General features: G+C 69.4%; 53 protein-coding genes, 2 tRNA genes, 1 other RNA gene and 1 pseudogene. 29 read left to right on the forward strand and 28 right to left on the reverse strand.

What is annotated here, in order from left to right; all coding sequences use genetic code 11:
- Positions 1–127 (reverse strand): annotated as a pseudogene (locus tag E1292_RS53935) (inositol-3-phosphate synthase); the annotation flags it as partial.
- Between the two features lie 13 nt (positions 128–140).
- Positions 141–725: a PadR family transcriptional regulator gene (locus tag E1292_RS21820; protein WP_132512827.1), complete on the reverse strand. Its 585-nt coding sequence runs from the start codon at positions 723–725 to the stop codon at positions 141–143.
- Between the two features lie 134 nt (positions 726–859).
- Here E1292_RS21820 and E1292_RS21825 point away from each other — a divergent pair, with 134 nt between their 5' ends.
- The 4 genes from E1292_RS21825 to E1292_RS21840 all read left to right on the forward strand — a co-directional run bounded on the left by E1292_RS21825 (position 860) and on the right by E1292_RS21840 (position 6,312).
- A complete protein-coding gene (locus tag E1292_RS21825; protein ID WP_132597080.1) occupies positions 860–1,246 on the forward strand; it encodes a DUF5318 family protein in 387 nt (128 codons plus the stop codon).
- 232 nt (positions 1,247–1,478) lie between these two features.
- Positions 1,479–3,932 carry a transglycosylase domain-containing protein gene (locus E1292_RS21830; protein ID WP_132597081.1) on the forward strand — a complete coding sequence of 818 codons (2,454 nt, stop codon included), beginning with the start codon at positions 1,479–1,481 and terminating at the stop codon, positions 3,930–3,932.
- Complete coding sequence (locus tag E1292_RS21835; protein ID WP_132597082.1) at positions 3,929–5,251, forward strand: glycosyltransferase family 87 protein; 1,323 nt, start codon at positions 3,929–3,931, stop codon at positions 5,249–5,251. The genes E1292_RS21830 and E1292_RS21835 overlap by 4 nt, the downstream gene beginning before the upstream one ends.
- A complete protein-coding gene (locus E1292_RS21840) occupies positions 5,248–6,312 on the forward strand; it encodes a mannosyltransferase family protein (protein ID WP_132597083.1) in 1,065 nt (354 codons plus the stop codon). Before E1292_RS21835 ends, E1292_RS21840 begins: the two co-directional genes overlap by 4 nt.
- Before the next feature lie 63 nt (positions 6,313–6,375).
- On the opposite strand, the gene E1292_RS21845 is transcribed toward E1292_RS21840, so the two are convergent.
- Positions 6,376–7,119: a deoxyribonuclease IV gene (locus E1292_RS21845; protein WP_181958274.1), complete on the reverse strand. Its 744-nt coding sequence runs from the start codon at positions 7,117–7,119 to the stop codon at positions 6,376–6,378.
- Between the two features lie 72 nt (positions 7,120–7,191).
- Here E1292_RS21845 and E1292_RS21850 point away from each other — a divergent pair, with 72 nt between their 5' ends.
- Positions 7,192–7,371: a hypothetical protein gene (locus E1292_RS21850; RefSeq protein WP_132597084.1), complete on the forward strand. Its 180-nt coding sequence runs from the start codon at positions 7,192–7,194 to the stop codon at positions 7,369–7,371.
- 58 nt (positions 7,372–7,429) lie between these two features.
- Here the strand turns inward: E1292_RS21850 and E1292_RS21855 are convergent, their stop codons facing one another.
- Positions 7,430–7,747, reverse strand: a complete 318-nt coding sequence (locus E1292_RS21855; RefSeq protein WP_246090257.1) for a hypothetical protein — start codon at positions 7,745–7,747, stop codon at positions 7,430–7,432.
- Between the two features lie 191 nt (positions 7,748–7,938).
- Between E1292_RS21855 and rpsF the strand changes: the two genes are divergently transcribed.
- The 7 genes from rpsF (at position 7,939) to E1292_RS21890 (ending at position 12,399) form a co-directional block, all read left to right on the forward strand.
- Complete coding sequence (gene rpsF, locus E1292_RS21860) at positions 7,939–8,229, forward strand: 30S ribosomal protein S6 (RefSeq protein ID WP_026214314.1); 291 nt, start codon at positions 7,939–7,941, stop codon at positions 8,227–8,229.
- A gap of 89 nt (positions 8,230–8,318) precedes the next feature.
- Positions 8,319–8,858 carry a single-stranded DNA-binding protein gene (locus E1292_RS21865; protein WP_132597085.1) on the forward strand — a complete coding sequence of 180 codons (540 nt, stop codon included), beginning with the start codon at positions 8,319–8,321 and terminating at the stop codon, positions 8,856–8,858.
- A 71-nt stretch (positions 8,859–8,929) separates the two neighbouring features.
- On the forward strand, positions 8,930–9,166 hold the full coding sequence (gene rpsR, locus E1292_RS21870) for a 30S ribosomal protein S18 (RefSeq protein ID WP_020543048.1): 237 nt from the start codon (positions 8,930–8,932) through the stop codon (positions 9,164–9,166).
- Positions 9,167–9,180: 14 nt separating this feature from the next.
- Positions 9,181–9,627, forward strand: a complete 447-nt coding sequence (rplI, locus tag E1292_RS21875; protein WP_132597086.1) for a 50S ribosomal protein L9 — start codon at positions 9,181–9,183, stop codon at positions 9,625–9,627.
- Between the two features lie 333 nt (positions 9,628–9,960).
- A complete protein-coding gene (locus E1292_RS21880; RefSeq protein WP_132597087.1) occupies positions 9,961–10,812 on the forward strand; it encodes an ABC transporter substrate-binding protein in 852 nt (283 codons plus the stop codon).
- Positions 10,813–10,819: 7 nt separating this feature from the next.
- Positions 10,820–11,659 (forward strand): amino acid ABC transporter permease, encoded by an 840-nt coding sequence (locus E1292_RS21885; protein WP_132597088.1) that lies wholly within the window; start codon positions 10,820–10,822, stop codon positions 11,657–11,659.
- Entirely contained in the window at positions 11,656–12,399 is a 744-nt protein-coding gene (locus E1292_RS21890) for an amino acid ABC transporter ATP-binding protein (RefSeq protein WP_132597089.1), read from the forward strand. Before E1292_RS21885 ends, E1292_RS21890 begins: the two co-directional genes overlap by 4 nt.
- A gap of 1 nt (position 12,400) precedes the next feature.
- Here the strand turns inward: E1292_RS21890 and E1292_RS21895 are convergent, their stop codons facing one another.
- Positions 12,401–13,873 (reverse strand): APC family permease, encoded by a 1,473-nt coding sequence (locus E1292_RS21895; RefSeq protein ID WP_246090258.1) that lies wholly within the window; start codon positions 13,871–13,873, stop codon positions 12,401–12,403.
- Between the two features lie 65 nt (positions 13,874–13,938).
- Positions 13,939–15,240, reverse strand: a complete 1,302-nt coding sequence (locus E1292_RS21900) for an MATE family efflux transporter (RefSeq protein ID WP_132597090.1) — start codon at positions 15,238–15,240, stop codon at positions 13,939–13,941.
- 374 nt (positions 15,241–15,614) lie between these two features.
- Here E1292_RS21900 and dnaB point away from each other — a divergent pair, with 374 nt between their 5' ends.
- Entirely contained in the window at positions 15,615–18,380 is a 2,766-nt protein-coding gene (dnaB, locus tag E1292_RS21905) for a replicative DNA helicase (protein WP_439331899.1), read from the forward strand.
- Between the two features lie 33 nt (positions 18,381–18,413).
- Here the strand turns inward: dnaB and E1292_RS21910 are convergent, their stop codons facing one another.
- Together E1292_RS21910 and E1292_RS21915 are read right to left on the reverse strand one after the other, a co-directional pair.
- Entirely contained in the window at positions 18,414–19,586 is a 1,173-nt protein-coding gene (locus E1292_RS21910) for a GDSL-type esterase/lipase family protein (RefSeq protein ID WP_181958275.1), read from the reverse strand.
- 36 nt (positions 19,587–19,622) lie between these two features.
- On the reverse strand, positions 19,623–20,204 hold the full coding sequence (locus tag E1292_RS21915) for a TetR/AcrR family transcriptional regulator (RefSeq protein WP_132597092.1): 582 nt from the start codon (positions 20,202–20,204) through the stop codon (positions 19,623–19,625).
- A gap of 171 nt (positions 20,205–20,375) precedes the next feature.
- Here E1292_RS21915 and E1292_RS21920 point away from each other — a divergent pair, with 171 nt between their 5' ends.
- Complete coding sequence (locus E1292_RS21920; protein WP_132597093.1) at positions 20,376–20,828, forward strand: universal stress protein; 453 nt, start codon at positions 20,376–20,378, stop codon at positions 20,826–20,828.
- Here E1292_RS21920 and soxR read toward each other — a convergent pair.
- Both soxR and E1292_RS21930 read right to left on the reverse strand, forming a co-directional pair.
- A complete protein-coding gene (gene soxR, locus E1292_RS21925; protein ID WP_246090259.1) occupies positions 20,797–21,342 on the reverse strand; it encodes a redox-sensitive transcriptional activator SoxR in 546 nt (181 codons plus the stop codon). The genes E1292_RS21920 and soxR overlap by 32 nt on opposite strands.
- A 9-nt stretch (positions 21,343–21,351) precedes the next feature.
- Complete coding sequence (locus E1292_RS21930) at positions 21,352–21,783, reverse strand: Lrp/AsnC family transcriptional regulator (protein WP_220446988.1); 432 nt, start codon at positions 21,781–21,783, stop codon at positions 21,352–21,354.
- A 56-nt stretch (positions 21,784–21,839) separates the two neighbouring features.
- On the opposite strand from E1292_RS21930, the gene E1292_RS21935 reads away from it, so the two are divergent.
- The gene (locus tag E1292_RS21935) at positions 21,840–22,754 is read left to right on the forward strand and encodes an SMP-30/gluconolactonase/LRE family protein (protein WP_132597094.1); all 915 of its coding nucleotides are present in this window, start codon (positions 21,840–21,842) and stop codon (positions 22,752–22,754) included.
- Between the two features lie 2 nt (positions 22,755–22,756).
- Here the strand turns inward: E1292_RS21935 and E1292_RS21940 are convergent, their stop codons facing one another.
- Both E1292_RS21940 and E1292_RS21945 read right to left on the reverse strand, forming a co-directional pair.
- Positions 22,757–23,488 (reverse strand): ABC transporter permease, encoded by a 732-nt coding sequence (locus tag E1292_RS21940; protein ID WP_132597095.1) that lies wholly within the window; start codon positions 23,486–23,488, stop codon positions 22,757–22,759.
- Positions 23,485–24,390, reverse strand: coding sequence for an ABC transporter ATP-binding protein (locus E1292_RS21945; protein WP_132597096.1), 906 nt, complete (start codon positions 24,388–24,390; stop codon positions 23,485–23,487). The genes E1292_RS21940 and E1292_RS21945 overlap by 4 nt, the downstream gene beginning before the upstream one ends.
- 108 nt (positions 24,391–24,498) lie before the next feature.
- Here E1292_RS21945 and E1292_RS21950 point away from each other — a divergent pair, with 108 nt between their 5' ends.
- The 3 genes from E1292_RS21950 to dnaN all read left to right on the forward strand — a co-directional run bounded on the left by E1292_RS21950 (position 24,499) and on the right by dnaN (position 27,965).
- Positions 24,499–25,926: a sensor histidine kinase gene (locus tag E1292_RS21950; protein WP_246090260.1), complete on the forward strand. Its 1,428-nt coding sequence runs from the start codon at positions 24,499–24,501 to the stop codon at positions 25,924–25,926.
- Complete coding sequence (locus E1292_RS21955) at positions 25,926–26,579, forward strand: LuxR C-terminal-related transcriptional regulator (protein ID WP_132597098.1); 654 nt, start codon at positions 25,926–25,928, stop codon at positions 26,577–26,579. Before E1292_RS21950 ends, E1292_RS21955 begins: the two co-directional genes overlap by 1 nt.
- A gap of 288 nt (positions 26,580–26,867) precedes the next feature.
- The gene (gene dnaN / locus E1292_RS21960) at positions 26,868–27,965 is read left to right on the forward strand and encodes a DNA polymerase III subunit beta (RefSeq protein ID WP_132597099.1); all 1,098 of its coding nucleotides are present in this window, start codon (positions 26,868–26,870) and stop codon (positions 27,963–27,965) included.
- 26 nt (positions 27,966–27,991) lie between these two features.
- Here the strand turns inward: dnaN and E1292_RS21965 are convergent, their stop codons facing one another.
- The 5 genes from E1292_RS21965 to upp form a co-directional block, all read right to left on the reverse strand.
- On the reverse strand, positions 27,992–28,666 hold the full coding sequence (locus E1292_RS21965; protein WP_132597100.1) for a FadR/GntR family transcriptional regulator: 675 nt from the start codon (positions 28,664–28,666) through the stop codon (positions 27,992–27,994).
- A gap of 100 nt (positions 28,667–28,766) precedes the next feature.
- A complete protein-coding gene (locus tag E1292_RS21970; protein ID WP_132597101.1) occupies positions 28,767–30,110 on the reverse strand; it encodes a helix-turn-helix domain-containing protein in 1,344 nt (447 codons plus the stop codon).
- Between the two features lie 96 nt (positions 30,111–30,206).
- Entirely contained in the window at positions 30,207–30,740 is a 534-nt protein-coding gene (locus E1292_RS21975) for a PH domain-containing protein (RefSeq protein ID WP_132597102.1), read from the reverse strand.
- Between the two features lie 251 nt (positions 30,741–30,991).
- Entirely contained in the window at positions 30,992–31,216 is a 225-nt protein-coding gene (locus tag E1292_RS21980; RefSeq protein ID WP_132597103.1) for a hypothetical protein, read from the reverse strand.
- Between the two features lie 166 nt (positions 31,217–31,382).
- Complete coding sequence (gene upp, locus E1292_RS21985; RefSeq protein WP_132597104.1) at positions 31,383–32,021, reverse strand: uracil phosphoribosyltransferase; 639 nt, start codon at positions 32,019–32,021, stop codon at positions 31,383–31,385.
- 165 nt (positions 32,022–32,186) lie between these two features.
- Here upp and E1292_RS21990 point away from each other — a divergent pair, with 165 nt between their 5' ends.
- The 4 genes from E1292_RS21990 (at position 32,187) to E1292_RS22005 (ending at position 33,749) form a co-directional block, all read left to right on the forward strand.
- Complete coding sequence (locus E1292_RS21990) at positions 32,187–32,702, forward strand: tRNA adenosine deaminase-associated protein (RefSeq protein ID WP_425465227.1); 516 nt, start codon at positions 32,187–32,189, stop codon at positions 32,700–32,702.
- Positions 32,703–32,720: 18 nt separating this feature from the next.
- Entirely contained in the window at positions 32,721–33,197 is a 477-nt protein-coding gene (locus E1292_RS21995; RefSeq protein WP_132597105.1) for a tRNA adenosine deaminase-associated protein, read from the forward strand.
- The gene (gene tadA / locus E1292_RS22000) at positions 33,194–33,649 is read left to right on the forward strand and encodes a tRNA adenosine(34) deaminase TadA (protein WP_220446989.1); all 456 of its coding nucleotides are present in this window, start codon (positions 33,194–33,196) and stop codon (positions 33,647–33,649) included. Before E1292_RS21995 ends, tadA begins: the two co-directional genes overlap by 4 nt.
- A gap of 10 nt (positions 33,650–33,659) precedes the next feature.
- Positions 33,660–33,749, forward strand: a tRNA-Ser gene (locus tag E1292_RS22005).
- A 59-nt stretch (positions 33,750–33,808) separates the two neighbouring features.
- Here E1292_RS22005 and E1292_RS22010 read toward each other — a convergent pair.
- Positions 33,809–34,105 carry a type II toxin-antitoxin system VapB family antitoxin gene (locus E1292_RS22010; RefSeq protein WP_132597106.1) on the reverse strand — a complete coding sequence of 99 codons (297 nt, stop codon included), beginning with the start codon at positions 34,103–34,105 and terminating at the stop codon, positions 33,809–33,811.
- Positions 34,106–34,239: 134 nt separating this feature from the next.
- The gene (gene ypfJ, locus E1292_RS22015) at positions 34,240–35,229 is read right to left on the reverse strand and encodes a KPN_02809 family neutral zinc metallopeptidase (RefSeq protein WP_132597107.1); all 990 of its coding nucleotides are present in this window, start codon (positions 35,227–35,229) and stop codon (positions 34,240–34,242) included.
- A gap of 137 nt (positions 35,230–35,366) precedes the next feature.
- Here ypfJ and E1292_RS22020 point away from each other — a divergent pair, with 137 nt between their 5' ends.
- Positions 35,367–35,966 carry a LysE family translocator gene (locus E1292_RS22020; RefSeq protein WP_281284051.1) on the forward strand — a complete coding sequence of 200 codons (600 nt, stop codon included), beginning with the start codon at positions 35,367–35,369 and terminating at the stop codon, positions 35,964–35,966.
- Positions 35,967–36,034: 68 nt separating this feature from the next.
- On the forward strand, positions 36,035–36,964 hold the full coding sequence (locus E1292_RS22025; RefSeq protein WP_165974666.1) for a phosphotransferase family protein: 930 nt from the start codon (positions 36,035–36,037) through the stop codon (positions 36,962–36,964).
- A 59-nt stretch (positions 36,965–37,023) separates the two neighbouring features.
- On the opposite strand, the gene E1292_RS22030 is transcribed toward E1292_RS22025, so the two are convergent.
- A complete protein-coding gene (locus E1292_RS22030; RefSeq protein ID WP_165974667.1) occupies positions 37,024–37,446 on the reverse strand; it encodes a DUF4405 domain-containing protein in 423 nt (140 codons plus the stop codon).
- A gap of 77 nt (positions 37,447–37,523) precedes the next feature.
- Positions 37,524–38,447 (reverse strand): endonuclease/exonuclease/phosphatase family protein, encoded by a 924-nt coding sequence (locus tag E1292_RS22035; RefSeq protein WP_132597111.1) that lies wholly within the window; start codon positions 38,445–38,447, stop codon positions 37,524–37,526.
- A 151-nt stretch (positions 38,448–38,598) separates the two neighbouring features.
- On the opposite strand from E1292_RS22035, the gene E1292_RS22040 reads away from it, so the two are divergent.
- Positions 38,599–39,450: a TrmH family RNA methyltransferase gene (locus E1292_RS22040; RefSeq protein WP_132597112.1), complete on the forward strand. Its 852-nt coding sequence runs from the start codon at positions 38,599–38,601 to the stop codon at positions 39,448–39,450.
- Entirely contained in the window at positions 39,450–40,190 is a 741-nt protein-coding gene (locus E1292_RS22045; protein WP_132597113.1) for an rRNA methyltransferase, read from the forward strand. The genes E1292_RS22040 and E1292_RS22045 overlap by 1 nt, the downstream gene beginning before the upstream one ends.
- 238 nt (positions 40,191–40,428) lie before the next feature.
- On the opposite strand, the gene E1292_RS55445 is transcribed toward E1292_RS22045, so the two are convergent.
- Together E1292_RS55445 and E1292_RS22055 are read right to left on the reverse strand one after the other, a co-directional pair.
- The gene (locus E1292_RS55445; RefSeq protein WP_342775679.1) at positions 40,429–40,686 is read right to left on the reverse strand and encodes a class I SAM-dependent methyltransferase; all 258 of its coding nucleotides are present in this window, start codon (positions 40,684–40,686) and stop codon (positions 40,429–40,431) included.
- 686 nt (positions 40,687–41,372) lie between these two features.
- Positions 41,373–41,747: a hypothetical protein gene (locus E1292_RS22055; RefSeq protein WP_132597114.1), complete on the reverse strand. Its 375-nt coding sequence runs from the start codon at positions 41,745–41,747 to the stop codon at positions 41,373–41,375.
- A gap of 151 nt (positions 41,748–41,898) precedes the next feature.
- On the opposite strand from E1292_RS22055, the gene E1292_RS22060 reads away from it, so the two are divergent.
- Complete coding sequence (locus E1292_RS22060; protein ID WP_132597115.1) at positions 41,899–42,300, forward strand: hypothetical protein; 402 nt, start codon at positions 41,899–41,901, stop codon at positions 42,298–42,300.
- A 52-nt stretch (positions 42,301–42,352) separates the two neighbouring features.
- Here the strand turns inward: E1292_RS22060 and E1292_RS22065 are convergent, their stop codons facing one another.
- From E1292_RS22065 to E1292_RS22085, 5 genes are all read right to left on the reverse strand, one after another.
- Positions 42,353–43,324, reverse strand: a complete 972-nt coding sequence (locus tag E1292_RS22065) for a hypothetical protein (protein WP_132597116.1) — start codon at positions 43,322–43,324, stop codon at positions 42,353–42,355.
- A 111-nt stretch (positions 43,325–43,435) separates the two neighbouring features.
- Positions 43,436–44,581 carry an RNA polymerase sigma factor gene (locus E1292_RS22070; RefSeq protein WP_132597117.1) on the reverse strand — a complete coding sequence of 382 codons (1,146 nt, stop codon included), beginning with the start codon at positions 44,579–44,581 and terminating at the stop codon, positions 43,436–43,438.
- Complete coding sequence (locus E1292_RS22075; protein WP_132597118.1) at positions 44,578–44,985, reverse strand: YciI family protein; 408 nt, start codon at positions 44,983–44,985, stop codon at positions 44,578–44,580. Before E1292_RS22075 ends, E1292_RS22070 begins: the two co-directional genes overlap by 4 nt.
- A 132-nt stretch (positions 44,986–45,117) precedes the next feature.
- Positions 45,118–45,615, reverse strand: coding sequence for a pyridoxamine 5'-phosphate oxidase family protein (locus tag E1292_RS22080; protein ID WP_132597119.1), 498 nt, complete (start codon positions 45,613–45,615; stop codon positions 45,118–45,120).
- A gap of 452 nt (positions 45,616–46,067) precedes the next feature.
- A tRNA-Ser gene (locus tag E1292_RS22085) sits at positions 46,068–46,152 on the reverse strand.
- Between the two features lie 97 nt (positions 46,153–46,249).
- On the opposite strand from E1292_RS22085, the gene ffs reads away from it, so the two are divergent.
- Both ffs and E1292_RS22095 read left to right on the forward strand, forming a co-directional pair.
- Positions 46,250–46,345: signal recognition particle sRNA small type (gene ffs, locus E1292_RS22090), an RNA gene on the forward strand.
- A 31-nt stretch (positions 46,346–46,376) separates the two neighbouring features.
- Positions 46,377–48,821: a DNA polymerase III subunit gamma and tau gene (locus E1292_RS22095; RefSeq protein WP_132597120.1), complete on the forward strand. Its 2,445-nt coding sequence runs from the start codon at positions 46,377–46,379 to the stop codon at positions 48,819–48,821.
- Positions 48,822–49,303: the final 482 nt, after the last annotated feature.

Below are 49,303 nucleotides of genomic sequence, written 5' to 3' on the forward strand. Positions count from 1 at the left end.
CGAACTTCACGTGCATCAGGCCCGGGACCCGTACGTCCGGGTCGGCGTCCTTGTAGTAGTGAACGCCCTGGACCAGCGACGACGCGCAGTTGCCGACACCGACAATGGCCACGCGAACCGAACCCATCGCACTCGCTCCCTTACTCATCAGTTGACGTGGTGTCTCTTCCGGGCTCTTCCGAGGCCCGGCGCTCCGTTGCGATCAGCTCGTTGAGCCAGCGCACCTCGCGCTCCACCGACTCGAGCCCGTGACGTTGCAGCTCGAGCGTGTAGCTGTCGAGACGTTCCCTGGTGCGCGCCAGCGCCGTGCGCACCGCGTCGAGCCGCTCCTCCAGCCGGCTGCGGCGGCCTTCGAGGATGCGCAGACGGACTTCGGCCTCGGTGTGCCGGAAGAAAGCGAAATGCACACCGAAGCTCTCGTCCTCCCATGCGGAAGGACCTGCCTGGGTGAGCATGTCCTGCAGGCGTTCCTTGCCCTCGGCGGTCAGTTTGTAGACGATCTTCGACCGGCCGCCGACGATCGTCGCGGGAGCGGGCTGCTCCTCTGCGATGAGGCCCTGAGCCAAAAGTGATCGGAGACAGGGGTACAGCGACCCGTAGGAGAACGCACGGAACATTCCCAGCAGGGCGTTGAGCCGTTTGCGCAGCTCGTAGCCGTGTAGCGGCGTCTCGTGCAGCGACCCGAGCACGGCCAGTTCCAAGACTCTGCCCTGTCCGCTGGCCATGGGAACCGCCCCCCTCTCGTGTCGATGTATCGAGCCGATACATCTTGAGGATACGTCGAGGCGCTATATCGCCGCAATCTACGAATCCGTGGAGTCGTTGGGATGGACACGCAAAACGCCGTAGTCTGGCGCTCATGTGGTCACAGCGAAGGGTGGTGGATTACGGTCTCGCGAAGAGAGCGGCAGTCCGCTCCCTGCGTTCCGGGCGAGCTTCGCGCGGAGACGTCTGTGACGCACAGCCCTACCTCCTTCGCGCGGCACGCCACTTCGGCGAGCCGACCGAACGTCTCTGCCCGGTCTGCGAAAGGGAGAACGTCACCAATGTGACTTATGTCTACGGTGAGTGCCTCGGGCGCCATGCCGGCCAGGCAAAAGTCACATCAGAGCTCATCGCCATGGCTCATGATTACGATGAGTTCCGGGTGTACGTTGTCGAGGTCTGCCAAGGTTGTTCCTGGAACCACTTGACGGTTTCGTACGTACTCGGGAACGGACCGCCTGACCTCGTCGGCCAAGCGTGAAGACCGAGGGCGGCGAGGAGCCTCACGCCCTACCGCCGTTTCAGTTCCGACGACGTTGCGAGGACGTGTGAGTAACAGCATGAATGAGGGGACGGCACGCCAAGGGAGGCGCCGTCGCTCCAGCTCATCCCGTTCTGTGCCCCAAGGTTCCTCTCGCCAAACCGGCGGACCCGGCTGGGGCGAGGCGCCGGCGACTCGACGTCCTGAGGCGGCGTACGAGCAGACCGGGGCCATGGCCGCACAGCCGTACGACGAGCCTCCCAGACGCGGCGACCCGGCGGGCGAGCGCGGCGACCAGCCGCCGCGCTCCCGCTCCCGCGAGGAGTCGCGCACGCTCCGTAACCAAGAGACCATCGTCAGTGACGCGCCGCGGCGGCGCAGAAGGGGGCAGGGCGGGCCGCCCGAGCCCCCAGGACCGCCCGTCAAGAAGGGCGGCGGCGGCCGGGGCGGCTGGCGCAGGTTCGTGCCGAGCTGGAAGATCGTCGTGGCCGGCGTCGTGGTGCTCGCGGCCGGCATGTTCGGCATGATCATGGTGGCGTACGCCAACACGCCGGTGCCGACGACCGTGCAGTCCGAGGCGACCGCGCAGCAGAGCACCATCTACTACAACGACGGCAAGACCGAGATCGCCAGGCTGGGCATGCCGCGCGAGAGCGTCGAGATCAACGAGATGGCCGACAGCGTCAAGGACGCCGCGATCGCCATCGAGAACGACACGTTCTACGAGGACTCCGGCATCTCCTTCTCCGGCATGGCGCGCTCGGTGTGGATGACCGCGACCGGGCAGCAGCTGCAGGGCGCCTCGACCATCACCCAGCAGATGGCCCGCGGTTACTACGACGGCCTCAGCCAGGAAGTGTCCATCGAACGGAAGATCAAGGAGATCTTCGTCGCGGTCAAGCTCGACGACACGCTGACCAAGGACGAGATCCTGCGCAACTACCTCAACACCGTAAACTTCGGCCGCGCGTACGGCGTCCAGGCCGCCGCGCGGGCGTACTTCGGCAAGAAGATGACCGCCGCGAAGTTGTCTCCCGTGCAGGGCGCCTACCTCGCCGCGCGGATCCAGCAGCCGGCCTGGGAACCCGACGCGCCGGGGTTGAAATATCGCTTCAACCAGGTCATCAAGAGGATGGCCGAGCTCTGGCCCGAGAAGTACGGCCAGCTCCCGAACACCGCGCAGTTCCCCAAGACGAGGAAGGCCAACACCAGCAACTCCCTGGGCGGTGACAGGGGTTACATGGTGAAGCAGGTGCTCGACGAGCTGGAGTCCCGCGGCCTGACCCGCGACGAGGTGGAGAGCCGCGGCTACAAGATCACCTCCACCTTCGACAGGAAACTGATGAAGGCCGCCCGGCAGGCGATGAAGACCACGATGCAGGGCATGTCGAAGGAGTTCCACGGCGGCCTGGCGGCCGTCAACCCGAAGAACGGCCGCGTCGTCGCCTTCTACGGCGGCGACAACTACGTCAGCGACCCGTGGAACGAGGCCTTCGAGTCGAAGAAGCAGGCCGCGTCGGCGTTCAAGCCGTACGTGCTGGCAGCCTGGCTGCAGGCCGGCTATTCGCTCAAGAGCTACGTGCCGGGCAACGAGACCGTGCCGAAGGAGCTGCCGGGGCAGCAGAAGGGCGGCATCACCAACAGCCACAACGTCGGCAGGGCGGTCGACGTGGTCAAGGCGACCGCCCAGTCGGTCAACACCGCCTTCGTCTCCATGGCCTACGCGCTGCCCAACCAGCTCGACGACGTGAAGAACCTCGTCGTGGCGGCCGGTTTCAACGAGAAGTCCATGGCAGCCGACATCGAGGAGCACCACTACCAGTTCGCCATCGGCAGCGCCCCGGTGACGCCGGTCGAGCAGGCCGCCGGCTACTCCATCTTCGCCAACGCCGGGAAATACACCCGCTACCACGTCGTGCAGAAGGTCGAGCAGAACAACCAGGTCGCCTACCCCGAGCAGCAGCTCACCAAGTCGGTCATCGACCCCGGGGTGGCCGCCGACTCCACCGTCGCCATGGCGGAGGTGCTGCGCAGCGGCACCGCGCGGGGCAAGGGCCTGGGCAACAGGCCGGCCGCCGGCAAGACGGGCACCAACAACGACGAGAACGGCGCCTGGTTCGTCGGCTACACGCCGCAGATCTCCACCGCCGTCGGGTTCTACCGCGAGGAGTGCAGGACGAAGAGCGGCAAGGTCGTCCCGCCGCTCCACTCCAACTGCCCCATCACGCCCAAGGGCAAGGCGAGCAAGAAATACGACCTCAACAACCCGTACACCAGACCGTACGAAGTGTCCCTGGGCTTCGAGGGCGCAGGTCCCCCCACGATCGCCTGGCAGCGGTTCATGCTGGCCGCGCACGAGGGCAAGCCGGTCGAGGAGTTCCCCGAGAAGGCCGAGATCGGCACGCCGGAGAACATCGTGCCGAGCCCGACGCCCACGCCGACGAAGACGCCGGACAACCCGTTCGACGACGGTGAGAACCCCTTCGACGACGAGACCGGCGACGATCCCGACTGCCTCATCGGCTGCGACGGCGACACCGGCGACGAGCCCACCATCGACGATCCGCCGCCGGCCGACGACGGGTTCCCCGAGATCGACGACCCTAACGTCGCGGGGGGCGACACCGGGCCCGACACGAGAGCCGGAGGCCCGGGGCCGGTCAACGGCAGGCTCGAGGGCCAATGACGAGCACGGAGGTGCGCCCGCCCATGGTGGCGCGCACCATCCCGTACCTTCCCCTGGGGCTGTTCGCGGCCCTGGGGGCGTCTCTCGCGTACGTCGTGCGGCTGCCGTGCCGCACCGGCGGCTGGAACGACCAGATCTCGACGTACACGAATTTCTGTTACACCGACATCTACCCGCTCTATTTCGACAGGCAGCTGGCCACCCAGAACCCCTACTTCGCCGATGTGCCGTTCGACAAGCAGGTCGAATACCCGGTGGTCCTGGGTGAGGTCATGCAGGCGTTCAGCTGGATCGCCCGGTGGCTGGAGCCCGACCAGGTCGCGCAGGCGGTCAGGTTCTACGACCTGACGGTCATCCTGCTCGGCGTCTCCCTCGTGGCCGGCGTGCTGCTGATGGCCGCGGTGGCCGGGCCCACCCGGCGGTGGGACCCGCTCTGGTACGCCGTCGCGCCCGCCGTGGTGCTGGCCGCGTACATCAACTGGGACCTCATCGCGGGCGCGCTGTCCATGGGCATGCTGCTGGCCTGGGCACGCAAGCGGCAGGTGCTGGCCGGGGTGCTGCTCGGGCTGGCGATCGCCACGAAGTTCTATCCGCTGATGTTCGTGGGCGCGTTGTTCCTGCTCACCTGGCGCACGGGGCGATGGCGGCCGTTCCTGGTCACCATGGGCGCGACCGTCGGCGCGTGGCTCGCGGTCAACCTGCCCTTCATGGTCCTCGCGTGGGACGGCTGGCGCCGGTTCTACGTCTTCTCCCAGGAACGCGGCGTCGACTGGGGCTCGCCGTGGTTGTTCTTCCAGAACAAGGGCTGGCCGGTCCTGGGCGAGGCCGACGTCAGCACGCTCGGCATGGCGTCGCTGGCCATCCTGTGCTTCGGCATCGCCGTGCTCACGCTGGCCGCGCCGCGCCGGCCGAGGCTGGCGCAGATCTGCTTCCTGGCGCTGGCCGCGTTCATGATGACGAACAAGGTGTGGTCGCCGCAGTTCGTGCTCTGGCTGGTGCCGTTCGCCGTGCTGGCCAGGCCCAACTGGAAGCCGCTGGCGTTGTGGCAGCTCGCCGAGGTGTGGTATTTCGTCGCCATCTGGCTCTACCTGCTCGCGCAGCCGCCGCTCAGCAGGGACGACCTGGGCATCGGCGACGACACGTACTTCACCGCCGTCTGGGGGCGGGTCATCACGATCGGCATCATGATGGCGTTCGTGGTGCGCGACATCCTGCGCCCCGACAAGGACGTGGTGCGGCAGGCCGGGCTCGACGACCAGGCGGGCGGCGTGTTCGCCGACGCGCGTGACCGCTTCACCTTGGCGTCCATCGCCCGATGATCACGCGCTCGTCCGGCCGGGACGCACTGCTGCTCTGGTGCGGCTCGCGGGCGGGGCTGCTGCTGGCGACCGTGCTCGGCGTGACGCTGGGCGAATATCTGGACAAGTGGCGTAAGTGGGATGCCACGCTGTTCATCACGATCGCCCAGTACGGCTACGACGGCGAGCCGGGCAAGCCGGTGGACGAAGGGCTGCCCGCGTTCTTCCCCGGGCTGCCCGCGGCGCTGCGCATGGTGTACCTGGTCGTCCCCGACTGGGCGGCGGCCGGGCTGCTGGTCTCGCTGGCCGCCGGGGCGGTCGCCATGATGGCGCTGGCCCGGCTGACCGAGTTCGAGGGCGCCTCCGGCTGGATGGCGGTGCTGGCGCTGCTGCTCTTCCCGATGGCGGTGTTCCTGGCCGCGGGCTACAGCGAGTCGCTCTTCCTGGCCTTCGCCATCCCCGCGTGGCTGGCCGCCAGGCAGGGACGCTGGCCTGCGGCGGCGCTGCTGGCCGCGGGCGCCTCCTGCGTGCGGGTCACCGGGTTGTTCCTCGCGGTCGCCCTCGTCGTGGAGTTCGTCACGAAGAAGGAGGCGCCGCGCCGGGCCGGGTGGCTGGTGGTGCCCTTCGTCCCGCTGGTGGCGTACTCGTCCTACCACTACAGCAGGACGGGTGACTGGCTGGCCTGGAAGCACGCGCAGGAGGCCGGGTGGGGGCGCGACTTCGTGTGGCCGTGGGAGGCGTGGCAGACGACCTGGCACTCCGCCATGGGCGCCGACGACTTCGCGGTGGCCTTCAGGATGGAGATCGTGGGGGCCGTGGTGGCCGTGGCGGCGCTGGTCTGGCTGCTCGTACTGCGCCGGTGGAGCGAGCTGGTCTACACGGGGGCGCAGGCGGCGGCGCTGATGACGTCGGCGTACTATCTGTCGATCCCGCGCTCGCTGCTGCTGTGGTTTCCGGTGTGGGTGCTGGTCGCCAAGGTCATGACCAGGAAGGCGTGGATGCTGGCCGCCTATGCCCTGATCTCGGGGCCGCTCATGCTGGTCAACGCCGCCCGGTTCCTCGACGGCGCGTGGGCGGGCTGATCTTTCTACCCCCTTTCTTTCCTCGGTAATCCAGGGAAGTTATCCACAGGCTGTGTGTTTTCCCTAGAGGTTCTTCCTCAGGAAGGCGATGTCGTCGGCCTGGCCCTCGGCCGGCGTCTCCACCACCACGGGGGCCGCGGCCGCCCGGCAGACCGCCAGGATCAGCTCGGGGTCGATCTTTCCCTGGCCCAGGTTGGCGTGGCGGTCGGCGCCGGAATCGAAGGCGTCGCGGGAGTCGTTGCAGTGGACCAGGTCGATCCGGCCGGTGATGGCCTTGACCCGGTCGACCAGGTCGACCAGCTCTTCGCCGCCCGCGTGGGCGTGGCAGGTGTCGAGGCAGAAGCCCACGTCGAACCCGTCGAGCGCGTCCCACAACCGGGCGATGCGCTCAAGCTTGCGCGCCATCGCGTTGCCGCCGCCCGCGGTGTTCTCGATCAGCACGGGGATGGGGCACTCCATGCGCTCGAACACCTTGCGCCAGTTGTCGAACCCGACCTGGGGGTCGTCGTCCTTGCCGACGTGGCCGCCGTGCACGATCAGGCCCTTGGCGCCGATCCCCGCGGCCGTCGTGAGGTGCTGCTGCAGCAGCTTGCGGCTCGGGATCCTGATGCGGTTGTTGGTGGTGGCCACGTTGACGAGGTAGGGGGCGTGAATGTAGATGTCGACGCCCTCGACCGGCTTGGTGGGCAGCACGGGCTTCTTGTAGCCCTGGGGGTCGCCGAGGAAGAACTGCACCACCTCGGCCCCCACCTCCTCGGCGTGAGCGGCAGGGTCGTCCTGGTCGACGTGAGCTCCGATGCGCACCATGTAACCGAGCTTATCCGTTTGGCCGGGGCGCGCCGGGGAAGTCGCCTGGCACCCCCTATCCGAGGAGAAACCATGAGCCGCTGGCGCTTACGAGCGCTGATCATCTTGATCTACGTGGTCATCGGCATATACGTCGCATGGGTCTACGACTACATCACTCCAGGACTTCTCAAGGATCTCGCCGAGGCGCTGCTCTCCGTCTTCCTCTGGTTCCTGGTGCTGCTCGGGATAGATCTGCACATCAGCGGATAAGTCCATATAAATAACGGCCCCAGGCGCGGACGCCGGGGCCGTTGCTCTTGCGAAGGGCTCACGGGTGGGGAAGGAAACCGCCGTGGGCGATGCCGAGCGCGGCACCCACGAACGCCCCCACGAGCCCGACGACGTTCAGCGTGCGCTGCGGCGTGGTTTCCGAGATGTACTGAGAGTAGAGACCGACGCCGAACCCCAGCGTGCCGAACCAGGACGCGATCATGTGCGCGGAGTCCCAGAACGTCGCGACGAACGCCACCACGCCACAGGCCAGCGTGACGACGGCCAGCGTGTTCTCCAGCGGGTGCGAACGTCCGTCGGTGTTGAGCGTGAGACGGAACCGCTCCTGTTCGGAGGGCTGAAGCACATGTGGCACAACCACCACCCCCTCGGTTTCCTAAAGGCTTTCCCACCTTGTCGAGGCTGGTAACCTTGGGCACGCTGCGTTGTGATGGATGACCCATCACCCCCGGGCGCCGAAAGGGGCGCCAGGGCATAGACGTCAGCGTCCTCCTGTCACGGCAGAGTGTCGTGACCGCAAGAGTCCAGAGGAGGTTGGAGTCCCGCATGCGTCGTTACGAAGTAATGGTCATTCTGGACCCTTCGCTCGATGAGCGCACCGTCGCGCCGTCCCTCGACCAGTTCCTCACCGTGGTCCGCAACGACGGCGGCACCGTGGAGAAGGTCGACGTCTGGGGCCGTCGCCGTCTCGCCTACGACATCGACAAGAAGTCCGAAGGCATCTACGCCGTCATCGACCTGTCCGCGGAGCCCGCGACGGTCAAGGAGCTCGACCGGCAGATGAACCTCAACGAGGGCATCCTCCGTACCAAGGTCCTGCGTCCCGACGTGCACTGAGCAAGCTCGTTGCCCGGCATTCTGTCGGGCCGGGGCCGTAGTCTGAGCCGAAACCCAAGCGAAGGCGTGCAGGAAGGCGAGCGCTAGCCATGGCAGCAGGCGACACCGTAATCACCCTTGTCGGCAACCTTGTCGACGACCCGGAGCTGCGCTTCACCCCCACGGGGCAAGCGGTGGCTCGATTCCGCATCGCATCCACTCCGCGGTATATGGATCGCCAGACCAACGAGTGGAAAGACGGCGAAAGCCTCTTCCTGACCTGCAACGTGTGGCGGCAGGCGGCGGAGAACGCCGCCGAGAGCCTCCAGCGCGGCATGCGGGTCATCGTGCAGGGGCGGCTCAAGCAGCGGTCCTACGAGACCAAGGAAGGCGAGAAGCGCACGGTCTACGAGGTCGAGGTCGACGAGGTCGGCCCGTCCCTGCGTAACGCCACCGCCAAGGTCAACCGCACCTCCCGCCAGGGTGGTGGCGGCGGCTTCGGCGGCGGCCCGGCCGACGACCCGTGGGCCTCCGCCACACCCGCCCCGCCCCAGGGCGGCGGCGGTGGTGGCTTCGGCGGCGGAGGCGGCCAGCAGGGCGGCGGCTTCGGCGGCGGCGGCAACGACTTCAGCGACGAACCGCCTTTCTAACACCCAAGATCCGCGCAAGCGGATGACTGTCCATTCCCGCCCTGGTGCGGGGCTCTGAGAGGAGCACCACGATGGCCAAGCCGGCACTGCGCAAGCCCAAGAAGAAGGTTTGCCTGTTCTGCCATGACAAGATCTCCTACGTCGACTACAAGGACACGGCGCTGCTGCGGAAGTTCATCTCCGACCGCGGCAAGATCCGTGCCCGCCGGGTGACGGGCAACTGCACCCAGCACCAGCGCGACGTGGCGACCGCGATCAAGAACGCCCGTGAGGTGGCCCTGCTGCCTTACACGAGCACGGCGCGCTAAGGAGGCATGTCGACATGAAGCTCATCCTCACCAACGAGGTCTCCGGCCTCGGCACCCCTGGCGACGTCGTCGAGGTGAAGGACGGCTACGGCCGTAACTACCTCATCCCGCGTGGCTACGCCATGCGCTGGACGCGCGGCGCCGAGAAGCAGATCGACACCATCAGGAAGGCCCGCGACGCTCGCGAGATCCGCGACCTCGGCACCGCCAAGGAGGTCGCCGGCCAGCTCGGCGCCCTGCGCGTGCGCCTGGCCACCCGCGCCGGCGAGTCCGGCCGCCTGTTCGGCTCGATCACCACGGGCGACATCGCCGAGGCCGTCAAGGCCGCCGGCGGCCCGATCGTCGACCGCCGCCGCATCGAGATCGTCAACGCGATCAAGAGCGTCGGCTCCCACAAGGTCACCGTCAAGCTGCACCCCGAGGTGTCCGCTTCGATCGACGTCGAGGTCGTCGCAGGCTGACCTGCTCGAAGGCCCCCGCTTCGTGCGGGGGCCTTCTTTCTTTCACGGCGGGCCCCCGCCGTAGGGAGCTCTGTCTTCGTCTGTTACGCGCAGCCGTGTCCGCCCGCCGTACGAGTTCTTTCGTCTGTTACGCGCTGCCATGGCCCGCCACCCGCCGTATTTCGGCTGAGGGCCCTCCAGGAAACGGCCGCTGACCCTTCACCGGCCGGCCACCGTTACGCGAGCCCACGTGGACCGATTGCCGTGGTAAAGGGGCACCCGTGGGCGATATTCCCTATTCGGGCAGCGTACAATGCCGTCGTTCTTTCGCACGTTCCCCCTGGAGGCTCGGCCATGGCCCGTCCCTTGATGCTGCTCGCGCTCGCGGTGGCGGTCGTTGGTTGCGCACCTGTTGACGACACGGCCACCACGGCGGCCCCGACCGGGTCCACCGCGTGTGCCAAGGAGCAGCTCCAGCTCGTCACCCCTGGCAAGCTGACCGTCGGCACCGACAAGCCGGCCTACGAGCCGTGGTTCAAGGACGACGACCCGAGCAACGGGCAGGGTTTCGAGAGCGCGGTGGCGTTCGCCGTGGCGGGTGAGCTCGGCTTCGACCGCACCGAGGTGCAGTGGAGCACGGTCAAGTTCGACTCGGCGTACGCCCCGGGGAAGAAGCAGTTCGACTTCGACATCAACCAGGTCTCGATCACGCCTGACCGGGCCAAGGCGGTCGACTTCAGCAACGGCTACTACACGGTCAAGCAGGCCGTCGTGGCGGTCGACGGGGGCAAGGTGGCGGGGGCGAAGAGCCTGGCCGAGCTGAAGGACGCGAAGATCGGCGTGCAGGTGGGGACGACCTCGCTGGAGGCGGTCAAGAGCGTCATCCAGCCCAGCGATGACCCCAACGTCTACAACGAGCAGGTCGACGCCGTGAACGCGCTGAAGAACAAGCAGGTCGACGCGATCGTCGTCGACCTGCCGACGGCGTTCTACGTGACGGCCGCGCAGGTGGAGAACTCCAAGATCGTGGGCCAGTTCAGCTCGACGGGCGGCACGCCGGAGGAGTTCGGGCTGGTCATGGAGAAGGGCAGCGCGCTCAAGTCCTGCGTGGACAGGGCGGTGGACGCGCTGAAGTCGAAGGGCGAGCTGGCCAGGATCGAGCAGCAGTGGCTCGGCTCGGCGGCGGGCGCGCCCGAGCTGAAGTGATCCCTCGGTGAGCGAGTGGGTCAAGTCGGAGCGGCAGGCCGAGCGCGAGCGGATCCGCAGGTCGCGGGGCCGCCGCACGGCCTCCATCGCGACGGCTTCGACGGTCGTCTTCGTCGTCCTGGTCGCGTGGATCGTCATGAGCTCGCCGGGATGGCCGCGGGTGGAGGAGACGTTCTTCGACTTCGGCCAGTTCCGCGAGGCGCTGCCCGACGTGCTGAGCGGGTTCCTGCTCAACATCAGGATCTTCCTGATCGCGGAGCCGCTGATCCTGGTCGTGGGGCTGCTGGTGGCGCTGGCCAGGGGCATCAGGACGCCCGCGTTCTTCCCGATCCGGGCGCTGGCCACGCTCTACACCGACATCTTCCGCGGCGTGCCGACGATCCTGGTGATCTATCTGGTGGGGTTCGGGCTGCCCGCCCTCAACCTGCAGGGCATTCCCACCGACCTGGCCACGCTGGGCATCATCGCGCTGACCCTCTCCTACGGCGCGTACGTGGCCGAGGTGTTCCGCTCCGGCATCGAGTCGATCCATCCCAGCCAGGTGGCCGCGGCCCGCTCGCTCGGGCTGAGCCACGGCAAGACCATGCGGTTCGTGGTGCTGCCGCAGGCCACCCGAAGGGTGGTGCCGCCGCTGCTGAACGACTTCGTGTCGCTGCAGAAGGACACGGCGCTGGTGGCCACCATCGGACCGCTGGAGGCTCTCAGGCAGGCGCAGATCCACGCGGCCAGCACGTTCAACTACACGCCCTACCTGGCAGCCGCGCTGCTGTTCATCCTGCTCACCATCCCGATGGCCAGGTTCACCGACCATCTGGCCGCCCGTACGCGCAGGAGGCGTGGCGCATGAGCGTGCTTTCGATCGACGGGGTGTGGAAGTTCTTCGGCGGGCACGGCGTGCTGCGCGGCATCGACCTGGACGTGCAGCCGCACGAGGTGGTGAGCCTGATCGGCGCGTCGGGCTCGGGCAAGTCCACGTTGCTGCGCTGCGTCAACCTGCTGGAGACCGTGGACGACGGCACGATCCACCTCGACGGCGAGGAGATCACCGATCCCCGCGTGAACGTCGACGACGTGCGCAAGCGGCTGGGCATCGTGTTCCAGGCGTTCAACCTGTTCCCGCACATGACCGTGCTGGACAACGTCACGCTGGCGCCCCGGCAGGTGCACCGGGTGACCAGGGGCGAGGCGGAGGAGCAGGCGCACGACCTGCTGGTCAGGTTCGGGCTGGCGGACAAGGCGCGGGCCTACCCCGACCAGCTCTCCGGCGGCCAGCAGCAGCGGGTGGCCATCATCAGGGCGCTGGCCACCCAGCCGCGGCTGATGCTGCTCGACGAGGTCACCTCGGCGCTCGACCCCGAGCTGGTGATCGAGGTGCTGGGCATCATCAGGGAGCTCAAGGAGTCGGGCATGACGATGATCCTCACCACGCACGAGATGGGCTTCTGCCGCGACATCTCGGACACGGTGTGCTTCCTCGACGGGGGCGTGCTGCTGGAGAAGGGGCCGGCCGATAAGATCTTCACCGAGCCGGAGAACGCGCGTACCCGGGAGTTCCTGCGCAGCGTGCTCGAGTCGGGCCGGTTCTGAGTCAGCGCCGGTGCCGCCCGCGTGGCGGCTCGATCGGGTCGCGGGGCCGGGCCAGCAGGCTGTGGCGGCGGCCGTACACGAGGTAGACCAGCAGGCCGAAGGCCATCCACAGGACGAACCACGCCCAGGTCAGCACCCGCAGGTTGACCATGAGCCAGAGGGTGGCCACCAGCGAGAGCGCGGGCAGCAGCGGCGAGAGCGGCACCTGGAACCCGCGCTCCAGGTCAGGCATGCGCCGCCGCATCACGATGACCCCCGCCGCGACGAACAGGAACGCGAACAGCGCGCCGATCACCACGAGTTCCTGCATAGTGAGCACCGGCACGAACTCGGCCAGCATGATCGCCACGAATCCGATCACCAGCGTCACCCTGGTGGGCGTGTGGTAGCGGCGGCTGACGGAGGCCAGGCCTCGGGGGATCAGCCCGTCGCGGGCCATCGAGAACAGCACCCGGGTCTGCCCCACGATCAGCACCAGGATCACGGTCGTCAGGCCGAGCACCGCCCCCACGTCGATGACGTGCACCATCCAGTCGACGCCCGCCGCACGGAACGCGCTGGACAGCGGCGCCTCCACCGAGATCCGCGTGTACGAGACCATGCCCACCATGACCAGGGCGACCGCGAGGTAGATGACCGTGGTGAGCACCAGGCTGCGGATCATGCCCTTGGGCACGGCCCTGGAGGCGTTCACGGTCTCCTCGGCCGCGGTGGCGAGCACGTCGAACCCGATGTACGCGAACGCGATGGCCGAGGCCGCCGCGAAGATGCCGAACCAGCCGAACGCCTGGCTCTGCCCGACCACGATCTCCAGCACGGTGGCGGGCGGGGTCGGCAGCGTCTTGGGCGGCACGTGGAACTCGCCGATGTTCGCCACGTCGACCTGGGTCAGGCCCACGACGATGACAGCGCCGACGGCGAGCAGCTTTGCCGACACCATGATCCACAGTGCCCGCAGCCCGATCCGCGCGCCGAGCGCGACGACGCCGGTGAGCAGCAGCAGGATCACGAGCACCAGCACGTCGCCCACGAGCTCCGCGTTGGGCACGCGCACGCCGAAGGCGGTGACGGCTCCGACCGCGATCGCCGCCCACGCCCTGGCCACCACGGCCGCGGCGAACTGCAGCTCCAGGATCAGCGCCCAGCCGATGATCCACGCCCAGACCTCGCCGAAGATGACGTACGTGAAGGTGTAGGCGCTGCCGGAGGCCGGCATCGTGGACGCCAGTTCGGCGTAGCACAGGCAGGCGAGCAGGCACGCGATGCCGGCGATCATGAACGAGAGGATCACGCCCGGACCCGCCGTGGTGGCGGCCTGCTGGCCGGCGATGCTGAAGATGCCCGCGCCGATCATCACCCCGAAGCCGAGCACCACGAGGTCGGCCGGGCGGTAGACCTCGGCCAGGCTGTGCCGGGCGCCTGTGCGCAGCCCGGTCGCCTCAGAAGGAGGCAGTCGTCGCAGAATCGTGGACACGGAACACCCCTCGGGGACCCCGCCCACCATGTCTCACCACGTGGACAACGGCAAGCACGGGCAGGTCACGCCCCGGTCACCAGCCAGGCAGTGCCGGCGGCTCGGCGTACCAGGGCGACCAGGCGGGCGAACATCCACACCCCGAGCGCGCACCACAGAGCGACCACGCCGAAACCGGTGGCGAGGAGGGCGGCAGGCAGGTAGGCCAGCGTCGTCCACACCCCCGCCCACGCGAGGTAACGCTGGTCGCCCGCGCCGATCAGCACGCCGTCCAGCACGAACACCACCCCGCATACCGGCTGGAACAACGCGACCGGCCACAACACGGCCAGCAGCAGCGTGGTGACCGCGGGGTCGGCGTCGAACAGCCCGGGCAGCAGCGGCCGCGCCGCGATGACGAGCACGCCGAGCACGATGCCCGACCAGGTGCCCCACTGGACCATGCGCCTGGTCGCGGCCCTGGTGGCGGCCACGTCGCCCGCGCCGAGCGAGCGCCCCGTGATGGCCTGCCCGGCGATGGCGATGGCGTCGAGGGCGAAGGCGAGCAGCGTCCACACCTGGGTGGCGATGGCGAACGCGGCCAGCTCGGCTTGGCCCATCCTGGTGGCGATCATGGTGGCCACGAGCAGCGCGGCTCGCAGGCATGCCGTACGGACGAGCAGGGCGAACCCGACCGTGCCCGCCTGCTTGAGCCCTTCGAGCCGAGGCGTCAGCGCCGTCCTCAGCCGCAGCGCGCCCCTGACCACCACGACGAGATAGACGGCCGCGCCGAGCGTCTGCGCGAGCACGGTGCCCCAGGCCGACCCGGCGATGCCCCACTCCAGGCCCAGCACGAACCACGCGTTGAGCGCCGCGTTGAGCGCGAACGAGCCCACGGCCACCACCAGCGGCGTGGCCGTGTCCTGCAGGCCGCGCAGCACGCCCGTGCCCGCCAGCACGACCAGCATCCCGGGCGCGCCGAGCAGGCTGATCCGCAGGTACGTCACCGCCTCCGCGCTCTGCTCCTGCGCCGCACCGAACACCTCCACGATGGCCGGTGCGAGCGGCCAGCACACGGCGATCAGCGCGACGCCGATGCCCAGCGCCAGCCAGATGCCGTCCACGCCGCTGCGCATGGCCCGCTCGTGGTTGCCGGCGCCCGACTGCCGGGCCACGGCGGCCGTGGTGCCGTAGGCGAGGAAGACGCACAGGTTGACCAGCGTGGCGAGGACCGCGCCCGCCACGCCCAGCGCGCCCACCGCCGTGGTGCCCAGGCCGTGTCCCACAATGGCGTAGTCGGCCAGCAGGAACAGCGGCTCGGCGACCAGCGCGCCGAACGCGGGCACGGCCAGCCGCAGGATCTCCCGGTCTCTGGAGGTAATGGGCATTCATCCATTATGGGCCTTACACGGCATGTCGGGGAAACTTTCTTCTCTCCACAGCCGGTGGACGGTCTTCTCCCAGCTCAGGGCGGGTGCTGCGGAAACTCGAAAGAGTTATCCACAGCTCCGTCCACAGACCTTTCACAGGCTGGGGGCGATAGTGCACAGCTTGGCCACAAGGTTGTCCACAGGCCACGTTGCCGACTGGCCGCGACTCCGCGAAACTGTCAGACCGGTCGACTACAAGTGGGGGTGGTGCGACCGCCTGCGAGGTTCGAGGGGGCGCGGTGAGCATTGACGAAGAGACCGGTGGCGCAGGTCCAGGCTTTGAGCGCACCCCGCCGCACAACATCGACGCCGAGCAGTCGGTGCTCGGCGGCATGCTCCTGTCGAAAGACGCCATCGCCGACGTCGTCGAGATCCTGCGTTCCGACGACTTCTACCGCCCCGCGCACCAGATGGTCTACGACGTCATCACCGACCTCTACGGCCGGGGCGAGCCCGCCGACGCGGTCACCGTCTTCGACGAGCTGCAGAAGCGCGGCGAGATGGCCAGGGTCGGCGGCGCCGCCTACCTCCACACCCTCACGGCCGTCGTCCCCACTGCCGCCAACGCCGGCTACTACGCCAAGATCGTCCGGGAGCAGGCCATCCTCCGCCGCCTCATCGAGGCCGGCACCCGCATCGTCTCCTACGGCTACGGCGGCCAGAACGAAGAGGTCGACGACCTCGTCGACCGCGCCCAGGCCGAGATCTACAAGGTCACCGAGCGCCGCACGTCCGAGGACTACGCGCCGCTGGCCGACATCATGCCCGGCGCCCTCGACGAGCTGGAGGCCATCGGCAGCCGCGGCGGCCAGATGGTCGGCGTGCCCACCGGCTTCCAGGATCTCGACCAGCTCACCAACGGCCTCCACCCCGGCCAGATGATCGTCGTGGCCGCCCGCCCGGCCATCGGAAAGGCGCTCGCGCTCGACACCCCGCTGCCCACGCCTACGGGCTGGACGACGATGGGTGAGGTCAAGGTCGGCGATCAGCTGATCGGAGCCGACGGACGCCCGACGCGGGTGGTCGCCGCAACGGACATCATGTACGCCCGGCCGTGCTATGAGGTGGAGTTCGGCGACGGCACCGTGATCGTCGCGGACGCTCAGCATCAGTGGCGCACCACCACTCGCGCGTCCAGGCGGGCCGCGCACGCCGGCCGCGCTCCCTACTGGTCCGACGCAGCGGTACGGCGGGTGGAAGAAGCCTGCCGGTCGGCTTGTACCGAGCCTGACAAGCCGGTCACTCACCGCGAAGCGCTTGCGGTCGTGGGGGAGGAGTTCCGCCATGTCCTGCAAACGGCGCAGAAGGAGATCCGGTCCGTCGGCAGGATCCCTGCCCGTATGGGCGGGCCCATCCGCACCGACTACGTACGACACCTCCCGGCCTATCCGGCGGCGGAGCTTTTCGGAGCCCTCTACGCACGCGTCACGATGCCGAAGAACGCAGCCCTGACGGCAGAGCACAAGAGCGTGGTCACCACCGAGGAGATCGCGGCTTCGTTGCGCTGCGCGTCTGACAACCGGCCCAACCACGCGGTGGCGGTCGCGGCGCCCTTCGGCCTCGCGCCACAGGATGTGCCGCTGCCGCCGTACGCGCTTGGGGTCTGGCTCGGTGACGGCGAGAGCGCGGCGGCACGCTTCACCACGACCGACCCGGAGATCATCGCCAATCTGAGGGCCGAAGGGCTGCGCATCACGCGAGCGGGCTCCACCATCACCTATCACATGAGTCTTCCCGAGCCGGAGCCCGCCAGCGTCCGTGCCTGCGTGGTGTGCGGTTCCACACTCGTCCCGCGGACTGCCGAGGTGCGCACGTGCGGGCGCACCTGTGGAGGCAAGGCGCGATTCGTCTCGGCGCCCGTGGCGGCACCGACGTGTCCTGATTGTGGTCGGCCTACGAGCGGCCTGCGACGTTGTCAGGAGTGCCACAGGAGTCATGGCACCGTTCAGGGCATTCTGCGTACGCTCGGAGTCCTCCGTGACAAGCGCATCCCGCGGGTCTACCTGCGTGGGTCGGAGCAGCAGAGGCGTGAACTGCTGGCCGGCCTGCTCGACACTGACGGTTATGTCAGCGCAGCCGGGCAGATCCAGCTCGCGCTGACGAACCGGAGGCTCGCCCATGACGCCCTCGAGCTCATCCTGAGCCTCGGCTACAAAGCCACCATGCGGACGAAGCCGGTCAAGGACAGGACCGAGGACTCCTCCACCTGCTACATGATCAACTTCACCACTCCTGACAAGGTCTTCCGGCTGTCCCGCAAGGCGTCCAGGCAGGTCGGCACCGCACACCCGACCACGCTGGTCCGCTACATCGTCGACGTCCGCCCTGTCCCATCGCGCCCCGTCCGATGCGTTGAAGTGGACAACGCCGACCACATGTACCTTGCGAGCAGATCATGTATACCGACGCACAACAGCACGCTCGGTCTGGATTTCGCCCGGTCTGCGGCTATTAAGCATGGGATGACCACGGTCATCTTCTCGCTGGAGATGTCCCGTAACGAGATCACCATGCGTCTGCTGTCCGCCGAGGCGCGGGTCGCGCTGCACGCCATGCGCTCCGGCATGATGGGCGACGACGACTGGACCCGCCTGGCCCGCCGGATGAGCGAGGTGGCGGAGGCGCCGCTGTTCATCGACGACTCGCCCAACATGTCGATGATGGAGATCCGGGCCAAGTGCCGGCGGCTCAAGCAGCGTAACGACCTGAGGTTCGTGGTCATCGACTACCTCCAGCTGATGAGCTCGCCGAAGCGGGTCGAGAGCCGCCAGAACGAAGTCTCCGAGATCTCCCGTGCCATCAAGCTGCTGGCCAAGGAGCTCGAGGTCCCCGTCATCGCGATCTCCCAGCTCAACCGAGGCCCCGAACAACGCACCGACAAACGCCCTCAAGTGAGCGATCTGCGCGAAAGTGGTTCTATCGAGCAGGATGCCGACATGGTTATCCTTTTGCATCGGGAAGACGCGTACGAGCGCGAGTCGCCCAGGGCCGGCGAGGCCGATCTGATCGTGGCCAAGCACCGTAACGGCCCCACCGCCACCGTGACGGTGGCGTTCCAGGGCCACTACAGCCGGTTCGTCGACATGGCCCAGCACTGACGGCCAAGGGCCGCGCCACCCGGGCCGGTGCCGTCAGCCGGTCTTCGCGGCGAAGGGGCCGCCGTCGCCGAAGACGAGCCGCGCGAAGTTCGCGCCGATCCGGCGGTGCCCCGCGGGATCGGGGTGGATCTCGTCGGGCAGCGGGATCTCGGCGTAGTCCTTCTCGCCGTAGAGGTCACGGCCGTCGAGGTAGTGCAGGTTCGGGTCGTCAGCCGCACGCTGTTCGACGATCCGCGCGAGTTCGTCGCGGATGACGTTCAGGGTCAGGCGCCCGGCGGCGCGCTCGGCAGGATCGCCCGTGGCCTTGAACCGCAGGGTCGTGCCGTCGAAGTCGGGCGCGAGCGGGCCGGGGGTGTCCTCCTGGACCGGGCACAGGATGGGCGAGACGACCAGCAGCGGAGTGCTCGGATGCCCCTCGCGGATGGTGTCGAGGAAGCCGTGGACGGCGGGGACGAAGGCCCGCAGGCGCATCACGTCGCCGTTGGCGACATTGATGCCGAGCTTGACGCTGATCATGTCCGCGGCGGCGTCGCGCATCGCACGCGCGGTGAACGGGTCCACCAGCGCGCTGCCGCCGAACCCCAGATTGACCAGATCCGCTTCGCCTTGGGCGGCTGCCAGGGCGGGCCAGATCGCGCTCGGGTGGGCGGCGTTCGAGCCGTGGCTGATGGAGCTGCCGTGGTGCAGCCACACCCTGCGCCCGCTGTCTCGTGCCGGCTCGACCGGGGCGTCGGTGCGCAGGGCGATCAGCTCGGTGATCTCCGTATGCGGGAGCCAGATCTCGACGTCCTTGTCGCCCGCCGGCAGATCGGTGAACCGGGCGGTGCCGGCGGGCCCCTCGTGCACCTCGGCGGACTGGGTGACCATGTCGGTGACCGTACGGACCCGGCCGCCGGGCACCGTGGCCTGGGCCGCCAGGCGTCCCTCGACCAGCAGGTCGTACACGCCGTCGGCCGGGGGCGGGAACCCTTGGTAGACCCGCTTGGTGGGCAGGGTGTCCAGCTCGATCGCGGTGGCCCGGGTGCGGAAGGCCAGCCGTACGCCGGAGGACTGCGCCTCGGCCACGGCCAGCCGGTCGTCAGGGATCTGCCGGCGCGCCCGGGCGGGCAGCCGGTGCGGCAGCAGGCCGTGCGCGGTCGTCTCCACGTCGAGGAAACCGCGCAACAGGTCCGCGGTGACAGGCGTGGTGATCCAGTCGGTGATCATGGTTTCCACCATTCTTCGAAGAGTTCGTCCGCCGCCTCAGCGGTGCGGGTCAGGACGTGGCCTGCTCCGGAGCAGGGCGTCGAGGGAGTCGAGGATCCAGGCCCAGGACTCCTGCGTGTCGACGGGCGTGTGGCTGAAGCTTCCGGCCATCTCCAGGCTGACGTAGCCGTGGAAGACGCTGCCCAGCATCCGGACCGCGTGCGTCTGGGCCGGCTCGGTCAGGTCGTAGCCGCGCAGGATCGCCCGCGTCATCTGCGCGTGCCGTACGCCGGCACTGGCGAGCGCCGTTTCGGGGTCGAGCCGGAGCCGGGTGGCGGCGTAGCGGCCGGGGTGCTCCCGTGCGTAGTCGCGGTAGGTGTCCGCGAACGCGGCCAGGGCGTCCCTGCCGGCCCGCCCGGCCAGGGCGGCGGCCACCCGGTCGGCGAGTTCCTCCAAGGCGAACAGGGCGATCCTGGTCCTGAGGTCCTGGGAGTTCTTCAGGTGCGAGTAGAGACTCGCGACCTTGACGTCGAACCGCCGGGCGAGCGCAGAAACGGTCACCTGGTCGAAGCCGACCTCGTCGGCCAGTTCCGCCCCCGCCCGGGTCAGACGTTCCGGGGTCAGCCCTGCTCTGACCATGAGCCACCTCCTGTTCTACCGACAACTATAAGGCATTCACCTAATAGCTTTAGGCATTTGGCGATGTGACAGAGCAGACAGCGGGCGCCGGAATGGCGCCTGATCGCTTCGGTGCTTCACCGGTAGAGCTTCGGTGCTCTGCTGAAAGAGCGAAGCGAAGGGAAGAACGCCATGACCATCCTCGTCGCCTACGACGGCTCGGCCGACTCGCGCGCCGCCATCGAGTTCGCGGCCAAACACCTGACCGCCGAGCCCACCGTCGTGGTCACGGTGTGGGAGCCGTTGCTCGTCCAGATCAAGAGATATCCGCCGGCCGCGGCGGCGTTCGACGTGGAAGCAGAGGACGCGGCACACGCGCAGGCCGAGCAGCACGCCAAGGAGGGGGCCGAGCTGGCGATCGCGGGCGGGATGTCCGACGTCACCTATCGGGCGGTGGCCGACAACGAGTCGATCTGGAAGAAGATCGTGGACGTGGCGGACGAGATCGACGCCTCGCTCGTCGTCACCGGCTCGCGCGGCCTGGCGGGGGTCAGGTCGGTGCTGCTCGGCAGCGTCTCCAACCACGTGCTGCACCACGCGGGCCGGCCCACGCTCATCGTCCCGCCGCAGAAGACGCCGTCGTAGAAGCACCCGCGTCAGGAGCCTCGGCGGGCGGGACGCAGCAGAACGTCTGAGGGGAGCACAGCCGGGTGTCGATGCGCCGCGCGCCCGGCCCCTCGTCGCCCAGCCAATCGTGCGGGTTGGCCACCGGGCACCGGTCCAGCGACAGGCAGCCGCACCCGATGCAGTCGGTGAGGTCGTCGCGCAGCCGCTGGAGCTGCTCGATGCGGTCGTCGAGCTCGCCGCGCCAGGCGGCCGACAACCTGGCCCAGTCGTCGCGGGTGGGCGTGCGCTCGTCGGGGAGCCGGCTGAGGGCGTCTTTGATGGTCTTCAGGGGGATGCCGATGCGCTGCGCCAGCCTGATGAAGGCGACCCTGCGGAGGCTGTCGCGGGTGTAGCGGCGCTGGTTTCCGGACGTACGGCGGCTCGTGATGAGGCCCTTGGACTCGTAGAAGTGCAGGGCGGAGACGGCGACGCCACTGCGCTCGGCGAGCTGGCCGACGGTGAGCTCTCGTGTGTTCCAGGCGACCTTCGTCATACCTGGAGTTTACTTGAGGGTACGTTCGAAGAGGGTCTGCAGGACGACGACCGTCTGCGTGCCCGTCACTCCGTCCACCTGGAAGACCTGACGCAGCAGGTCCTGCAACTCCTTGGGCCCGCTCGTACGCACCTTGAGCAGCACCGACGCGGGCCCGGCGATGACGTGCGCCTCCTCGACCTCCGGGATCGCGGCCAGCCTGTCACCGCTGTCGCCCATCCAGGTGTTGCCGTCGACCAGCACGTACGCGGTCACCGCGCGCCCGAGCGCCTCCTGGTCGACGTCGATCGTCGTGCGCCTGATGACGCCGCGCTCCCGCAGCTTGCGCACGCGTTCGTGCGCGGCGCCGCTGGACAGCCCCACCGCCTTGCCGAGCATCGCGTACGACCGCGTCGCGTCGTCCTGGAGCAGGCCGATCAGCATTCTGTCGATATTGTCCACGACAAGATGATATATCGTGTTTTGCCGAAAGCTCCGAACTACGTATGGTGGACGACATGACGGACACGATCCCCACTGAGTTCGACGTGCTCGACGAGCGGTTCGCCGCCGTCGGCGGAGACGACAAGGCCGAACGCCTCCACACCGGAACCCGCTGGGCGGAGGGCCCGGTCTACTTCCCGGCCGGCCGGTTCCTCGTCTGGAGCGACATCCCCAACGACCGCATGCTGCGCTGGGACGAGACGACGGGCGTGGTCGGAGTCTTCCGGCAGCCGTCCGGCTACTCCAACGGCAACACCCTCGACCGCGAGGGCCGGTTGATCACCTGCGAGCACGGCAACCGCCGGGTCACCCGCACCGAGCACGACGGCTCGATCACGGTGATCGCCGACCGCTGGCAGGGCAGGCGGCTCAACAGCCCCAACGACGCGGTCGTGCGCTCCGACGGCTCCGTCTGGTTCACCGACCCGCCGTACGGCATCCTCAGCGACTACGAGGGCCACGCGGCCGAGCAGGAGATCGACGGCTGCCACGTCTACCGCGCGGATCCGGTGACGGGCGAGCTCCGCGTCGTGGCCGACGACTTCGTACGGCCCAACGGCCTGGCCTTCTCGCTGGACGAGAGCCGGCTCTACGTCGCCGACACGCGGGCCAGGCACGTACGGGTGTTCGACGTGCGCGACGACGGCTCCCTCGCGGGCGGCAGGGTGTTCGCCGAGGGCACCGAGAGCGACAACTTCGACGGGATCCGGCTCGACAACACCGGCCGCGTGTGGACCGCGGCCGGCAAGGCGGTGCTCTGCTACGACCCCGACGGCACGCTGATCGGCCGCCTCAAACTGCCCGAGTTCACCGCCAACCTCGTGTTCGGCGGGCCCAAGCGCAACCGCATGTTCATCACGGCCTCGACCTCGCTCTACTCGCTGATGAGCAACGTGACCGGCGCGCCCCCTGTCTGGGCCGCGCGCTAGCCTCACTCCCACCGGAAGAGCCGTACGGCCAGCCCACCGAAGATCACCAATCCGGCGGCCACCACCGCGAGATGCCCGAGCTCGGGAGACTGTCCGGCCCAGGCGTCCTTGAGCGCCTGGGCGAACGGCCCCGCCACGGAGAAGTCGCTGACGGCGCGCAGCGCGTCCGGCATGATCTCGCGCGGCACCCACATCCCGCCCAGGAACATCAGCGGGAACATCACCACGGCCCCGATGCCGGGAGCGGTCTTGCCGTTCGGCGCGAGGGCGGCGATCACCAGCCCGATGGCCAGCAGCGCCGCGCTGCCGAGCAGGAACACGAAAGCGAAGGCCACCGGCTGCCGCGGCAGCGGGGCGCCGAACACCACGGCGGCGGACCCGATCAGGATGGCCGCGGACACCACGCCGACGACCAGGTTGATCAGCAGCTGCACGCCGAGCAGCCGCCCCGGATGCACGGGCGTGGTGGACATCCGCCTGAGCACCCCCCGCTCGCGGTACGTGGTGAGCACCGCGGGCACGATGTTGCAGGCCAGCGTGAGCAGCGCGAGCAGCGTCATCATGCTGGGCAGCTGCGCGTCCACCATCCGCTCGCCCGACGTCCCCGCCTCGGTCATGACCGGGATGCTGAGGCCCAGCACGAGCAGGAGCCCGACCGGCAGCCCGACGGTGAACAACAACGACGGCCAGTCACGCAGGTAGAGCCTGGTCTCCACGATCAGCATCTTCTTCATGAGAGCTTCCTTCCGGTGAGCGCGAGGAACGCGTCGTCGAGCGTGGCCTGCTCGATGCGCAGGTCTCCGGGCACGATCTGCTGCCGGGCGAGCGCCAGGGTGACGGTGGGGGCGAGGTTGCCCGAGCCGGTCACCACGATCTGGTCGCCGCTCCTGGTGACCCCGCGCACCTCGGGCAGGGCGAGCAGCACGGCGTCGTCGACCGGCGCGGACGGCCGGAACTTCACCCGCTGCTCATCGCCCACCTGCGCGATGAGCCCCGACGGTGTGTCGGTGGCGGCGACCCTGCCGGCGTCGATGAGCGCGAGCCGGTCGCAGAGGCGTTCGGCCTCCTCCATGAAGTGCGTGACGAGCACGATCGTCACCCCGGAGTCGCGTACCTGCTCGACGAGCTCCCAGGTGTCCCTGCGGGCCTGCGGGTCGAGCCCCGTCGTCAGCTCGTCGAGCACCGCCACGCGCGGCCTGCCCACCAGCGCGAGCGCGACCGACAGCCGCTGGCGCTGCCCGCCGGAGAGCTTCTTGAACATGGTGTCGCGCTTGCTGCCGAGCCCGACCCGCTCGATCAGGTCGGGCCAGTCCGCAGGGTCGGGGTAGAAGGAGGCGTAGAGGTCCAGGGCCTCCGACACCTTGATCTTTTCCGGCAGTTCGGCGCTCTGCAGCTGCATGCCCAGCACCTGACGCAGCTCGGCGCGGTCACGGTGGGGGTCGAGCCCGGCCACCTGTACGGTGCCGCCGTCCGGCGTCCGCAGGCCCGCGACGCACTCCACCGTCGTGGTCTTCCCGGCGCCGTTCGGCCCGAGAATGCCGAAGATCTCGCCCTCCGCCACCTCGAAGGACACGTCCTCGACCGCCACGTGGTTCGGATACTGCTTCCGCAGGTTCCTGACCTCGATGATTTTCATGCCATCGACGCTAGGAAGCTGTGGTCCGCCGGGGAATCCGGGTGGATGCCCGCCAAGGGTGTACTTAGATGCAGTGACCGTGCCGCGGCGTTGCCGCAGACTGTAGGCATGCTTCGAAGCTTCGGCCGGATTCTGGTGCTTCTCGCGCTCCTCGTCCTCGAGGTGCCCGCGATCCCGCTGACCGGGCTCATGCTGTTGCTGACGTTCGGCCTGGGCATGGTCTTCCTGTTCCCGTGGCAGGTGATGATGGTCCGGCGCCTGGCGGAGCTGAACCGGCGGCTGATGCGCAGGTGGACCGACATCGAGATCGAGCCGCCGTACCTGCCCGAACCGCCGCCCCCTGTGCCGCAGTCCGACGGCATGTACCGCTCCGACCGCACCCTCTACAAGACGCCCCGGATCCCGGCGTGGAACAACCGGTGGAAGTGGCTGCTGTCCGACCCCGGCTCGTGGCGGGACCTGCTCTGGCTGGTGCTCGACGTCGTCGTGAAGCCGCTGCTGGTGCCGCTGTTCGTCGTGCTTCCCGCACGCGGGCTGCGCCTCTACGCGCAGTGGAGCGAGCTGCTGCTCGGCGCGACCACCGCCAGCCGCCTGGCGGGCCAGGTGAGCCACCTCAAGCGCACCCGCAACCTGGCCAACGACTCCCAGGCGGCCGAGATGCGCAGGATCGAGCGCGACCTGCACGACGGCACGCAGGCCAGGCTGGTGGCCATCGGCATGACGCTGGGCGCCGTCGAGGAGCTCGTCGACAGGGACCCCACGGCGGCCAAGGCGCTGCTGGCCAAGGTCAGGGACGCCTCCTCCGAGACGCTGACGGAGCTGCGCCGGGTCATCCGGGGCATCCACCCGCCGGTGCTGGCCGAGCGCGGGCTGGCCGACGCCATCCGCGCGCTCGCCATGGACAGCCCGATGGACGTCACCGTGGACGTCGACCTGCCCCACCGGCCCGATGCGCCGGTGGAGGCGGCGGTCTACTTCGCGATCAGCGAGCTGCTCTCCAACGCGGCTCGGCACGGCAACGCCCGCAAGGTGACGGTCGACATCAGCGCCAACGGCCCTCACCTGCGCATCTCGGTCACCGACGACGGCATGGGCGGGGCCGACCCGTCGAAGGGCACCGGCCTTACGGGCATCGAACGGCGGCTGGCCGCCTTCGACGGCGTGCTCGCCCTGAACAGCCCGCCGGGCGGGCCCACCACCGTGACGATGGAGATGCCCCGGGTGCTGCCCGAGCACTGGGCGGCCGACGTGCAGAAGATGCCGCGCTGGAAGACGGTGGCGGTCGTCATGCTGTGGGCGACGGCCTGGTGCCCGACGATGCCGCAGGGGGTCGTGGCAGGCGTCTTCAAGCTCTTGGGAGCCGAGCAGAAGTCCTGGTTCCTCGCGCTGTACCTGCCCGAGATCTGGCAGTGGCCCACGATCCTCGGCATGATCACGGTGGGTCTCATCATGCACGTCCTGGCCATCCGGATCCCGGCCGCCCACAACCGCGAGCGCTTGCTCGCCGGCAAGCCGGCGGCCAAGGTGTTGTGCTGATGAAGAACCGCGTGCTCGTCGCCGAAGACCTCTACCTGCTCAGAGACGGGCTGGTCCACCTGCTCCAGGCCCACGGCTTCATGGTCGTCGCAGCCGTGGAGAGCGGGCCCGAGCTGCTCAAGGGCCTGGTGGAGCTGCGCCCCGACGTCTCGATCGTCGACGTACGGCTGCCTCCCACGTTCACCGACGAGGGTCTGAAGGCGGCGCTCGCGGCCAGGGAGAAGGTGCCCGGCCTGCCGATCCTCGTGCTGTCCCAGCACGTCGAGCAGCTCTACGCCCGCGAGCTGCTGGCCGACGGCTCGGGCGGGATCGGCTACCTGCTGAAGGACCGCGTCTTCAACGCCGAGCAGTTCGTCGACGCCGTACGCCGGGTCGCCGAGGGCGGCACGGCCATGGACCCCGAGGTGATCGCCAAGCTGCTGGCCAGCAACGCCAGGGACGAGCCGCTGGCCGCGCTGACGCCCCGCGAGCGGGAGGTGCTGGAGGCCATGGCCGAGGGCCGGTCCAACGCGGCCATCTCCCAGCGCCTCTACCTCAGCGAGAGCGCCGTGGCCAAGCACACGGCCTCCATCTTCGCCAAGCTCGGCCTGGCGCCGTCCGACGACGACAACCGGCGGGTGCTGGCCGTGCTCGCCTACCTCAACAGCCGCTAGCCGTGCTCGCCTACCTCGACAGCCGCCGGCCGTGCTCGCCTACCTCGACAGCCGCCGGCCGTGCTCGCCTACCTCGACTGCCGCCGGCCGTGCTCGCCCGCCTCGACTGCCGCCGGCCGTGCTCGCCCGCCTCGACTGCCGCTAGCCGTGCTCGCCTACCTCGACTGCCGCCGGCCGTGCTCGCCCGCCTCGACTGCCGCTGGCCGTACCGGTCGCGGCCGCCCGCCGCGAGTTGTCGGTCGTAGCGGCTATTTTCGTAGGGGCACGGCGACGAAGAGGTGGTAACAGGTGAAGATCCGGGTTAACCGCGATGTTTTGGCAGATGCGGTGGCGTGGGCTGCCCGAGTCCTGCCCAGCCGCCCTGTGGTGCCTGTCCTGTCCGGGTTGTTGCTGGAGGCGGGCGACGAGCTCACCCTGTCCGCGTTCGACTACGACGTCTCCGCGCGGGCCGCGGTCGACGCCGACGTGGCCGAGACGGGCAGCGTGCTGATCCCCGGCCGGTTGCTGGCCGAGATCAGCCGGAGCCTGCCCGCCGACGACGTGGAGATCGTCACCGAGGGCGCCGAGGCGGTGCTGACCTGCGGCAGCGCCGAGTTCGGGCTGATCACGATGCCGGTCGAGGATTTCCCGTCCATGCCGGCCATGCCGGCGAGCGTCGGAGCGATCGGCGGCGGCGTGTTCGCCTCCGCCGTCGGACAGGTCGCGCCGGCGGCCAGCCGCGACGACACGCTTCCCATGCTCACCGGCATCCGGGTCGACATCGAGGGCGAGTCGGTGGCGATGGCGGCGACCGACCGCTACCGCATCGCCGCCCGCGACTTCACCTGGCGCCCAATCGCCTCCGACGTCGCCGTCTCCGCGATGGTGCCGGCCCGCGTGCTGGTCGAGGTGGCCAGGTCGCTGCGTGGCGGCGAGGTGTCGGTCTCGATGGGCGACGGGGTCGCCGGGTTCGAGAGTGTCGGCCGCAGCACGACCGTGCGCCTGCTCGACGAGCAGTTCATCGACTATCGCGCGAGGCTGACCAACGACTGGTCGATCAGGGCCGACGTGGCCGTGGCGCCGTTCGTCAATGCGATCAAGCGGGTGGCGCTGGTGGCCGAGCGCAACACCGCGATCCGGCTGTCTTTCAGCGAGGGCCAGGTGCTCATCCAGGCCGGCGGCGGCGACATCGGGCGCGGCACCGAGGTGGTCGAGTGCGAGCTGCGCGGCGACGACATCCAGATCGCCTTCCAGTCGCAGTTCCTGCTCGACGGGCTGACCGGCATCGAGAGCGAGCTGGCGCGCATCAACATGGAGTCGCCCACCAGGCCCGCCCTCATCCAGGACGTGCCCGGCGACGCCCAGCCCGCCTTCCGCTACCTCGTCATGTCGCTGCGCCAGTCATGAGCCGGACGGGCCGCTGCTGACGCCGGTCACGACTCGGTCAGGGCGATGAGGATGTGCTCCATGCAGGCGTGCCCGGCCCGCTCGGCGGCCGAGGCGTCGCCGGCGGCGATGGCCCTGGCGATCGCGTCGTGGGGGATGTAGCTCTTGTTCAGCGACGTGCCCGCGGCCGTGATGCTGGCCCGCAGCGCCGCCGAGAAGTCCTCGTAGAGGTCGATCAGCACCAGGTTGTGCGTGGCGTGCGCGACCGCCATGTGGAAGGCCAGGTCGGCCTCGACGAAGAAGTCGGGATCGTCCAGCTCCCAGGCCTGGTCGCGCTCGGCTAGCGCCGCCTCGATGCGCTGGATGTCCTCGTCAGTGCGCCGGGTGGCGGCAAGGCGCGCCGATTCGACCTCGAGCGCGCGGCGCACCTCGAAGATCTCGAGCTGCTCGGCCTGGCGCAACCTCCGCAACATCGCGCCGGACAGCTCGCTGGTCGCCCGGACGTACGTGCCGTCGCCCTGGCGGCATTCGAGCAGCCCGGCGTGCGTGAGCGCGCGTACGGCCTCCCGAACGGTGTTGCGGCCAACACCGAGCTGCTCGGCGAGCACCGTCTCGGTTGGGATCTTGGCGTTCATCGGCCACGTCCCTGAGGTGATCTGCTCCTTGAGCTGATCGATCACCTGGTCGACGAGCGAAGCTCGCTGCGCCGTACGCAGACTCACTAGTCCGCCTCCTCCGGGAAACCAATCATCCTATGAGTGAATGACTGGTAGACCCTAATTATTCCAGACTCGAAAAGCCAAATCTGGAGCTCCCGGAGGTTCAGCGAGATACCGCGGCGTCGACCGTCACCCCCGCCATGGCGGAGCGGACTCCGGCCGACTCCAGAGCCTTATGGTAGGCCGCGGTCTGCTGGGTCACGGATCCGATCCTGCCGTAGAGGTCGCCCAGCTCGCGCCAGCAGCGTGCGGCCTGCCGATCGGAGCCGAACACCGGCCGGTCGAGCCCGGCGAGCAGCTGCTGCGCGTCGCGCACGTGGGCCGCGGCGTCGCCGCCCAGGTCGAGCGCGACGGTGGCCAGCACGAGGTGCGCCTCGGCGGGAGTCGTGCCGGAACGGTCGTGCGACAGCCCCAGGGCCACCGTGGCGAGCTCTCCGGCGCGCGCCGGGTCGCCGGCCCGCAGCCGCACCCGCGCGTGCACGATGAGGCTCTCGCCGTGCTCGCGGGTGGTCGCGGGGAAGACGGCGAACGCCTCGGAGGCGGCCGTGACGAGCCGCTCGGCCTCACCGATGTCCGCCGTGGGCAGGCGCGACCAGTGCATGGCGGCCCGCGCGAGCTGCAGCGCCAGCCGCGTCTCGCGCCCGGCCATGATCGCGTCGTCGGCCAGGCTGACGGCCAGCGCGGAGTCCTCGCCCGCGGCGGCGGCCGAGCTCGCCTCCCACAGCGCGCTGATCTCTCCGGAACGGTCCACAACCTGTGGGACGCCGGTCCCGTCGAGCACGCTCTTGACGTAGTCGAGCTCGGGGGAGTCGTCTTCGCGCTCGCTGCGCGCCTCCACCAGCGCGGTGGCCAGGTCGATGGCGACCTCACCCTGCGTGATGGACAGCCGCTTGGCCTGCCGCAGCGCGGAGACCGCCAGGTCGTGGGCGCGCAGCCGGTCGCCCGCCCGCTGGTAGCAGCGGCTCAGCGAGATGGCGAGCGGCAGGTCGGCCAGCCGCTCCGGGTGTGCCGACGCCTCCCTGCGCAGGCGCTCGAAGGCCTCGACGGCCTGGCCGAGCCGGCCCTGCGCCTCCAGAGCACGCGCCCTGCCGAAGCGGGCGTGCGCGGTCAGCATGGCGTTTTCCTCGTCGGCCGCCTTCACGATCTCCGTGAAACGGTCGGCGGCTATGGACGGGTCGCCGTGCTGCAACTCCAGCTCGGCGTGGCGCAGCCCCAGCTCGGTGTCGATCCGCTGGCGGGGCTCGATCCCGTGCAGCAGGAACTCGGTCGTGCAGCCGAGTCGCTCGGCGAGCAGCCGGGCCACGACAGGAGTCGGCGTGCGCTTGCCCGACTCTATGAGCGAGACATAACTGTCAGACAGGTCGGGCCCGGCCAGTTGGGCCTGGGACATCCGCCTGTTAAGCCGCAGTCCTCGGACGCGGTCACCGATGGTTCCCTGACTCGGCATCTCATCTCTCAAGGCGGGGAAGGGTCAACAACACGCAATGATTGCATGAAGTAGCCGAATCGGGTATCCCCACGTGAAGAATTCCCCGTAGGGAGATTAATCGTCGCTGTCGTCCTTGCCGGGGAAAAGCATCTGGCAGACCTCGAGGTACAAGGTCTCCGGATACGGAATGTACTCGACCGTTGACAGTGCCTGGTCCTGACCGGCCGACTCCAGGATGAACTCACCGTAACCGAGCATGCGCCCGAGCAGTGATCTTTGGAAGCTCATGTCGGTGACCTTGCCCAAGGGCATCATCGCGACCTTGCGCGTGATGAGCCCGGTGGTCAGCAACATTCGGGTGGACGTCACCACAAAGTAATCAACCGACCACTCCGCCACTTTCCATACGAAACGGATCAGCAGCAGGAGCCACAGCCACCAGACGACGACGAGCGCCGTGCCACCCGCCTCGGCGCCGCCGAAGAAGCTGCTGAGCAGCCCGGCGAGGACGAGGCCGCCGAAGACCTCGGCGACCGGACGGAGCAGGATGGCAGGGTGCCGCCGCACCATGAGGACCTGTTGTTCGTGGGGGAGGAGGTAGCGGTTGACCGACGACGGAGCGGAGTCCCCGTGGGTCACAAGTCTCATGCGAGGCTGTTCACGAATTGAGCCAGCGAGTCGGCCGCGTTGAACACCGTGTCGAACGCTCCTCTCACCGCGTCTGCGGCGTCAGCTGGTCGCGCGAACAGGTAGTACGCGACAAATGCGATACCACCGTATGAGAGGACTTTTTTGACCTGCACTGTCGCCTCCGTGCCACTTACCCACTCCACCCACCGTCTACATTACCCACCCGGGTGCCGGGGTAAAGGTAACTTGGCGGGTATGTTCGGATCTTGTTAACCACGCTCGCTGGCCACCAGGGCCAGCACGTGAAGGTGCTTACGCGCGATGCGCTCCACGAGGCCGGGATGGGCGTAGCCGGTGACCTCCAGCGCGCCGTAGTGCGCTGCTTCGACACAGCGCGTTACGGTGGTCGAGGAATGGATGCCGGCGAACTCGTCGCGCAGCAGCGCCTCCACCTCCGCGTACGGAGTCGGATCGGCCTTGGTGTGATCGTTCACGAGAACACCTCGGCACTGGGCATGTCGCTCATCGTGCTCCCCCACGCGCAATGCGGAAGTTGCCTTCCTGTCTCTTCGTACCCACTCAACCACAGTATGTAACGAAGTGACGACTCCGCGTGGCGAAAAAAGGACTTTTCGCGCCAGTGCTTCGGATCGTGCCGCTTCAGACCACGCCGTAGAGCCGGTCGCCCGCGTCACCGAGCCCCGGCACGATGTAGCCGTTGCCGTTGAGCCGCTCGTCGAGCGCGGCGGTCACCACGCGGATCGGCCTGCCGGAGTTGGCGAACACCTTGTCCATGTGGGCCAGGCCCTCGGGCGCGGCCAGCAGGCAGATGGCCGTGACGTCGACGGCCCCCCTGTCGAAGAGGAACTGCACGGCCGCCGCCAGCGTGCCGCCGGTGGCGAGCATGGGGTCGACCACGAAGCACTGCCGCCCGGACAGGTCGTCGGGCAGCCGCGTGGCGTACGTCTCCGCCTGCAGCGTCGACTCGTTGCGGATCATGCCGAGGAACCCCACCTCGGCCGTCGGCAGCAGCCTGGTCATGCCGTCGAGCATGCCGAGCCCCGCGCGCAGGATGGGCACGACCAGCGGGTGCGGCTTGGCCAGCCGGACGCCGTGGGCGGGGGCGACGGGCGTGTCGACGGTGACGTCGGTGACGCGGACGTCGCGGGTGGCCTCGTACGCGAGCAGCGTCACCAGCTCGTCGGCGAGCCTGCGGAACGTCGGCGAGTCGGTGCGGACATCACGCAGCGCGGTCAGCTTGTGTGCCACGAGCGGATGGTCGACGACGAGGGTTTCCATAGAGGACCACGCTATCTCGTGACGGCCTGGGACGCAGATCTGCTGCGTAGGGCCGCTCACCTCATCGGTTTTGATCACAATTTGGTCGGAGAGGCACACGACCAGTGGCCGACTCTGGAACGATTAGGTGTTGGTGATATCTGTCGTGTCAGAGGTCGGGTGGAGATGGCGATGACAGACGAAGACGCTCTCGACTTCGCCATCGTGGTTTATCGCGAGGACGATCGCTGGGACGCCGGGCTGCTGCCCAGCACGCTCACGTCTGATCTGAAGGGGCTGATCCACGCCCTCAGGCAGCAGCCCAGCGAGAGCAGCACGATCGGCCTGGTCGCGGTGGGCGACGAGTTCTTCGTGGCGCTGCGGGTCCTGGGCGAGCGGGTCGACGTGTTCCTGTCCGACATCGCCGCCTCGTGGGACTTCCCGCTGGCGGAGCAGGTGCTCGACTACCTCGACGTGCCCGTCCCCGACGAGGAGGAGCTCGACGAGATCCTCCAGGACGAGGAGACCGTGCTTCCCGCGGGAGATCTGTCGATCTTCGCCGATCTCGGGTTGGACGAGATGGAGCTGGGCATCCTCTCCGGCGACATTGACCTGCTGCCCGAAGACGTGTTGTCCAGCATCGCCGCCCGGCTCGGCTTCTCCGAGCCGTTCGAGCGTGCCATCGAATCGGTCTTCGGCTGACCCCCCTGGAGCGCGGACATGGCGTCCAACACCTTTTCTGCGGCTTTTGTCAGGACCTCCGATGGTTGGAGTGGCGCCGAGGTCGATCTGGATGACGCCGAGATCGTCGACGACTTCGGCGACGCCGTCATGGAGACGCTGGGGCTGACGGGCGACGAACTGGCCCTGCTCTGCGTCGAGGTGGAGGACGAGTGGTTCGCCCTCGTCCGCTACCGGGGCGACGACGAACCGCGCGTTTTCCTGTCCGACGTGCACGCGGTCGTCTCCGACAGGCTGGGCGAGCTCTTCGCCGAGTTCGCCGGCGTGGTCCCGGAAAAGGAGGGCAACGGCCTCGGCGTACGCCCGGCCGGCGACTTCGAGCTGCTCAGCGACCTCGGGCTGAGCTCGGAAGAGCTGCTGGAGCTCAGCGTGGAAGAAGGCATGCTGCCCGCCGACATCCTGTCGGTGATCGCCGAGCGGCTGTCGTTCGCCGACGAGCTCGACCGGTTGCGGTGACCCACGAGGAGGCCATGCGCCTGGCCCTGGCGGAGGCCGCCACGGCGGGCGACAGGGGAGAGATCCCCGTGGGGGCCGTCGTGCTCGACCAGCTCGGCGAGGTCCTGGCCGCGGCGGGCAACGACCGCGAGTCGTCCGCCGACCCGACCGCCCACGCCGAGGTGCTCGCGCTCCGCCGGGCCGCCGCCCGCCGCGGCCGGTGGCGGCTGACCGGCTGCACGCTCGTGGTGACCCTCGAGCCCTGCACGATGTGCGCGGGCGCCGCGGTGCTGGCGCGGGTCGACAGGATCGTGTACGGCGCCGTCGACGAGAAGGGCGGTGCCGTGGGCTCGCTCTGGGACGTCGTACGCGATCGCCGGCTCAACCACAGGCCCGAGGTCGTCATGGGGGTCCTGGCCGCCGAGTGCTCCGCCGTACTAAAGCGGTTCTTCGCTACTCGCAGGATCCGGTAAGCTCATGCGCGGTGGTGTCGCCTAGTGGCCGAGGGCGCACGCCTCGAAAGCGTGTGATGGGGCAACTCATCCGTGGGTTCAAATCCCACCACCACCGCCATCGCCCAGAGGGCCTCCGGATTCTCGGGGGCCCTTTGGCATGTCCGCACCGGCCCGCCCTCAGGTGGGCAGCTCCAGGACCCTGGCGTGCAGGATCGATCGTTGGTGGAGCGCGGCGCGCAACGCGCGGTGCAGGCCGTCTTCCAGATAGAGCTCGCCCTGCCACTGCACCACGTGCGGGAAGAGATCACCGTAGAACGTGGAGTCGGCGGCGAGCAGCGAATGCAGGTCCAGCATGGCCTTCGTGGTGATCAACGAGTCGAGCCGGACCTGCCGTGGCGGGATCTGCGCCCACTCCCGGGGCGTCAGACCGTGTTCGGGATAAGGGCGTCCGTCGCCGACAAGCTTGAAGATCACCCCCCTGATTTTAGGAGAGAATCCGAATCCTCGCGTTATCCGGGTTGCGTCGGCCCAGCTGAGCCCGCGCATACGGGTTTTCCCGGCACCGCCGGAAAAGGGGTTTCTCGCGCTCCTTGATCGGATTTTCCGGCTCAGATGTCCCCGGAGAAGGTGTCGCACCGCTGGGGCCGGCCGCTCTCATATCCTCTGCTGAACCATTTCGCGCGCTGCCGCGAGGTGCCGTGCGTGAAGGCGTCGGGGTTCACCCGGCCCTGAGAGCGCCGCTGGATGCTGTCGTCGCCGACCGCCGCGGCCGCGCTGAGCGCCTGGTGGATGTCGGCCTTGGAGAACGGCTCCCGGTAGAAGCCGGTCCTGACCGCGTTGCGCGCCCAGACGCCCGCGTAGCAGTCGGCCTGGAGTTCCAGGCGTACGGACGTGCTGCCGGCGCCGGGCAGGCCGGCGCCGCCGAGCCGTTCCATGGTGCCGAGCAGGTTCTGTACGTGGTGGCCGTACTCGTGGGCGACGACGTACGCCTGGGCGAAAGGTCCGCCCTCGGCGCCGTAGTCCCGCTGGAGGGCGTCGAAGAAGGTGAGATCCAGGTAGACCTTGCGGTCGGGCGGGCAGTAGAAGGGCCCGACGGCGGAGTTCGCCGCGCCGCAACCGGTGCTGACCGTCCGGGAGAACAGCACGGTCCTGGCCGGCCTGTACGCCATCTGGCCCTGCCGCCCGAACTCCGCCCGCCAGTACGACTGGATGCTGTTGACCGTGCCGACGATGCGGCAGTCCTCGGACTGGTCGGCGTCGGCGCCGGTCCGGCAGCGTTCGGCCAGGTTGCCGCTCGGCGAGAGGGCCGGAGGGTCGCTCGGCGCCTGCCCGTGACCCTGCCCGTGACCCTGCCTGTCGCCCTGCTCACCGCCCTGCCCGCCGCTCTGGCGGCCGCTCTCGTCGCCGCCGAACGGGGAGGGGACGATCCCGAACAGCAGCAGCCCCGCCACCGCCAGGGCCAGTGTCAGGCAGCCGCCGCGCCGGCCGACGGGCAGCACGCAGCCGCCGGGCATGCCGCCCCCGCGCGGTCGCGGGCGCGTGGCCCGTGCGTCCTCGACCTGCGACGGGTCGAGAGGCGCGTCGTCATCGAATTGCATGTCACCCCCAGCAAATGTCATCCCCAGTAGTTCGGCGGATACGCAGGGTGGTTAATGAAGGTGATTTTTCGGGATATGCCGGATAATCTGCCGACATGACGGTTGGAATGGTTGGGATTGCGCTGGTTTCGCTGGGCATGGTTCTCACACCAGGCCCCAACATGGTCTATTTGATCTCACGCACGATCGCCCAAGGTCGCAGGGCCGGCCTGATCTCCCTCACCGGAGTCGTCCTCGGCTTCACCGTCTATCTGACGGCGACGTGCCTCGGGTTGACGGCCGTCTTCGCGTACGTGCCGGCCGCGTACACCGCGCTCAAGCTGGCCGGCGCCGCCTACCTGCTCTGGCTGGCCTGGAACGCCGTCAGGCCCGGCGGCACGTCGGCCTTCCAGCCGCGCGACCTCCCCGTCGAGCGGCCGGCCAAGCTGTTCGGCATGGGCCTGCTGACGTGCCTGCTCAACCCCAAGATCGCCATCCTGTACCTGTCGTTGCTCCCGCAGTTCATCGACCCGTCGATGGGTCATGTGCTGCTGCAGAGCCTCGCGCTCGGCTCCGTGCAGATCGTGGTCGCCACCACGGTCAACGGCCTGATCGCGATCTCGGCGGGCGCGCTGGCCGCGTTCCTGGCCGGCCGTCCGGCCTGGCTGCGCGTGCAGCGCTACATCATGGGCAGCCTGCTCGGCGGCTTCGCCGTACTCATGGCCACCGACCGCTCCAAGGCCCTCGCCCCCGCCTGAGACGCGCGGTCGCGGAGCGCGGGAAAAGCATGAGACCTCGGAACGGCGGTCTGTCAGCATGCACGCTCATGGACGACTTCGAGCCGGCCCACGAGACCCTGGCCGCCATCGCCGCCCGGCATGGATGCACCGCTGAAACCGTGCGCCCGGCGCACTCCGGTGTCGCCAACCGGGCTTACCTGCTCGGCGACGACCTGGTGCTGCGGATCCCGCGCACCGAGCGGTTCCTGGCCGACCTCGTGAAGGAGGCGGCGGTCATCCCAGCCGCCCGGCGCCTCGGCGTACGGACGCCCGACGTCGTGACCTTCGATGACACCTGCACTGATGTGGACGTGCCCTACATGGTCCTTGACCGCGTGCGGGGCGCCGACCTCGAGCGGCTCGACCTGCCCAGGGACGAGTCGGAGCAGGTCTACCGGCAGGTGGGCCGGGAGCTCGCCAAGCTGCACCGGCTGTCCGGAGAAGCCGGCCTGTCCGGCGTTCCCCGGGACAGGAGCCCCGGCGATCCCCGGGTGCTGGTGGACCGGCTCCGCACCGACGGCTGGATCGACGCCGACGCTGCCCGCTGGCTCATCGGTTGGTTCGACACGCTCAGCCCGCACGTCCCCGCCGAACCGCCCATGGTGCTGGTGCACGGCGACATCTCCCCGCAGAACCTGCTCGCTGCCGAACGGGGGGCCGTACTGACCGGCATCGTGGACTGGGGCGACGCGCAGTGGGCCGACCCGGCGACCGAGTTCGCCAAGACGCCGCTGACCGCCGTGCCCGCCATGCTCGACGGATACGCCCAGGAGCATGGCGAGGGCGCCTCCGAGCACCTGCGCTCCTGGGAGGCGCGCGTGTTGCGGGTGCACCTCACCTGGGCCCTCGCCCGCCTGGCGGATCCCGTACCGAAGCCAGGCGAGCGCCACTGGACCGCGCCGCCCGCCAGTCGGCTCTTGGGTCTTCTGCGCTTCTTCGCGTCCGGCCCGCCATCGCCGTGGGCGGATCTGGTCTGAGGGGCGCCCGCATCCACGGCGGGACGGTTCCCGTCAGCGCGCGACCCGTCCAGGGAGATTCAGCGGCCCGGCCAGAGGAGGCGGCCGGTCTCTCTTATGCGGTGGACCAGCCTGCGCCGGTTACCCCAGAGGTGCACCCCTGCGATGACCAGAAAGGCCACGGTCGCCGAGCTGTGCCACGGCCGGGCGGCCGGAACGCCGCTCCACTGCACCAGCCCGGTGACGGTCAGCGCGATGCCGGCGGCCAGCAGCAGGCCGTCCCGTATCCCGACGCGCCGCATCGTCCCCTGCAGCCCTCGCCGTGACAGCAGCCGGCGGACCGTACGCTTGATCCAGTCCCGCTGGTTGACCAGGTGCAGGGCGACGGCCGAGGCCACCACCAGCCCTACCACGCTGTGGACGCTCAGGCCGCCGGGCAGGACGCCGATCAGGAACAGGTCGGCGAGCACCAGCACCAGCATCGCCGGATAGATCCAGGACATGCCGGACTGTGCCCGCTTTAGGCGGCTTTTTCCCATTCTCAAACCCTAGCGGCGTCCCCGTGCGTCGTGCTCCCGACTCATGCTCCTGGCAGGTAGCCGATCAGGGGCGCGTGGTCGGAGTACCCGTTCGGCGGGCCGCTGTCCGGCTCGTTCGCGGTGCGGTCCATGAGCGACTGGTCGGCGTCGCAGGAGGTGAAACGCCTGCTCGTGCCGGCCCTGGTGGCGAAGATGTGGTCGCGCTTGCGGTAGACGTGCTTCCCGTTGGTCCAGGCGTGGTGGGTGACCTCGTTGCGCTTCGCGCCGCCGGCGTCGCACTCCTCGTACGCGCTGGACAGCGGCCGCAGCTCCGCCGAGCCGGGGAACAGGTTGAAGTCGCCGCCGAGCACCACGTCGAGGCCGCCTGCGGACACAGCGGTCTTGATGTTCCTGACCTGCTGCGGGCGGCGCGGGTCCGCCGGGTCGGCGAGCACGTGGGTGGTGCAGATCTGGGTGCCGGTCCAGCTCGCCGTACGTACGCACAACGTCGGCAGCGTCTGCTTGCTCTTCCCCGTGGTGTCGGGAGGCAGCGTCTGCGTGACCTTGGTCCCGGTGATCCGCGACTTGACCGCGATGCCGAGGCCGAGGTTGCCTGACAGGGAGCCACGGCAGTCGACGCGGCCGTCGGGGCGTGCGCCGTCGGCTCGGGCGAAGGACCAGCCGGGGCCGAGGGCCGCCTTCAACAGCTCCATGTGGCTGTCGGCGGCGACGCCGCAGACCTCCTGGAGCAGCACCACGTTGGCCTGGTGCTCGGACACGAGGCCGGCGATCTGCTTAACCTTCTTGTCCGGTTCATTGCGGTACGGGCAGTAGCCGGCGTCGCCGCGTTCGCCGCCCGCCTCGCCGCAGATGTTCCATGAGATGACGCGGAGCTCCGACGCCGCAGCGGCGGCGGGCGGGGACAGCAGCGGCACGGCCAGCACCACGGCCGCCGCCGCCCAGAGGGGTTTCGCTCGTTCGAACATGGGGCGCAGCGTAGAGAAGCGCGATTTCGGTTCGCTTTCAGACAGACCCCCTGCTGCGCAGGGCGGCGGCCCGTGCCTGTCGTGGGGGACGGCCCACACCACCGACAGGTTTGTCGTCGCTTGAGGAACTGATTCTATTCTGTAGAGCGTGATGAACCGCGGACGATCGGTGTCGGGGGAGCTGCACGTCACGCGTGCGAACGCGCGGTTCCAGCAGTGGCAGGCACTGCTGGGAAACCGGGCCAAGCGGCAGCGGGCCGGGCAGTTCCTGATCCAGGGGGTGCGCCCGATCAGCCTGGCGGTCGAGTTCGGCTGGCCGGTGCACGCGCTCATCTACGACCCCGAGCGGCCGCTGTCGAACTGGGCGAAGCAGATGCTGAAGGCGGCCGGCGGCGGGCGGGTGGCCATGGCCGCCGAGCTGTTGCGGGAGCTGGGCGGCAAGGACGAGGACGTACCCGAGCTGGTGGCGGTGGCCGAGCTGCCGGACGACGAGCTGTCCCGCATCCAGGTGGGGCCGTCCTTCCTTGGCGCGGTGTTCGACCGGCCGAACAACCCCGGCAACATCGGGACGATGGCGCGCTCGCTGGACGCGTTCGGCGGAAGAGGGCTGATCATCACCGGCCACGCCGCCGACCCCTACGACCCCCGATCCGTGCGGGCTTCCACCGGGTCGCTGCTCGCGCTGCCGGTGGTGCGGTCCCATTCGCACCGGGAGGTGCTGGCGTGGGTTGCGGACCTCCGCGCCGGGGGGCTGCCGCTGACGGTGGTGGGCACCGACGAGAACGGCACGCTCGACGTCGCCGACCTGGACCTGACCGGGCCCACCCTGCTGATCTTCGGTAACGAGACCACCGGGCTGAGCGCGGGATGGCGGCAGGCGTGCGACACGATGGCGCGCATCCCGATGGCCGGCTCGGCCAGCTCCCTGAACGCCGCCAGCGCGGCGACCGTCGCGTTGTACGAGGCCGCCCGCCAGCGCAACAACGGGGCGAGCCGCAGCTGATGAGCTATCGCCACGCGACCGTCCGGACCGACTACCGGGACCTGTCCAGCGGCTCGGTGCTGCACTCCGCCGCGGGTTTCCCCGCATTCCCCGTCCGGCTGGCCAGCGAGATCTTCCAGCGGGCGCTGGCCTTGCGTGGCGGCGACCGGCCCGCCGTGGTCTGGGATCCGTGTTGCGGCAGCGGTTACCTCCTGACCGTTCTGGCGTTGTCACACCGGCGCCGGATCGCCTCTGTGCTGGCCTCCGACCTCGACCCCGAAGCACTGGGCCTGGCCGGACGCAACCTCGCCCTGCTGAGCCGGGCCGGTTTGGCTGCCCGCGCCGCCGATCTCGAGGCGCGCTCCGTCCGCTTCGGCAAGCCGGCATACGCCGCGGCGGCGCACGCTGCCCACCGGCTCGCCGCCGAGCTCGCCGCCGTCGGAGGGGATGTGCCGCACGCGGTGCGCCACGCCGACGTGTTCGACCCCGACCAGCTCCGGCGGGCACTCGGACACCATGTACCCGACATCGTGATCACCGACGTCCCCTACGGCGAACAGACCCACTGGCACGGCTCCGGGGCGACGGCAGGAGTCGCCGGCATGGTCGACGCCCTGACGACTGTGCTCCCGCGGGGCAGCGTGATCGCGGTGACCGTACGAGGCCGCAAGGTTCCCTTGGAGCGCGGGCCACGTCCCCGTACATCCTTCAAGATCGGCACCCGAGCCGTCACGCTGTTCCAGACCTCCGGTGCCGCCTGAAGGACCGCCGCCGGCGGCGGGCCGGGCCGGCCTGGTCGGCCAGCCGTCCGGGCCCGCAGCCGACGGCGGCACCTCGACGACGAAGCACATGAAGCTGAGTTCGTTCGCGAACTCATGGAAGTCGTCGGGGAACAGCTCGCGGGCGGCCGGGTCGACCTGCGGTTCGCTGATGACGCAAGGCGGAAGCCGGCGGTGGTGAACGCGTCGGTCATCGCGTGCGACGGCCCGCGCCAGAAAGTCAGCGGGAAGGACTGCCCGTCGAACGTGTCGTCGTCGAGCGGCAGCGGATCACGTACGTCGGCCACGTGCAGGTCCGCGTCGTCGCCGCGCCGTCGCCGAGCCGCCGCCTGGCTGTCGCCAGCATTCCGGCGCCGGCGTCGATGCCGGTGACCACGGCACCGCGATCGCGTAGTGCCACGCACAGCGGGCCGGAACCGCAACCGGCGTCCAGGATCCGGCGGCCGTCCAGCGGGACACCGGCTCCGGCATGAGACACCGCGCCTCATCCGCCAAGGCACGAACGGCGTGGCCCGCGGACCAGCACGTGACAGGCGGCATCTGGCAGGCCGTGGCCGAGTAGGTGGCGGAATGCGGCTGGGAAGCGGAAAGAGGCCCATGGAAAACCGGTGCAATTCCTGCGTACCATTTTCACGTGATCATGGGCTGGGTGCTCTTATGCGTGTTTCTCGGGATTCCCGTGGCGTTAGTGTGCGGCTCGGTGGTCTTCGCGTCTGAGTCGGCCCGGCACGCCCATCCCAGATCATGGCTCCTGGTCCGGGGGGCGGCTCTGGCGGTCGCCGGCCTCCTGGTGATGGCGGTCATCGCCTGGTCAACACGCGAAGACAAGCACTATGACGACTCCCTTGGTCTGCTGCTCCTGACGGCTGTCATCGGGGGGTCGCTGTTCCTCGCCGGGTTGGGCCGTTTACTCCGTGGCTGCTGGGCATCCTGCGGCGGCGCACCGCCCGGCTGTCGCCGACGATCCGGTTGGCCTCCCGTGACGTGGCCCGTAACCGCCGCCTGACCGCTGCTCCGATCGCGATCACGATGGTTACGACGGCCCTCGCGGTGGCTTTTCTGATCATCGCGGTCGCTGAGACGGCACAGAGCAGGGCCGGCTACTATCCCTCGGCTCGCTCGGGCGCTCTCGTCGCGGATGTGTGGGCGAAAGACGCGACAATGTCACGGGCAGTCATTCAGCAGGAATTGCCCGGAGTGCCCATCGCCCAGAGAGATTCTCCAAGCCATCGTGGGCACTTCAGCCTGGATGTCGAGGATGTGGACCTCCCCGACGTGGAGAGCGTCGTTCCGGCCGGCTTCATCGGTGATCAGGCACTCTTGCGCTATCTCACAGGAGATTCGACCACGCCGTATGACGAGGGCACAGCCGTGGTGGTCACGCCTGATGACGTACAAGTCGACACGGTGACGCTCCACTACTCCCTTTCCCCCGACGAGGAGGGGAGGGGAGCTCCAGGCGGAGTCCATCCCCGCGATCGCGGTCAGATCCTCCGATCCGCACGTCAACGAGGTCTTCATCCCGACGAAGATCATCAAGGACCTGGGTCTTCGCCCCGAGCCGGACACACTGATCATCGATCCATCCGCCCATCGAACGACGGAGGCCGAGCAGGATCGGATCGACCAGCGACCGGGTGATGGAGCGACGACCTACGTCGAGCGAGGGTTCCAGGACTCGGTGGGATGGATGGGCGTGGTCGCGGCGATGATCGTCGTAGGGCTCGGCAGCGCGCTGGTCGCGGGTGGCCGGGCGGGCACCGGAGGCCGGTCGAGACGGGTGCTGCTGCGCGTCGGCAACGGGTCGGTCCTGACGCTGCGGATGTTCGCCGCGAGTCGCGCAGGATTGAGCATGCTCTGCGGAACGGCGCTGGGGGCGGCCGCGGGGTGTGTCATCGGGTTGCTCCTGGCGTGGCCGAGCACGGCTTCGGTCGACTGGGAGGTGCCGCCGCGGGTGTCCTTCGAAACCCCGTGGTGGGCCGTCGCCGCTCTGGTCGCCGGGCTGCCGGTGGTCGCCGGGGTGATCGCGGCGCTGCCCAGGCCTCGCGTGAGCAGTGGGAGATCTCATGACCTCCCCGACCGAGTGCGTTGAGACACATCTTCGACCGGTTCTGCTCGCTGGTGCCGGCAGTGTGAGAATCCGCTCAGGCGGGCGGCGCAAGCCGAGCTATCCGGTCAAGAAGTCCATCGTCTAGATCCCCCACCAGCATCCCGTTGTTCACCGAGGGGCGGCAATAGGGGGCGATCCGTACCCAAGCCGGCGGTCCCTCCGCGTAACCGAAGTGCAGAAGGAACATCTCCCGCCGGCTGCCACCGACTTCTCTGCAGGTGTTCCCGCCTGACTCGGCGTCCTGTGAGTTGAGCTCCGCCGCCAGCTGACGTGCCTGTCGCTGCCGGTGCTCCAGCCCATTCGACGGGCGTGGCGTGGAGTTCCCGCTTAGTTCTTTCCGGCAGACCAGCACCTTGATCACCCCGTCGGGCACCATCTGCTCATTCTGCCCCCGCCGTCCGGTCGCCGGGTCGCAAGGGTTCTTCGGCGGGAGGAGTGTCCAGGTCCCGGTGCGGTAGGCGGCGGTGATGCTGCTCCCGACGTAGGAATCGCTGACGACCGTGCCATTGGTGGTCGTGACGCAGGAGTTGACATCTTCGGCGCTGCCCACCCACAGCGCCCGGCCATCGGGGTAGGCGAACCGGATGACGTAGTTGGTCATCTGGCCGCCCACCAACGTGCACGCCTTTTCGACGCGATCGGTGGTGATCGGAAGATAGCCCAGGTCGCGGGCCATCAACGTGGCCTGGTCGGTCAACATCCGTGATCCGGCAAGTGACTCCCCACCCGGATGCGAGTTCTGTCCGGGGTAGGCGCAGATCAACGCGCTGGTAGGTGCGCCGGGCACGAGCGAGTCCTCGACACCGTCGAAGTCGGCGGCATCCGGCACCCAGTGGCCGATCTCGTCGCTGTCCCAGCGTTGCGGACATGAAGCCGGTACCGGTGGCGCGGGCTCGCCGACCGTGGCCGGGACCAGGACGACCGCGGCGAGCAGCAGGACCGCCGCCAGGACGACGCTGACCCAATGGAGGGGTTTCACACGCTGATGACGCTGTCCGCCTGCCATCGGTTCACCGGACGGAGGCTCAGGCCGGTAGGTCACGACCCACTGTCACCGACGCCACGCGCCGGGGTCTTGGCCGGCTGGTCATGCCGGCCCCGGCCTCGGGCCGACCACTCAACCGCGGAGCTTCGCGTTGAGCCGGGCGGCCTGTCGCGTGAGGTGGTCGCGTTCGGGGAGGCTGGACGCTGATCGGGCGGCTTCGGCGTAGAACCGGGCCGCGGTCACCAGGTCACCGTCGCGCTCGTGCAGGTACGCCGCGGCGGCGGTGTGGCGGGGCAGCGAGGGGTCGAGCTCCGCCAGGGCGGCCAGGCCGGCCCGCGGGCCGTCGGCCTCGCCCACCGCGACGGCCCGGTTCAGGCGGGCCACCGGGCTGCCGGTGAGGCGTACCAGCTCGTCGTACCACTCGACGATCTGCACCCAGTCGGTCTCCTCGGCCGTGAGGGCGTCGGCGTGCAGCGCGGCGACGGCGGCCTGGGCCTGGAACTCGCCCAGCCGGTCGCGCGCGAGAGCGGCCTGCAGCACGTCCACGCCCTCGGCGATCAGACGGGTGTCCCACAGGCCGCGATCCTGTTCGGCAAGGGGTACGAGGTTGCCGTCCGGGGCCGTACGTGCCGGGCGCCGCGCGTGGTGCAGCAGCATGAGCGCGAGCAGGCCCGCCACCTCCTCATGGTGAGTCCTGGCCGCGAGCTGGCGGGTGAGCCGGATCGCCTCGGCGGCGAGGTCGACGTCACCGGAGTAGCCCTCGTTGAAGACGAGGTAGAGCACGCGCAGCACCGTGGCGACGTCACCGGGCTGGTTGAACCGTACGGACGAGACGGTCCGCTTGGCCCGGCTGATGCGCTGCGCCATGGTCGCCTCCGGCACGAGGTAGGCCTGCGCGATCTGGCGCGTGGTCAGGCCGCCGACCGCGCGCAGCGTCAGCGCGACGGCCGAGGCCGGTGTCAGGGACGGGTGCGCGCACAGGAAGTACAGCTGCAGCGTGTCGTCCGCCGCCTCGCTCTGGCCCGGCTCCGGCTCTGTCTCGACGCGTACCTCGCGGTGCCGCCGGGAGGTGTCGGCGCGGGCGGCGTCGAGGAACTTGCGCCAGGCCACGGTGACCAGCCAGCCCTTGGGGTCGCGCGGTGGATCGTCCTGCCACACGCGTACGGCCTCGATCAGGGCGTCCTGTACGGCGTCCTCGGCGGCCGCGAAGTCGGCTCCGCGACGGACGAGGATGCTGATCACCGTGGGCACCAGCTCCCGCAGCAGCGACTCGTTCACTCGGTCACCGTGGGCGGCTCGGCCAGGAAGGGGCGCACCTCGAGCCACTCGTGGATCGGTTTGCCGCCCGCGCCCGGAGCCGCGGACAGCTCTGCGGCCAGCTCGAGCGCCCGCTCGTAGGTGTCGACGTCGATCACCATCCAGCCGGCGATCAGGTCCTTGGTCTCCGCGAACGGGCCGTCGGTGACCGGCGGGCGCCCCTCGCCGTCGTAGCGGACGAACGTGCCCTCCGGGGAGAGCGCCTGGCCGTCGACGAACTCGCCGGTGTCCTCGAGCCGAGCGGCGAAGTCCCGCATGTACTGGATGTGGGCCGTGAGCTCCTCCGGCGTCCACTGGTCCATCGGCACGTCGTTGACCGCTGCCGGCGCGCCACGGTAGTGCTTGAGCAGCAGGTACTTGGCCATCGTGTTCTCCTTTGTGCGGTACGGCCCATTGTGGCCGGTGTTCACTGCGGGGACGGAGCCGCGCGCGGGTTCTCGACATCCCATCGCGACTTTTCCTATGGAATTTCAGGCGGCTGCGACGTACGCGCCCGCTCAGGCACGCCGGCGCTCGTCGCGCTGCCGGATCAGCTCCTCGACCGCGCTCGGCAGCGTCGTCTCGAAGTCGATCAGCTTCGCCCACGTCGGCGTCACCACGATCCGGACCATGCCGTCGTAGAGCGAGCGCACCTCCGCCTCCCACTCGACCCGCTGCTCGGGCGTCATCTGGTAGCTGCCGTTCATCTGCAGGTACTCGTCCGGGATGCCCTCGACGACGTCCAGCTCGGCCCGGCCGCGGATGAGCAGGATCTTGGGCGGGTGCACCTCCGTGTCGATCGTCAGGGCGACCGCCGGGTTGTCGCGGAGGGCCGGGAGCTTCGGGGCGTTCTTCGACGTGCACATCACGATCTCCGAGCCGTTCCAGGTGAACCCGATCGGGACGTTGCGGGGCGTGCCGTCCTTGGCGATGTAGGCCAGGCGGGTCAGGTCGCGGGCGAGCAGTTCCCGGCTGGTCGGCCGGCTCAGAATCTCGGTGATCTCCTGCGGTTGCACGGTCGTCCCCCTCCTTATCGTTCGTGTACGTGCGGCGCGGCGGCCCGTGACGGCCCGTGGCGGCCTCTGGTGTCCCTGGGACGGAGCCGGCGGAGCATTCTCGACATCCCCGGCGGGCCGAATCTCCCCGATGTTTTCCGGGCGGGAAGTCACCCCATACCGCCGGACCAGAGCTCCCCGCACGCGCAGGGCAAGCCGATGACCCGCTGTCCGGTTGCCTGCCGTGCTCAGCGGGACCGCGGTCGGACGGTCGTGGGCATCATGGGGCGGTCCGGCTCGGGAGTGGCGGTGCGGTGTCAGCACGTGACTGATATCCGGCAGGCCGTGGCCGGGCAAGGCGGGGGTCTCATGTGGGAGGTCGCAAGGGGGCACAGGGCAAGGGAGGCTGGACACGACGAAGGGGCCGACTTGGATGGGGTCGGCCCCTTCGCGTTTACTGCCTCAACCAGGCGCGGAGGATGGGGGATTTGAACCCCCGAAAGGTTGCCCTTTACACGCTTTCCAAGCGTGCGCCCTCGGCCACTAGGCGAATCCTCCGCGGACGAGCTTACCTGACTCCGAGGAGTACGGAGACCACGTTTTCTCCGAGTCTGCGGGGATGGAGCGAGCACTGCGGCATGCGGCTAGACTGTCAACGGACCCCTCGCGCGGCGTCATCCTGTGAACCTCCCCAGGGCCGGAAGGCAGCAAGGATAAGCGGGCTCTGGCGGGTGTGCGGGGGGTCTCTTCGTTGAGAGCCCCCTCGCAGGCGGGATGGTCGCATGAGCCTTGCGCTTTACCGCAAGTACCGACCCGGGACCTTCGCCGAGGTCAAGGGTCAGGAACACGTCACAGATCCGCTGCGGCAGGCCCTGCGTACGGGCCGGATCAACCACGCCTACCTGTTCAGCGGCCCTCGTGGATGCGGTAAGACTTCCAGCGCTCGCATCCTGGCGCGCTCTCTCAACTGCGAGCAGGGTCCGACGCCCGACCCCTGCGGCGCCTGCGAGTCGTGTGTCGCGCTCGCCCCCACGGGCCCGGGCCACCTCGACGTCATCGAGATCGACGCCGCCTCGCACGGTGGTGTCGACGACGCGCGCGACCTGCGTGAGCGGGCGTTCTTCGCCCCCGTCTCCGCGCGCTACAAGATCTACATCATCGACGAGGCGCACATGGTGACCCGCGAGGGGTTCAATGCGCTGCTCAAGCTCGTCGAGGAGCCGCCGCCGCACCTGAAGTTCATCTTCGCGACGACCGAGCCGGAAAAGGTCATCGGGACGATCAAGTCGCGCACGCACCACTACCCGTTCCGGCTGATGCCTCCCGCGACGTTGCGCGCGCTGCTGGAGGAGATTCTCACTTCGGAGGACGTACCCTTCGAGCCGACCGCGCTGCCGCTGGTCGTCAGGGCGGGCGCCGGGTCCGCGCGTGACTCGCTCTCGATCCTCGACCAGCTCCTCGCCGGGGCCGACGACGACGGCATCACCTACGCCAAGGCCGTCTCCCTGCTCGGCTACACCGACGGCGACCTGCTCGACGAGGTCGTCAACGCGTTCGCGGCCCGTGACGGCGGTCAGGTGTTCCACACGGTCAACCGGGTCATCGAGGGCGGCCACGATCCGCGCCGCTTCGCCTCCGACCTGCTCGAACGCTTCCGCGACCTGGTGATTCTGGCCAACGTTCCCGAGGCGGCGTCGAGCGGGTTGCTCGACCGGCCGGCCGACGAGCTGGAGCGTCTCGTCCAGCAGGCCGCCTCGATGGGGCCGGCCGAGCTCACGCGCGCCGCCGAGGTGTTCAACGCCGGTCTCACCGAGATGCGTGGCGCCACCTCGCCGCGCCTGCTGCTGGAGCTGATGTGCGCGCGGGTCCTGCTGCCTGGCGCGGCGCAGGGCGAGGAGGCGCTGCTCGCCCGGCTCGAACGCCTCGAACGCGGCGGCGCCGTCGCCCAGATGGCCGCCCGAGCGGCATCGGGTCCGCCGGCGGGTTCCGGTACGCCCGCGGGTCCTGCAGCGCCGGTGGGTCCCGGTGTCCCCGAGGTCCCGGGCCACGGTCGGGTCGCTGCCTCGCCGGCCGGCGAGGGCGGTACAGGAGTGGCTCAACCATCCGCCCCCTCGGCGAATGCCGGGGATGACTGGCCCACACCCGTTCGGCCCGGTACGGGTGGAGGGCAGCAGCCCGATCCTCAGGCAGGGAGCGAGGCGCACGGCGCCCCTCCGGCAGGCGGTGGCGTCGCCCAGCCGTCAGCCGGTGCCGGGGACGGCTCCCAGGGCGCTCCGGGGTCGGGCGGCGGCTCTCAGGAGGGTCCGGTCTCGGGCGGCTCTCAGGGCGCTCCCGTCGCAGGGGGATCGGGGGCGATCCAGGCGCAGTGGGCCACCGTACTGGCCGCTCTCAAGCAGCGCAGCATCGTCGTCTGGGCCAACGTGAGCACCAACGCCCAGGTGGTCGGCGTGGAAGGCAACCTGGTGACGCTCGGCTTCACCCAGGTCGGTGCGATGAAAAACTTCACGGGCGGCGGCAAGGACGCCGTCGTGGCGGCCGCGCTCGGCGACGTGCTCGGTGGCACGTGGCGGGTCGAGGCGGTCGTCGGCGGGTCTCCCGCCCCGTCCGCCCCGCGCGGTCCCGCACGTCCGCAGCAGCCCTCTCATGGCGGCGGCCAGGGGCCGACCGGTCCTCAGGGAGCGCCGGCCGCGCCTGCCGCGTCCCACGGCACGCCGGGCTCCCAGGGCCGTACGGCGTCCCACGGCTCGTCCAACGGCGCCTCCCACGACGACCAGGGAGCCGCGGCGCAGGATCCCGGCCAACCTCCGGCCGCCCCTTCGTCCGCTCTCCCCGGCCCGCCGACCACCGACGAGTCCTGGCCGGACGCCCCCGACGACCTCGGCCCCGGCGCACCTCCGTCCCCCGACCCCACCCGTACGGTCGCCGCCGCCCAGCCGGCGGGATCACCTGGTGGCGGAGCGGCAGGCGCCGGGCTGGCCGCCGCTCGGTCGGCGGCCAATGCAGCCGCGCAGGCCGGTCCCCGCGTCCCCTCTCCCCGGGGCGGCGCCGCTTCCCGTGGCGGTGCCGGGGCGTGGCCGGAAGCGATCCCCGGCCGCTCCAAGGGCCCGGACGCCGACGAGGTCGACCCGCTCAACGACGCGGACGCCGATGTGGACGCGGTCTCGGGCATGGCGCTGCTGGAGCGCGAGCTCGGCGCCCAGGTGATCGGTGAGATCGACCACACCTGAACGCGAGCCTGGTCACACGTGTGCACGTCTGTCCGCGAGCCTGATCACACCTGTCGGCGCCTGTCCGTCGGGCCTGACCACATACCCGCCGCGCCTGTTTGCCGGGCCTGGCCACACCGGTCGGCGCCTGTCTGTCGGGCCTGACCACACACCCGCCGCGCCTGTCTGACGGGCCTGGCCACACCGGTCGGCGTCGGTCTGCCGGGCCTGACCACACACCCGCCGCGCCTGTCCAGACCTGCCCGTGCCCGGCCGCGCTGATGGCAGGCGGCGGCTGGCGCGTGCGGGTGGAGGCAGGGGCAGGCACTGTGTGGGAACGGGTGAACGCACGGCACAAGGTGGGTGCCGGGTCCGGTCGCAGGGTGTCCGGGGAAGCGGGGTCGCGGGGCCGTCCGGGGAAGCCGGGGGCGCCGGGCTTTCCGGTGTGTCGGCGGTGCCGGGCTTTCCGGTGTGATGGGGGTGCGGGCTTTCCGGGTGGGTCG

This window comes from Nonomuraea deserti (genome assembly GCF_004348685.1).
Classification (GTDB): domain Bacteria; phylum Actinomycetota; class Actinomycetes; order Streptosporangiales; family Streptosporangiaceae; genus Nonomuraea; species Nonomuraea deserti.

Bases quoted from the DNA above. Each gene is read 5' to 3' on its own strand.
- E1292_RS21820 (WP_132512827.1), bottom strand. From the start codon at position 725: ATGGCCAGCGGACAGGGCAGAGTCTTGGAACTGGCCGTGCTCGGGTCG.
- E1292_RS21825 (WP_132597080.1), top strand. From the start codon at position 860: ATGTGGTCACAGCGAAGGGTGGTGGATTACGGTCTCGCGAAGAGAGCG.
- E1292_RS21830 (WP_132597081.1), top strand. From the start codon at position 1,479: ATGGCCGCACAGCCGTACGACGAGCCTCCCAGACGCGGCGACCCGGCG.
- E1292_RS21835 (WP_132597082.1), top strand. From the start codon at position 3,929: ATGACGAGCACGGAGGTGCGCCCGCCCATGGTGGCGCGCACCATCCCG.
- E1292_RS21840 (WP_132597083.1), top strand. From the start codon at position 5,248: ATGATCACGCGCTCGTCCGGCCGGGACGCACTGCTGCTCTGGTGCGGC.
- E1292_RS21845 (WP_181958274.1), bottom strand. From the start codon at position 7,119: ATGGTGCGCATCGGAGCTCACGTCGACCAGGACGACCCTGCCGCTCAC.
- E1292_RS21850 (WP_132597084.1), top strand. From the start codon at position 7,192: ATGAGCCGCTGGCGCTTACGAGCGCTGATCATCTTGATCTACGTGGTC.
- rpsF (WP_026214314.1), top strand. From the start codon at position 7,939: ATGCGTCGTTACGAAGTAATGGTCATTCTGGACCCTTCGCTCGATGAG.
- E1292_RS21865 (WP_132597085.1), top strand. From the start codon at position 8,319: ATGGCAGCAGGCGACACCGTAATCACCCTTGTCGGCAACCTTGTCGAC.
- rpsR (WP_020543048.1), top strand. From the start codon at position 8,930: ATGGCCAAGCCGGCACTGCGCAAGCCCAAGAAGAAGGTTTGCCTGTTC.
- rplI (WP_132597086.1), top strand. From the start codon at position 9,181: ATGAAGCTCATCCTCACCAACGAGGTCTCCGGCCTCGGCACCCCTGGC.
- E1292_RS21880 (WP_132597087.1), top strand. From the start codon at position 9,961: ATGGCCCGTCCCTTGATGCTGCTCGCGCTCGCGGTGGCGGTCGTTGGT.
- E1292_RS21890 (WP_132597089.1), top strand. From the start codon at position 11,656: ATGAGCGTGCTTTCGATCGACGGGGTGTGGAAGTTCTTCGGCGGGCAC.
- E1292_RS21900 (WP_132597090.1), bottom strand. From the start codon at position 15,240: ATGCCCATTACCTCCAGAGACCGGGAGATCCTGCGGCTGGCCGTGCCC.
- dnaB (WP_439331899.1), top strand. From the start codon at position 15,615: ATGCTCCTGTCGAAAGACGCCATCGCCGACGTCGTCGAGATCCTGCGT.
- E1292_RS21910 (WP_181958275.1), bottom strand. From the start codon at position 19,586: ATGATCACCGACTGGATCACCACGCCTGTCACCGCGGACCTGTTGCGC.
- E1292_RS21915 (WP_132597092.1), bottom strand. From the start codon at position 20,204: ATGGTCAGAGCAGGGCTGACCCCGGAACGTCTGACCCGGGCGGGGGCG.
- E1292_RS21920 (WP_132597093.1), top strand. From the start codon at position 20,376: ATGACCATCCTCGTCGCCTACGACGGCTCGGCCGACTCGCGCGCCGCC.
- soxR (WP_246090259.1), bottom strand. From the start codon at position 21,342: ATGACGAAGGTCGCCTGGAACACACGAGAGCTCACCGTCGGCCAGCTC.
- E1292_RS21935 (WP_132597094.1), top strand. From the start codon at position 21,840: ATGACGGACACGATCCCCACTGAGTTCGACGTGCTCGACGAGCGGTTC.
- E1292_RS21940 (WP_132597095.1), bottom strand. From the start codon at position 23,488: ATGAAGAAGATGCTGATCGTGGAGACCAGGCTCTACCTGCGTGACTGG.
- E1292_RS21945 (WP_132597096.1), bottom strand. From the start codon at position 24,390: ATGAAAATCATCGAGGTCAGGAACCTGCGGAAGCAGTATCCGAACCAC.
- E1292_RS21950 (WP_246090260.1), top strand. From the start codon at position 24,499: ATGCTTCGAAGCTTCGGCCGGATTCTGGTGCTTCTCGCGCTCCTCGTC.
- E1292_RS21955 (WP_132597098.1), top strand. From the start codon at position 25,926: ATGAAGAACCGCGTGCTCGTCGCCGAAGACCTCTACCTGCTCAGAGAC.
- E1292_RS21970 (WP_132597101.1), bottom strand. From the start codon at position 30,110: ATGCCGAGTCAGGGAACCATCGGTGACCGCGTCCGAGGACTGCGGCTT.
- E1292_RS21975 (WP_132597102.1), bottom strand. From the start codon at position 30,740: ATGAGACTTGTGACCCACGGGGACTCCGCTCCGTCGTCGGTCAACCGC.
- upp (WP_132597104.1), bottom strand. From the start codon at position 32,021: ATGGAAACCCTCGTCGTCGACCATCCGCTCGTGGCACACAAGCTGACC.
- E1292_RS21990 (WP_425465227.1), top strand. From the start codon at position 32,187: ATGGCGATGACAGACGAAGACGCTCTCGACTTCGCCATCGTGGTTTAT.
- E1292_RS21995 (WP_132597105.1), top strand. From the start codon at position 32,721: ATGGCGTCCAACACCTTTTCTGCGGCTTTTGTCAGGACCTCCGATGGT.
- ypfJ (WP_132597107.1), bottom strand. From the start codon at position 35,229: ATGCAATTCGATGACGACGCGCCTCTCGACCCGTCGCAGGTCGAGGAC.
- E1292_RS22020 (WP_281284051.1), top strand. From the start codon at position 35,367: ATGGTTCTCACACCAGGCCCCAACATGGTCTATTTGATCTCACGCACG.
- E1292_RS22025 (WP_165974666.1), top strand. From the start codon at position 36,035: ATGGACGACTTCGAGCCGGCCCACGAGACCCTGGCCGCCATCGCCGCC.
- E1292_RS22030 (WP_165974667.1), bottom strand. From the start codon at position 37,446: ATGTCCTGGATCTATCCGGCGATGCTGGTGCTGGTGCTCGCCGACCTG.
- E1292_RS22035 (WP_132597111.1), bottom strand. From the start codon at position 38,447: ATGTTCGAACGAGCGAAACCCCTCTGGGCGGCGGCGGCCGTGGTGCTG.
- E1292_RS22040 (WP_132597112.1), top strand. From the start codon at position 38,599: ATGAACCGCGGACGATCGGTGTCGGGGGAGCTGCACGTCACGCGTGCG.
- E1292_RS22045 (WP_132597113.1), top strand. From the start codon at position 39,450: ATGAGCTATCGCCACGCGACCGTCCGGACCGACTACCGGGACCTGTCC.
- E1292_RS22060 (WP_132597115.1), top strand. From the start codon at position 41,899: ATGGGCGTGGTCGCGGCGATGATCGTCGTAGGGCTCGGCAGCGCGCTG.
- E1292_RS22065 (WP_132597116.1), bottom strand. From the start codon at position 43,324: ATGGCAGGCGGACAGCGTCATCAGCGTGTGAAACCCCTCCATTGGGTC.
- E1292_RS22075 (WP_132597118.1), bottom strand. From the start codon at position 44,985: ATGGCCAAGTACCTGCTGCTCAAGCACTACCGTGGCGCGCCGGCAGCG.
- E1292_RS22095 (WP_132597120.1), top strand. From the start codon at position 46,377: ATGAGCCTTGCGCTTTACCGCAAGTACCGACCCGGGACCTTCGCCGAG.